Annotated in this window: 43 protein-coding genes (2 of these 43 only partly in view); 15 read left to right on the forward strand and 28 right to left on the reverse strand. The window is 68.4% G+C overall.

Translation table 11 applies throughout. The features are described 5' to 3' along the window. From ACULPM_RS00290 to rpsA, 6 genes are all read right to left on the reverse strand, one after another. Positions 1 to 50: the 5' portion of an ABC transporter ATP-binding protein gene (locus tag ACULPM_RS00290; protein WP_445330919.1), read on the reverse strand. 1,000 nt of this gene lie to the left of the window's left edge; the window shows 50 of its 1,050 coding nt (coding positions 1-50); the start codon lies at positions 48 to 50; its stop codon lies beyond the left edge, outside the window. A gap of 19 nt (positions 51 to 69) precedes the next feature. Beyond that, positions 70 to 1,149, reverse strand: coding sequence for an ABC transporter ATP-binding protein (locus ACULPM_RS00295; RefSeq protein WP_167929759.1), 1,080 nt, complete (start codon positions 1,147 to 1,149; stop codon positions 70 to 72). A 13-nt stretch (positions 1,150 to 1,162) separates the two neighbouring features. After that, the gene (locus ACULPM_RS00300) at positions 1,163 to 2,131 is read right to left on the reverse strand and encodes an ABC transporter permease (protein ID WP_445330850.1); all 969 of its coding nucleotides are present in this window, start codon (positions 2,129 to 2,131) and stop codon (positions 1,163 to 1,165) included. Then, complete coding sequence (locus tag ACULPM_RS00305; RefSeq protein WP_167929761.1) at positions 2,131 to 3,066, reverse strand: ABC transporter permease; 936 nt, start codon at positions 3,064 to 3,066, stop codon at positions 2,131 to 2,133. Before ACULPM_RS00305 ends, ACULPM_RS00300 begins: the two co-directional genes overlap by 1 nt. A gap of 123 nt (positions 3,067 to 3,189) precedes the next feature. Next, complete coding sequence (locus ACULPM_RS00310; protein ID WP_445330851.1) at positions 3,190 to 4,833, reverse strand: ABC transporter substrate-binding protein; 1,644 nt, start codon at positions 4,831 to 4,833, stop codon at positions 3,190 to 3,192. Between the two features lie 433 nt (positions 4,834 to 5,266). Next, positions 5,267 to 6,439, reverse strand: a complete 1,173-nt coding sequence (gene rpsA, locus ACULPM_RS00315; RefSeq protein WP_075279845.1) for a 30S ribosomal protein S1 — start codon at positions 6,437 to 6,439, stop codon at positions 5,267 to 5,269. Between the two features lie 279 nt (positions 6,440 to 6,718). On the opposite strand from rpsA, the gene ACULPM_RS00320 reads away from it, so the two are divergent. Next, positions 6,719 to 7,468: an HAD family hydrolase gene (locus ACULPM_RS00320; RefSeq protein WP_167929763.1), complete on the forward strand. Its 750-nt coding sequence runs from the start codon at positions 6,719 to 6,721 to the stop codon at positions 7,466 to 7,468. A 411-nt stretch (positions 7,469 to 7,879) separates the two neighbouring features. Here the strand turns inward: ACULPM_RS00320 and ACULPM_RS00325 are convergent, their stop codons facing one another. Beyond that, a complete protein-coding gene (locus ACULPM_RS00325) occupies positions 7,880 to 9,970 on the reverse strand; it encodes a glutamine synthetase III family protein (protein WP_445330852.1) in 2,091 nt (696 codons plus the stop codon). Between the two features lie 242 nt (positions 9,971 to 10,212). Further along, positions 10,213 to 11,568 carry an ATP-binding protein gene (locus tag ACULPM_RS00330; RefSeq protein WP_445330853.1) on the reverse strand — a complete coding sequence of 452 codons (1,356 nt, stop codon included), beginning with the start codon at positions 11,566 to 11,568 and terminating at the stop codon, positions 10,213 to 10,215. 278 nt (positions 11,569 to 11,846) lie between these two features. On the opposite strand from ACULPM_RS00330, the gene polA reads away from it, so the two are divergent. After that, on the forward strand, positions 11,847 to 14,528 hold the full coding sequence (gene polA, locus ACULPM_RS00335) for a DNA polymerase I (RefSeq protein ID WP_445330854.1): 2,682 nt from the start codon (positions 11,847 to 11,849) through the stop codon (positions 14,526 to 14,528). 80 nt (positions 14,529 to 14,608) lie between these two features. Beyond that, complete coding sequence (gene rnhA, locus ACULPM_RS00340; RefSeq protein ID WP_445330920.1) at positions 14,609 to 15,085, forward strand: ribonuclease HI; 477 nt, start codon at positions 14,609 to 14,611, stop codon at positions 15,083 to 15,085. A 584-nt stretch (positions 15,086 to 15,669) separates the two neighbouring features. Here rnhA and ACULPM_RS00345 read toward each other — a convergent pair. Beyond that, positions 15,670 to 16,188: an HdeD family acid-resistance protein gene (locus ACULPM_RS00345; protein ID WP_167929767.1), complete on the reverse strand. Its 519-nt coding sequence runs from the start codon at positions 16,186 to 16,188 to the stop codon at positions 15,670 to 15,672. Positions 16,189 to 16,329: 141 nt separating this feature from the next. Between ACULPM_RS00345 and ACULPM_RS00350 the strand changes: the two genes are divergently transcribed. Further along, positions 16,330 to 17,262, forward strand: a complete 933-nt coding sequence (locus tag ACULPM_RS00350) for a zinc dependent phospholipase C family protein (protein WP_445330855.1) — start codon at positions 16,330 to 16,332, stop codon at positions 17,260 to 17,262. Positions 17,263 to 17,478: 216 nt separating this feature from the next. Here ACULPM_RS00350 and ACULPM_RS00355 read toward each other — a convergent pair whose 3' ends face one another. The 3 genes from ACULPM_RS00355 to gltB are packed head-to-tail and all read right to left on the reverse strand — an operon-like array spanning position 17,479 to position 23,814. After that, a complete protein-coding gene (locus ACULPM_RS00355; RefSeq protein ID WP_167929769.1) occupies positions 17,479 to 17,748 on the reverse strand; it encodes a hypothetical protein in 270 nt (89 codons plus the stop codon). Between the two features lie 2 nt (positions 17,749 to 17,750). Then, a complete protein-coding gene (locus ACULPM_RS00360; RefSeq protein WP_445330856.1) occupies positions 17,751 to 19,220 on the reverse strand; it encodes a glutamate synthase subunit beta in 1,470 nt (489 codons plus the stop codon). Position 19,221: 1 nt separating this feature from the next. Then, positions 19,222 to 23,814: a glutamate synthase large subunit gene (gltB, locus tag ACULPM_RS00365; RefSeq protein WP_445330857.1), complete on the reverse strand. Its 4,593-nt coding sequence runs from the start codon at positions 23,812 to 23,814 to the stop codon at positions 19,222 to 19,224. Positions 23,815 to 24,073: 259 nt separating this feature from the next. Between gltB and ACULPM_RS00370 the strand changes: the two genes are divergently transcribed. Together ACULPM_RS00370 and ACULPM_RS00375 are read left to right on the forward strand one after the other, a co-directional pair. Next, on the forward strand, positions 24,074 to 26,035 hold the full coding sequence (locus ACULPM_RS00370; protein WP_445330858.1) for a BMP family ABC transporter substrate-binding protein: 1,962 nt from the start codon (positions 24,074 to 24,076) through the stop codon (positions 26,033 to 26,035). A gap of 10 nt (positions 26,036 to 26,045) precedes the next feature. Continuing rightward, positions 26,046 to 26,687: a metallophosphoesterase family protein gene (locus ACULPM_RS00375; RefSeq protein WP_167929773.1), complete on the forward strand. Its 642-nt coding sequence runs from the start codon at positions 26,046 to 26,048 to the stop codon at positions 26,685 to 26,687. 299 nt (positions 26,688 to 26,986) lie between these two features. Here the strand turns inward: ACULPM_RS00375 and ACULPM_RS00380 are convergent, their stop codons facing one another. Continuing rightward, on the reverse strand, positions 26,987 to 28,234 hold the full coding sequence (locus tag ACULPM_RS00380) for a galactokinase (RefSeq protein WP_445330859.1): 1,248 nt from the start codon (positions 28,232 to 28,234) through the stop codon (positions 26,987 to 26,989). 46 nt (positions 28,235 to 28,280) lie between these two features. Continuing rightward, a complete protein-coding gene (locus ACULPM_RS00385; RefSeq protein ID WP_445330860.1) occupies positions 28,281 to 29,852 on the reverse strand; it encodes a UDP-glucose--hexose-1-phosphate uridylyltransferase in 1,572 nt (523 codons plus the stop codon). A gap of 751 nt (positions 29,853 to 30,603) precedes the next feature. Here ACULPM_RS00385 and ACULPM_RS00390 point away from each other — a divergent pair. The 4 genes from ACULPM_RS00390 to ACULPM_RS00405 all read left to right on the forward strand — a co-directional run bounded on the left by ACULPM_RS00390 (position 30,604) and on the right by ACULPM_RS00405 (position 37,285). Continuing rightward, complete coding sequence (locus ACULPM_RS00390; RefSeq protein ID WP_445330861.1) at positions 30,604 to 31,608, forward strand: LacI family DNA-binding transcriptional regulator; 1,005 nt, start codon at positions 30,604 to 30,606, stop codon at positions 31,606 to 31,608. Between the two features lie 44 nt (positions 31,609 to 31,652). After that, the gene (gene malQ, locus ACULPM_RS00395; protein WP_445330862.1) at positions 31,653 to 33,188 is read left to right on the forward strand and encodes a 4-alpha-glucanotransferase; all 1,536 of its coding nucleotides are present in this window, start codon (positions 31,653 to 31,655) and stop codon (positions 33,186 to 33,188) included. Positions 33,189 to 33,253: 65 nt separating this feature from the next. Further along, positions 33,254 to 35,518, forward strand: coding sequence for a glycogen/starch/alpha-glucan phosphorylase (locus ACULPM_RS00400; RefSeq protein ID WP_445330863.1), 2,265 nt, complete (start codon positions 33,254 to 33,256; stop codon positions 35,516 to 35,518). Positions 35,519 to 35,593: 75 nt separating this feature from the next. Further along, on the forward strand, positions 35,594 to 37,285 hold the full coding sequence (locus tag ACULPM_RS00405; RefSeq protein ID WP_445330864.1) for a glycoside hydrolase family 13 protein: 1,692 nt from the start codon (positions 35,594 to 35,596) through the stop codon (positions 37,283 to 37,285). A 533-nt stretch (positions 37,286 to 37,818) separates the two neighbouring features. On the opposite strand, the gene ACULPM_RS00410 is transcribed toward ACULPM_RS00405, so the two are convergent. The 5 genes from ACULPM_RS00410 to ACULPM_RS00430 all read right to left on the reverse strand — a co-directional run bounded on the left by ACULPM_RS00410 (position 37,819) and on the right by ACULPM_RS00430 (position 44,340). Further along, on the reverse strand, positions 37,819 to 40,011 hold the full coding sequence (locus ACULPM_RS00410) for an alpha-galactosidase (RefSeq protein ID WP_445332301.1): 2,193 nt from the start codon (positions 40,009 to 40,011) through the stop codon (positions 37,819 to 37,821). A gap of 166 nt (positions 40,012 to 40,177) precedes the next feature. Continuing rightward, positions 40,178 to 41,035, reverse strand: coding sequence for a carbohydrate ABC transporter permease (locus ACULPM_RS00415; RefSeq protein WP_167931205.1), 858 nt, complete (start codon positions 41,033 to 41,035; stop codon positions 40,178 to 40,180). Next, positions 41,035 to 41,904 carry a carbohydrate ABC transporter permease gene (locus ACULPM_RS00420; protein ID WP_075279827.1) on the reverse strand — a complete coding sequence of 290 codons (870 nt, stop codon included), beginning with the start codon at positions 41,902 to 41,904 and terminating at the stop codon, positions 41,035 to 41,037. The genes ACULPM_RS00415 and ACULPM_RS00420 overlap by 1 nt, the downstream gene beginning before the upstream one ends. A 12-nt stretch (positions 41,905 to 41,916) precedes the next feature. Then, the gene (locus tag ACULPM_RS00425) at positions 41,917 to 43,206 is read right to left on the reverse strand and encodes an ABC transporter substrate-binding protein (RefSeq protein ID WP_167931206.1); all 1,290 of its coding nucleotides are present in this window, start codon (positions 43,204 to 43,206) and stop codon (positions 41,917 to 41,919) included. 18 nt (positions 43,207 to 43,224) lie between these two features. Further along, entirely contained in the window at positions 43,225 to 44,340 is a 1,116-nt protein-coding gene (locus tag ACULPM_RS00430) for an ABC transporter ATP-binding protein (protein ID WP_167931207.1), read from the reverse strand. 422 nt (positions 44,341 to 44,762) lie between these two features. On the opposite strand from ACULPM_RS00430, the gene ACULPM_RS00435 reads away from it, so the two are divergent. Further along, positions 44,763 to 45,617: an AraC family transcriptional regulator gene (locus ACULPM_RS00435; protein ID WP_167931208.1), complete on the forward strand. Its 855-nt coding sequence runs from the start codon at positions 44,763 to 44,765 to the stop codon at positions 45,615 to 45,617. A 302-nt stretch (positions 45,618 to 45,919) separates the two neighbouring features. Here the strand turns inward: ACULPM_RS00435 and ACULPM_RS00440 are convergent, their stop codons facing one another. After that, the gene (locus ACULPM_RS00440) at positions 45,920 to 46,756 is read right to left on the reverse strand and encodes a histidinol-phosphatase HisJ family protein (protein WP_445330865.1); all 837 of its coding nucleotides are present in this window, start codon (positions 46,754 to 46,756) and stop codon (positions 45,920 to 45,922) included. Positions 46,757 to 46,764: 8 nt separating this feature from the next. After that, positions 46,765 to 47,532, reverse strand: a complete 768-nt coding sequence (locus tag ACULPM_RS00445) for a tyrosine-protein phosphatase (protein WP_445330866.1) — start codon at positions 47,530 to 47,532, stop codon at positions 46,765 to 46,767. 292 nt (positions 47,533 to 47,824) lie between these two features. Between ACULPM_RS00445 and ACULPM_RS00450 the strand changes: the two genes are divergently transcribed. Continuing rightward, positions 47,825 to 49,261 (forward strand): IS3 family transposase, encoded by a 1,437-nt coding sequence (locus tag ACULPM_RS00450; protein WP_445330867.1) that lies wholly within the window; start codon positions 47,825 to 47,827, stop codon positions 49,259 to 49,261. Positions 49,262 to 49,539: 278 nt separating this feature from the next. Here ACULPM_RS00450 and ligA read toward each other — a convergent pair whose 3' ends face one another. Continuing rightward, positions 49,540 to 51,702: an NAD-dependent DNA ligase LigA gene (gene ligA, locus ACULPM_RS00455; RefSeq protein ID WP_445330868.1), complete on the reverse strand. Its 2,163-nt coding sequence runs from the start codon at positions 51,700 to 51,702 to the stop codon at positions 49,540 to 49,542. Positions 51,703 to 52,052: 350 nt separating this feature from the next. On the opposite strand from ligA, the gene ACULPM_RS00460 reads away from it, so the two are divergent. Both ACULPM_RS00460 and ACULPM_RS00465 read left to right on the forward strand, forming a co-directional pair. Further along, positions 52,053 to 52,352, forward strand: a complete 300-nt coding sequence (locus ACULPM_RS00460; RefSeq protein WP_167930103.1) for a type II toxin-antitoxin system RelB/DinJ family antitoxin — start codon at positions 52,053 to 52,055, stop codon at positions 52,350 to 52,352. Then, entirely contained in the window at positions 52,342 to 52,770 is a 429-nt protein-coding gene (locus tag ACULPM_RS00465; protein WP_167930104.1) for a type II toxin-antitoxin system VapC family toxin, read from the forward strand. Before ACULPM_RS00460 ends, ACULPM_RS00465 begins: the two co-directional genes overlap by 11 nt. Positions 52,771 to 52,883: 113 nt before the next feature. Here the strand turns inward: ACULPM_RS00465 and ACULPM_RS00470 are convergent, their stop codons facing one another. From ACULPM_RS00470 to ACULPM_RS00485, 4 genes are all read right to left on the reverse strand, one after another. After that, positions 52,884 to 53,900 carry an aldo/keto reductase gene (locus tag ACULPM_RS00470; protein ID WP_445330869.1) on the reverse strand — a complete coding sequence of 339 codons (1,017 nt, stop codon included), beginning with the start codon at positions 53,898 to 53,900 and terminating at the stop codon, positions 52,884 to 52,886. A gap of 148 nt (positions 53,901 to 54,048) precedes the next feature. Continuing rightward, complete coding sequence (locus tag ACULPM_RS00475) at positions 54,049 to 54,468, reverse strand: cupin domain-containing protein (RefSeq protein ID WP_445330870.1); 420 nt, start codon at positions 54,466 to 54,468, stop codon at positions 54,049 to 54,051. 45 nt (positions 54,469 to 54,513) lie between these two features. Next, entirely contained in the window at positions 54,514 to 55,239 is a 726-nt protein-coding gene (locus ACULPM_RS00480; RefSeq protein WP_445330871.1) for a carboxymuconolactone decarboxylase family protein, read from the reverse strand. Between the two features lie 21 nt (positions 55,240 to 55,260). Then, positions 55,261 to 55,620 carry a cyclophilin-like fold protein gene (locus ACULPM_RS00485; protein WP_167930107.1) on the reverse strand — a complete coding sequence of 120 codons (360 nt, stop codon included), beginning with the start codon at positions 55,618 to 55,620 and terminating at the stop codon, positions 55,261 to 55,263. A gap of 127 nt (positions 55,621 to 55,747) precedes the next feature. Between ACULPM_RS00485 and ACULPM_RS00490 the strand changes: the two genes are divergently transcribed. Next, positions 55,748 to 56,641: a LysR family transcriptional regulator gene (locus ACULPM_RS00490; protein ID WP_445330872.1), complete on the forward strand. Its 894-nt coding sequence runs from the start codon at positions 55,748 to 55,750 to the stop codon at positions 56,639 to 56,641. A gap of 63 nt (positions 56,642 to 56,704) precedes the next feature. Here ACULPM_RS00490 and ACULPM_RS00495 read toward each other — a convergent pair whose 3' ends face one another. After that, positions 56,705 to 57,094, reverse strand: coding sequence for a MarR family transcriptional regulator (locus ACULPM_RS00495; protein ID WP_167930109.1), 390 nt, complete (start codon positions 57,092 to 57,094; stop codon positions 56,705 to 56,707). Positions 57,095 to 57,219: 125 nt separating this feature from the next. Continuing rightward, positions 57,220 to 57,671, reverse strand: partial view of an EamA family transporter gene (locus tag ACULPM_RS00500; RefSeq protein ID WP_167930110.1) — the 3' portion only. 424 nt of this gene lie beyond the right edge of the window; 452 of the gene's 876 nt are visible here — the last part of the coding sequence; its start codon lies beyond the right edge, outside the window; it ends in the stop codon at positions 57,220 to 57,222.

Below are 57,671 nucleotides of genomic sequence, written 5' to 3' on the forward strand. Positions count from 1 at the left end.
ACGGGATAGCGCTTGGTGAGGTGCTCGACCTTGAGCACGACGTCCGTCATGTCGGCGTTTCTGCCCACGCTACTCACCCCACTTCTCTGAGTCGAACATCCAGCAGGCCACGGTGTGGTTCTCGTTGCCGTCGAGCGGCGCCACGTGCGGGCACTCCCTGCGGCAGACGTCCTTGGCGTACGGGCACCTCGGGTGGAAGGGGCAGCCCGAGGGCAGCTCGTCGAGCATGGGGACGTTGCCCGGGATGGCGTAGAGCTTCTCCACCGCGTCGTCGAGCGACGGGATGGAGTTGATGAGGCCAATCGAGTACGGGTGCTTGGGGTTGGTGAAGAGCTCGGAGGCGAGCGTGTACTCCACGAGGTGACCCGCGTACATGACGGCCACCCAGTCGGCCATCTCCGAGACGACGCCCATGTCGTGCGTGATGAGCATGACCGCCGTGCCCAGCTCCTCGCGCATGCGGTCGATGAGCTGGAGGATCTGCGCCTGGATGGTCACGTCGAGCGCCGTGGTGGGCTCGTCGCAGATGAGCAGCGCCGGCTGGCAGGCAAGGGCCATGGCGATCATCACGCGCTGGCGCATGCCGCCGGAGAGCTCGTGCGGGTAGCTCTTGAAGACCTTCTCCGGCGCGGGGATGCCCACGAGCTTGATCATCTCCAGGGCGCGCGCGTCGGCGTCCTTCTTGGGCATCTTGGGGTTGTGCACGAGGATGCCCTCGCGGATCTGGCGCCCCGCCGTCATGACGGGGTTGAGCGAGGTCATGGGCTCCTGGAAGATCATGCCGATCTTGCTGCCGCGGTAGGTGCGCATCTCGTCGCGCGTGAGCGCCGCGAGGTCAGCCCCCTCGAGCAGGATCTTGCCGCCCACGATCTTTGCCGGCGGCTGGGGCAGAAGGCCCATGATGGAAAGCGCGGTCATGGACTTGCCGCAGCCCGACTCGCCCACCACGGCGAGCGTCTCGCCGCGGCGCATGACGAAGGACAGGTTGCGGATGGCGGGCAGCGCCCCGTCCTCGGTGAACAGCGTCACCGAGAGGTCCTGGACGTCGAGAAGGACCTCGGCGCGGGCGGCCTGATCGAGCGCCTGCTCGGTGACCTCCTCCGCGACGTCGCGAAGCTCGGCGTTGACCGAGACGTTGGTCTCTGACATGGATCCTCCCCTCCTAGGAGCGCATCTTCGGGTCGAGGGCGTCGCGCAGGGCGTCGCCGAGCAGGTTGAAGGCCATGACCGTGATGATGATGGCGATGCCCGGGATGACGCTGTAGTACGTGCTCGACTGGATGTAGGGCTGGGCGGCGTTGATCATCTGGCCCCAGCTCGACATCGGCGGCTGGACGCCGAGGCCGAGGAAGGAGAGCGAGGCCTCGGACATGATGGCCGAGGGGATGCCGAGCGTGGTGGTGACGATCAGCGTGGAGACGCAGTTGGGCAGCAGGTGCTTCATGATGATGCGCCAGCTCTTGCCGCCCGAGAGGATGCAGCTCTGGATGTACTCGGAGCCCTTGAGGCGCATGACGTCGCCGCGCACGAGGCGCGCCGTGGACGCCCAGCCCAGAAGGCCGAGCGCGACGTACAGGTTCACGAGGCCCGGCCCCAGCGCGTACATGACGACGATGGCGAAGAGCAGGAACGGGAAGCTCGAGAATACCTGGATCACGAAGGAGATGACCGCGTCGACCTTGCCGCCGAAGTAGCCGGCGCACACGCCCGCAAGAAAGCCGATGACGAGGGCGATGGCCTGCGAGACCACGCCCACGGAGAGCGAGACGCGGCAGCCGTATATGACGCGGGAGAGGATGTCGCGGCCGAACTCGTCGGTGCCGAAGGGGTGCGCGGCCGAGGGGGCCTGGAGCATGTTGGTGAGCTCCTGGACGTCCGGGTCATAGGGCGCGAGCACCGGCGCCAGGATCGCCACGAGGGCGAGAAGGACGACGACGCCGAGGCAGAAGACGCCGACCTTGTTCTTCTTGAAGATGTTCCAGCTCACGGCCCAGTAGCTCGAGGCGCGGCGCTTGACGGGACCGTCGTCCTCGGGGCTGCCGGTGGGGACCTGGGCCTCGGAGGCGCGCTCGGCGACGTCCATGGCCTTCTGGACCTTGGGGCTGTTCTTGTCGCTCGTGAGGAGAGCCATTACTCAGCCGCCTCCTTCCCGAGTCGGATGCGCGGGTCGACGACCGCGTACAGGATGTCCACGATGAGGTAGACGGCCACGCAGATGACCGCGATGTACATGACGCCGCCCTGGATGAGGGGCAGGTCGCGGGAGTTGATCGCGTCGAGCAGGAGCTTGCCCATGCCCGGCATCATGAAGATCGACTCGATGAGGATCGAGCCCGTGAGGATCTCGCCGAGCTGGGTGCCCGCGATGGTGATGATGGGGATGAGCGCGTTTCTCAGGCCGTGGGCGATGATGACCGTCCACTTACGGACGCCCTTGGCCTCGGCGGTGCGCATGAAGTCCTGCGAGAGGACGTCGAGCATGCTCGTGCGCGTGACGCGGGCGATCGAGGCGGCGTAGCGCACGCCGAGCGCGATCACCGGCAGCACGAAGGCCTGCCAGGTCTTGATGCCGGAGAGAGGGAACCACTTGAGCGTGAGCGCGAAGACGATCTGGAAGATCACGGCCACCCAGAAGACCGGGGCGGAGATGCCCAGGATCGAGAGGGCCATGAGGGCGCGGTCGATCCACTTGCCGTGGTTGACGGCCGCGATGACGCCGATGAGGAGCCCGAGCGCGAGGGCGAACACGTAGGCGAGGCCGGCGAGACGGGCCGTGGTGAGGAAGGCCTGGCCCATGAGGGTCACGACGGGCTTGCTCTGCGTGTACGAGGTGCCGAAGTCACCCTGCAGCATGTTGGTGAGCCAGCGCGCGTACTGCACCTCGACGGGGTCGTTCAGGCCCATCTGCTCGCGGATGCGCTCGACCGTCGCGTCGTCGGCCATCTCGCCCACCATGATGCGCACCGGGTCGCCCGGCACGATATTCAGGACGAAGAACGTGATGGCGGAGATGGCGAAGACCACGCCGATCGCCAGCAGGACCCTCTTGATGAGAAAGCTTCTCACCGCCTGCTCCTTTCTTCTCGCTCGGGCGCGCCGCCCCCTCTCCTGCCGGATGCGCGCGCCGCAACGTGGGGCGCCCCGGCACGCAGGAGAGCCGTGCCGGGGTGCCCTCTCTCAGGACGTCGACTAGGCCGAGTAGTTCGGGTCGGACGTGTCGATGTCGATGTCGAACATGTGGTAGATCAGGTTGCCGACCTTGGCGTTCTTGACGTAGGACTTGGCGACGAAGGAGTTCTTCGGCCAGTACAGCGGAATCGTCGCAAAGTCGACGCGGGTGACCAGGTTGTCGGCCTGCTTGTAGAGGTCGGCGCGGACGTCCTGGTCCTGCTCCTGGCGCGCCTCGGTGACGAGCTGGTCGAACTCGGGGCTGTTGTAGAACGAGGACTTGCCCTTGGCGTTGTCGGAGAGGAAGTACGTGTAGAGGTGGTTGTCGCCGTCGGCGTAGAGCGGGAACCAGCCCACGGCCGTGATCTGGCAGTTGCCGTCGGCCCAGTCGGAGGACCAGACGCCGTTGTCCTCGATGGTGAGCTTGAGGTCGACGCCGATCTCCTTCCAGTAGCTCTGGACGACGGTCATGTACGTCTCGTAGAGGTTCGCGCGGATCTTGGCCTCGAGCTGAAGGCCCTCGGCGCCGGCCTCCTTGATGAGCTCCTTGGCGCGCTCGGGGTCATACGGGATCTCGGCGTCGGGGTCGTGGCCCGGGGTCTGCGGGGCGAGCCAGCCCATGGCGGGCACGCCGGCGCCGGCGAGGACGGTGTCCACGAGGGCCTGGCGGTCGATGGAGATGGAGAGCGCCTCGCGGACGCGCGGGTCGGTGAGGCCCATGTCGTCACGCAGGTTGAGGTTCACGAAGTGCACGCCGAGCGTCTCGTAGAGCGTGATCTGGTCCTTGACGTCCGGGTCCTCCTGGTACTGCTTGAGCAGCGTGGCCTCGAGGTCGCACCAGTCGATGTCGCCGTTCTTGAAGGCGAGGAGCTTGGTGTTGTTGTCGTCGTAGTAGATGATGTGGACCTCGTCGAGGGCGGGCTCGCCGTCGTGGTACTCGGCGAACTTCTCCATGACGACCTCGGTGGTGTCGTCGTTGGAGACGATCTTGTACTTGCCGGTGCCCACGCAGTCGGTGCCCCAGCCCCACTTGCGGCCCTCGGACTCGACCTTCTCGACGGCTGCCTGCGGGAAGATGTCCGCGTAGTTGATGCCGAGGTTGTTGATGAAGGAGACCATCGGGTACTCGAGGACGAAGGTGAAGTGGGTGTCGTCCTCTACGGTCAGGCCCTCGAGCTCGGTGGCCTCGCCGTTGAGCATGGCCTTGGCGCCCTTGATCATGTCATACATGTAGGTGGACTTGGCCGCGGTCTCGGGCTTGAACATGCGCTCGAAGGAGAACTTGACGTCGTTGGCCGTGAGCGTGGAGCCGTCGTGGCACGCGATGCCCTCCTTGAGGGTGCAGTGCAGGGTCACGCCGTCATCCTCGAACGTGGGGATCTCGGTGAGCAGGCACGGGACGAGCTCGTTGTCCTCGGTCCAGCGCAGCGGGGCCTCGAAGATGCAGTCGGCAACCGAGGAGGAGCCGGAGTTCGTGGAGATCTGCATGTCCAGGCCGAGCTTGGGGTTGGACTGGCCGAAGCGCAGGATCTTCTTGACGGAGCCGTCCTCGTTGGTGGCGGGGGCCTCCTCCCCGCCGCATCCGGCGAGGGCCGCGGTGGCGGTGGCGGCACCCGCGAGGGCAGCGCCCTTCACGAAGCCGCGACGGGTGATCTTGTCGCTCATTGACATTCCTCCCTTGGTTACGTGGCGCGCCTTCCTCCGGCGCGCGGCATCTTCATTATGGGAGGCCAACTGTCAGTCCCTTGAAACCTTAACGTACGATTTACTTTGCTAAAGTCCTCTCGGCTCCCCTCCCTTGAGCCCGGTCGGCCGTTGTCCCATCCGGGGTTTCGGCAATCCTGTCGACTTTGGCGTTGCCCAATCTGGGGTCGTGGCAGCGACCGGGCTGCCACGACCCCCAATCCCGCAACGGGGCGAGAAGAACGCCCAGTTGACGCTCCGCCCCGATTGCCACGACCCCCAATGCGACAACGCGGCCTGCCCGGAAATTGCCGCGACCCCCAATTCCGCAGCGCGCGGAGGCCAGCTCGCCCCCCCGACCGAAAAAAGGGCCGCCCCGTGGGGCGGCCCTTGCTGAGGCTCCGTGAGAGAGGCGCTACTCGGCGTCCTCGTCCTTCTCGGCAGGCTTGTCGCTCTCGGGGAGCGGCTTGACCTCGACCTCGGTGCCGAGGGTCTCGGCCGCGGCCTTCATGGAGAGGGAGATGCGACGACGGTCGAGGTCGATCTCCATGACCTTCACCTGGACGGTGTCGCCCACGGTGCAGACCTGGGACGGCTGGTCGACATGCTGCTTGGCCATCTCGGAGATGTGCACGAGGCCCTCCACGCCCTCGCCGAGGTCGACGAACGCGCCGAAGGTGACGAGCTTGGTGACGGTGCCCTCGACGATGGCGTCGACCGGGTACTTCTTGACGAGGGAGCGCCAGGGGTCCTCAGTGGTCTGCTTGAGGCCGAGGGAGATGCGCTCGCGGTTGAGGTCGACGTCGAGAACCTGGACCTCGACCTCCTGGCCGACCTTGACGACCTCGGAGGGGTGGTTGACGTGGTTCCAGGAGAGCTCGGAGATGTGCACGAGGCCGTCGATGCCGCCGAGGTCGACGAAGGCGCCGAAGTCGACGATCGAGGAGACGGTGCCCTTGAGGCGCATGCCGACCTGCAGCTTGGAGAGGATCTCCTGGCGCTCGGCCTTGCGGGCCTCCTCGAGGACGACGCGGCGGGAGAGGACGACGTTGTTGCGGTTGCGGTCCATCTCGATGACGCGGGCCTCGATGCGGGTGCCGAGGTAGGCGTTGAGGTCCTTGACGCGACGGAGGTCGACGAGGGAGGCGGGCAGGAAGCCGCGCAGGCCGATGTCGAGGATCAGGCCGCCCTTGACGACCTCAATGACCTCGCCCTCGACGGTCTCGCCGGAGTTGAACTTCTCCTCGACGGCGTTCCAGGCGCGCTCGTACTCGGCACGCTTCTTGGACAGGACGAGACGGCCCTCCTTGTCCTCCTTCTGGAGAACGAGCGCCTCGATCTCGTCACCCATGGCGACGACCTCGGCCGGGTTGATGTCCTTGCGGATGGAGAGCTCGCGGGACGGGATGACGCCCTCGGACTTGTAGCCGATGTCAAGCAGAACCTCATCGCGCTCGATCTTGACGACGGTGCCGGTGACAAGATCGCCCTCATCGAAGTCGGTCACGGTGCCGTCGATGAGGTTGTTCATCTCCTCGTCTGAGATGTCATCCAGGGAGAAGATGGACGAGTTCTGAATCTCACTCAAAGGTGGACCCCTTTCGAACAACGGGGCCCCGGTCGTCATGGTCGCTGCCTGCAGTGCCTAGAATCGTGGCGTCTACGTGGAAACTTACATGCTCTCGGGGGCCGACAGATACGGTTGTGCGGGCCCCTGTGCCCACACGTGGACTAGAGTAGCGTTATGTGAGTGTGTATTTCAAGCGGAACTCTTGGGTATCTAGTAATTTTCTTACAGGAAATCTGCGGGGACGTCGCGCGCGCCCGAGGCGACGCAACGTCCCCTGACGCGACCAGGGAGGCCACCGTGATACGAGCCGTGCTCTTCGACCTCGACGACACGCTGCTGCGCCTCAACCTCACGGCCTTCGTGGCGCGCTACGTCGCCGGCGCCTCTCGGCTGCTCGCCGAGGCCGCGCGCACGAGCCCGGCCGCCCTCGGGGTCCCCTTCGTGCGGAGCCTGCTCGCCATCGACTCGCAGGACCGGCAGGACTCGCTCACCAACGAGCAGCTCTTCAACCAGACGTTCCAGGCGGCCTCGGGCATCCCGCTCGACGACCCCGTCATCCACGACCTCATCGACTGCTACGAGCGCGAGGTCGTCCCCGGCTACGCGCGCGGCATCGTGGCGGCGCGCCCCGTCGAGGGCGCGCGCGAGGCCATCGACGCCGTCTGGTCCGAGGGCCTCGTCTGCGCGCTCGCCACCAACCCCACGTTCTCCCTCGCCTGCGACCGCGCCCGGATGGAGTGGGCGGGCGTCCACGTGGACGACTTCGCCCTCGTCTCCACCATCTCGAACTCCACGCGCTGCAAGCCGAGCGCCCGCTACTACCAGGAGTTCGCCAACCTCCTGGGCGTTCGTCTCGAGGAGTGCCTCATGGTCGGCAACGACGCCGTGCGCGACCTGCCGCGCGCCGACTGCGGCCTGCGCACCGCCTACGTGGGCCACGCCCGGCCCAAGCGCGCCGTCTGGCGCGGCTCCATGGCCGAGCTCGCCCGCGAGCTGCCGGGCCTGGTCCGCCGACTCAACGAGGCCGACGCGCGCAAGGCGCGCTGAGGCGGGGCGCCCGGGGCCGTTTTGGCGCCGCCCTAGAAGACCGGGGTGTACATATCCCCCTCCGGCTCAGACAAAGGGACAGTTGCGAGAATAGGTGAGGGGTAGATATGTACACCCCGGTCTTTTACCCATGCCACCTCGGCGCCAGAAGTCCCGCCTCATGGGGTGGCCGCCCCTCCCCCGTGGCCGGATAATCCCCCTTTTGCCGGGAACTCTCCCTGGTTGGGCGCAACCTTTGATGCGCCACAAGCCCCACGGGGCGAGAAGAACCGTCACGCTCCCGAATCCGCCCCTTTCCACGGCGGTTGGGCCGCCGCGGGCGCCGCCACAGAAACGCCGCCCCGCACGACCGCGGGGGTCGGGCGGGGCGGCGACGGGAGGTTCTTCTCGCCAGGCGGGCTGGCCGGGGCGCTACACCCAGAAGAGCATCTGGTTGTAGGTGGGCACGGGCCAGTAGTCCTCGCCGCAGACCTTCTCCATGGCGTCCACGCACTCGCGCAGGTGCGCCATGGAGGGCAGGACGTTGTCGCGGTAGGCGAAGCACTGCTCGAGCGGGTCGGCCACCTCGCGGGCGGAGGCGTTGTTCGCCTCGAGGTCGGCCGCGGCCTCGTGGATGGCGGAGATGCCGTCCGTGAGCGTGCGCACGAGCTCCTTCTCGACCGGGCTCTCGATGCCGATCTCGGCCTTGGTGGCCACGGACGTCGCGATGTCCCCCGAGTAGTCGAAGAGCGCCGGCAGGTAGAGGTGGCGCGCCATGTAGACCATGGTGTTGGCCTCGATGTTCAGGAGCTTGGCGTACTGCTCGGCCTTGGAGACGTAGCGGGCGTGGAGCTCGGCCTCGTTCAGGACGTGGTACTTGGCGTAGAAGGCCACGGTCTCGGGCGCGGTGATGCAGGAGAGGGTGTCCGGCGTGGTCTTGAGGTTGGGCAGCCCGCGCCGGGCGGCCTCGGCCTCCCACTCCTCGGAGTAGCCGTTGCCCTCGAAGAGCACGCGCTGGTGGTCGCGCAGGGTGTGGCGCACCCAGCGCATGGCGAGCGCGGTGAACTCGTCGCCCGTCTTGCCCTCGAGCTTGGTGGCGAAGCGGTCGCACTGCTCGGCCACTGCGGTGTTGAGGACCACGTTGGGGTCGGAGAGGTTCTGCTGGCTGCCGCACATGCGGAACTCGAACTTGTTGCCCGTGAAGGCGAAGGGCGAGGTGCGGTTGCGGTCAGTGGTGTCGCGCAGGAGGTCGGGCAGCGCGGGGACGCCGAGGTCCATGCGCTCGGCCTCGTGGACCTCCGGCTCCTCCTTGTGGATGAGCGCCTCAACGATCTCGTGGAGCTGGTCGCCGAGGAAGACCGAGATGATCGCCGGCGGCGCCTCGTTGGCGCCGAGTCGGTGGTCGTTGCCGGCGGAGGCGACGCTCATGCGCAGCAGGTCGGCGTGCTCGTCGACGGCGGCCACGAGCGCAGCCAGGAAGACGAGGAACTGCAGGTTCTCGCTCGGCACCTCGCCAGGCTCCAGGAGGTTCTTGCCGTCGGCGCAGATGGACCAGTTGTTGTGCTTGCCCGAGCCGTTCACGTACTCGAAGGGCTTCTCGTGCTCGAGGCAGGCAAGGCCGTGGCGCGTGGCCAGGAGCTTGAGCTTCTCCATCGTGAGGAGGTTGTCGTCGATGGCGAGCGATCCCTGCTCGAAGATCGGCGCGAGCTCGTGCTGGGACGGCGCGACCTCGTTGTGCTTGGTCTTGACCGGCACGCCGAGCTTCCAGAGCTCGTCGTCGACCTCCTTCATGAAGTCGTTGACCGTCGGGCGGATGGCGCCGAAGTAGTGCTCCTCGAGCTCCTGGCCCTTGACCGGCTCGCAGCCGAAGAGCGTGCGGCCGCAGTAGATGAGGTCAGGGCGCTTCTCGTAGTCCTCCTCCTTGATGAGGAAGTACTCCTGCTCGGGCCCGATCGTGGTGAAGACGCGCTTGGGCTCGCGGCCGAAGAGCGCGAGCACGCGCTTCGCCTGCTTCTCGAGGGCCACCTGCGAGCGCAGGAGCGGCGTCTTCTTGTCGAGCGCCTCGCCGTTGTAGGAGACGAATGCCGTGGGGATGCACAGGACCTCGTCCTTGATGAAGGCCGGGCTCGTGGGGTCCCACGCGGTGTAGCCGCGCGCCTCGAAGGTCGCGCGCAGGCCGCCGGAGGGGAAGGAGGACGCGTCCGGCTCGCCCTGGACGAGCTCCTTACCCGAGAAGGACATGAGGATCGTGCCGTCGTCGATGGGCGTGAGGAAGCTGTCGTGCTTCTCGGAGGTGATGCCCGTGAGCGGCTGGAACCAGTGGGCGAAGTGCGTGGCGCCCTTCTCGAGCGCCCACTCCTTCATCGCGTGCGCGACCTCGTTTGCGATGTCGAGGTCGAGCGGCTTGCCGTCGTCGATGACCTGGCGAAGCTCCTTGTACGTCGGCTTGGGAAGCCGCTCCTGCATCACGGCGTCCGTGAAGAGCAGGTTCCCGTACTCCTCTGTGACCTTGTCCTTGCCCATGTGCGCCCCTTTTCGTCGTCGGCGTTGTGGCTTACGGCGGAATACTCTAAGGGGTCATTATTTCACGACCGTTGCCCCCGCGTGAAGCTCGCGGTGACGTTTGGTTGCCGTCGTGGGGCGTCCCGGTAACGAACGGCCATATGCCGGACCGTGCGAAGGGGACAGTCACTTTTGCACGCGAACACCGTGCAAAAGTGACTGTCCCCTTCGCACGGTCCCCTCCGCACGGTCCTTCTCGCCTGTCACTTCTCCAGAAACCACTTCCAGGCCGGTACCACCCGCACGGTCCCGCCCGGCGTTGAGACCTCGTCCTCCTCGTCAAGCGTCACGAGCGTCGAGGTCGAAAGGTTCGTCTCGGCCATCGCCCGCTCCAGGTTGCCGACCTCGCTTCGATACTTTGTCGAACGGGCTCCACCCTCCCCCGGCCGCGTTGCCCCGCTCTCAACGGCAACCTGCACCAGCTCGTACTCGGCGGCGAGCAGCGCGTCGCCAACCACGAAATCCACCTCCGGGCAAGCTGGCGAGCTGTAGCGGGCAATGACCCGGTCGCGATCTCCAGCGTGACGCCGCTTGAGCCCCATGAAGACCGCGGTCTCCAGCCTCTGCCCCAGGTCGACGTGACTGGCGGGCGCCACGGCGAGCGAGAGTCCCTGGTCCACGGAGTACAGCTTGTAGGCCGCCTTGGGGTTGTCGGCAATCGAGCGCGAATAGTCCGCGAGCTTGAACGCCAGATGAGCGTCCTGGAAGTCGTCGAGCAGCGCATAGGCCGACTCACTCGATATGGAAACCCCGGCGCTGCGCATGGCGTTTACCTGCTTGTTCACCGAGAACTTCAGGCCCGTCGAGCGTAGCGCGGCGAGGGCGAGCCGCCGCCCCGCCCTGAACGACGCGTTCCCAAAGCGCTCGAGCACATCCTTGGTCACAATCTCGTCAGCATAGGCCTGCAAGAGCCGCACACGGTCGATGGGGGTCATGCCCTGGACCGCGGGAAAGCCGCCGATGTCGAGATAGCTGAGAAATGCCTGAGAGAGCGCCGCCGCATCGCGCGTCGTGAAGATCTGGCCGGACGGAAGCGCGTCCCACCCGTGAAACGAGCAGAACTCGGCGAAGTCGAGCGGCCAAACCTCCGTTGCAAGCGAGCGGCCCCTCAGCCTGGTGGGGATGTCCAGAGAGAGCAGCTTCGAGGACGAGCCTGTGAGCACGAGCGTCACGTCGTTCTGCTCGGCGACGCGCCGCGCGAACGACGCCCAGTTGGGTATGTCCTGGATCTCGTCGAAGAAGAGGTAGCAGCCCTGAGCCGCCGCGGGGACGAGCGCGTAGTAGGCGTCCAGGACCCGCGACGCCGTGAGCTCGTCGAGCTCGCCCAAGCGGTCGTCGTCAAAGGGGAAGTACAGCATGAGCTCCCGCGGAACGCCCGAGCGCGCCAGGTCATCCATGAGCTGGAACAGGCGGAACGTCTTGCCACAGCGCCGCACGCCGATGAGGGTTGTGATGATGTTGCGACGCGCGGGGGCGGGCAGCTCGCCAAGCGCGTCACGTCGGCGCACGTATGTCGGGAGCTCATAGGCAAGGTACTCCGCCACGAGCTGCTCATACATGGGGTGCTCCAATCTTCTTCGGATTTCGGAGAAGATTGTACCTTAACTTCTTCGGAATCCGAAGAAGTTTGGCGTGCGAGGGGGCCGTGCAGAGGGGGCAGCCACCGTGCAAAGGGGACCGTGCAAAGGGGACAGTCACTTTTGCACGGTGTTCGCGTGCAAAAGCGACTGTCCCCTTTGCACGGTGGCTGCCCCCTCTGCACGGTCCCCTCGCACGGCCCCCTCCGTACGGTCCTTCTCGCCTACAATGATGCGAGCCAACAGACGAGAGGACGCACATGCCAGACGCCACCCGCACCATCGCCGTCATCGACGGAAACTCCCTCATGCACCGCGCGTTCCACGCGATTCGCCAGCCCATGAGCGCGCCGGACGGGCGCGCCACCAACGCCCTCTTCGGGTTCTTCAACATGTTCATCAAGATGGTGGACACCTTCCGCCCCGACGGCGTGATCTGCGCCTTTGACAAGGGCAAGCCGCGCGTGCGCATGGAGATGCTGCCGCAGTACAAGGCCCAGCGCCCGCCGATGGACCCGGCGCTGCACGAGCAGTTCCCTATGGTGAAGGAGCTGCTCGGCGCGCTCGACGTCCCCGTGGCCGAGCTCGAGGGCTGGGAGGGCGACGACATCCTGGGCACCCTGGCCCGGCGCGGCGAGGCGGCCGGCTACGACATGTACCTCTTCACCGGCGACCGCGACATGTACCAGCTCACGACCGACCACGTGAAGGTCGTCTCCACCAAGAAGGGCGTGACGGACGTGGTGATCATGGACCCCTCCACGGTGGAGGACCTCTACCACGGCATCACGCCGGAGCTCGTGCCCGACTTCTACGGCCTCAAGGGCGACTCCTCGGACAACATCCCCGGCGTGCCCGGCATCGGCCCCAAGAAGGCGGCCGCCCTCATCGTGCAGTACGGCAGCCTCGACGAGGTCATCGCGCATGCCGACGAGGTCAAGGGCAAGATGGGCGAGAACCTGCGCGCCCACGTGGAGGACGCGCTCGTCTCCCGCAAGGTGGCCACGATCCGCACGGACGCGCCGATCGAGCTCGACCTCGCCGACGCGCGCTTCCCCACCTTCGACCCGGTGGAGGTCACGCGCGCGTTCTCCGCGCTCGGGTTCACGGGCATGACCTCGCGCCTCGTCCGGCTTGCCGGCGAGGACGCCGTCGCCGCCGCACGCCAGGCGCTCGGCGAGAAGGACGAGCCCGCCCCGGCCGGCGTGGAGCTGCCCGCGCCGCTCGTCGCCGACGACGCGCTCGCGGCGCTCGACGCGGCCGTGCGGGACGGCTGGGTCGGCGTGGCGCTCGACGACGACCGAGCCGACGGGGCGCTCTTCGGCCTCGCGCACGTCCTGTGGGCCTACGACGGCGAGCGGCTCCTGCGCCTCGAGGGCGACGCCGCCGACGGGGCGCTCGCCCGGCTCCTGCGCGAGGGGCGCGTGGCCGCCGGCGACGTCAAGGCGCTCATCCACGCGCTCTCCCCCGCCGACTCGTCCAAGCCCGAGCTCCTCTCGCCCGGCGAGGTCGACCCCGCCCGCATCTTCGACGTTGCCGTGGCCGCCTACCTGCTCGACTCCGAGCGCGGCTCCTTCGGCCCCGCAGAGCTCGCAGAGGCGTACCTCGCCGAGACCCTCCCCGCCGCGAGCGACGAGCTCCCCGAGGCGGCGCTCGACGCGGTGCGCGCGCGCCTGCTCGTGCCGGCGCTCTCCGAGCGCATGGAGCGCGACGGCGCCACGGGGCTCTTCCGCGACATGGAGATGCCGCTCCTGCCGGTGCTCGCCGAGATGGAGCGCGTGGGCCTCGGCGTGGACGTGAGCGTGCTCGCGGCCCAGTCCGCAGAGCTCGGCGCGGAGATCGAGGGCATGGTCGAGAAGATCCACGCCGCCGCCGGCGAGGACTTCAACATAGACTCCCCGCAGCAGCTCTCCCACGTGCTCTTCGACGTGCTCGGGCTTCCCACCTTCGGCCTCAAGCGCACCAAGCGCGGCTTCTACTCCACCAACGCCAAGGTCCTCGGCGACCTGGCGACCGAGCACCCCATCGTGGCCGAGGTCCTCGACTACCGCGAGCGCTCCAAGATCAAGAGCACCTACCTCGACGCCCTCCCCGCGCTCGTGGCGGGCGACGGGCGCATCCACACCACGCTCAACCAGACGGTGACGGCCACCGGGCGCCTCTCGAGCTCGGACCCCAACCTGCAGAACATCCCCACGCGCTCCGAGCTCGGCCACCGCGTGCGCCAGGCGTTCACGGTACCGGAGGGCAGCGTGTTTCTCGCCTGCGACTACTCGCAGATCGAGCTCAGGCTGCTCGCCCACCTCTCCGGGGACGAGCACCTGGTCGCCGCCTTCTGCGAGGGCGCGGACTTCCACGCCGCCACCGCGGCGCGCGTCTTCGGCGTGCCGGTGGAGGAGGTCACGCCGCAGCTGCGCAGCCGCGCGAAGGCCGTGAACTTCGGCATCGTCTACGGGCAGCAGGCCTTTGGCCTCGCGAGCTCGCTCAAGATTCCGCGCGCCGAGGCGCAGGAGATGATCGACCGCTACTTCGAGGCCTACCCCGGCGTGCGCGCCTTCCTCGACGAGGCGGTGCGCGTCGCCCACGAGCGCGGGTACGCCGAGACGCTCTACGGCCGCCGCCGGCACATCCGCGAGTTCCAGCAGCGCAACCGCCAGCTCATCGCCTTCGGCGAGCGCACGGCGATGAACCACCCGATGCAGGGCACCGCCGCGGACATCATCAAGATCGCGATGGTGCGCGTGGAGCGGCGCCTCCACGAGGAGGGCCTTGCCGCCAAGCTCGTGCTGCAGATCCACGACGAGCTGGACCTCGAGGTCCCCGAGGCCGAGGTCGAGGCCGTGAGCGCGCTCGTGCGCGAGACGATGGAGGGCGTGGTGAAGCTGCGCGTGCCGCTGCTCGCCGAGGTCTCCTATGGTGCCAACTGGGCGGAGGCCAAGTGATGGCGAGCTGGGAGGAGTTTGCGCGCTCGGCGGGAGAGAGGCTCGCGACGGGCGAGAGGGACGCGCGCCCCGGCGCCCTCATGCAGGTGCAGGCCTGGTCGGACGGCTCGTCGCGCGGCAACCCGGGGCCAGGGGGCTACGGGGCGGTTCTTCGCTACGCGGGGCCAGACGGCCACACCTATGAGCGCGAGCTCTCGGCGGGATATCGCCGAACCACCAACAACCGCATGGAGCTCATGGGGGCGATCGCGGCGCTCGAGGCGCTGCGCCGCCCCTGCGCGGTCACGATGACGACGGACTCGCAGTACGTCTGCAACGCGTTCAACAAGAACTGGATCGGCGGCTGGCTCCGCCGCGGATGGAAGACCGCGAGCAAGCAGCCGGTGAAGAACGTCGACCTCTGGAAGCGGCTGCTGACCGCCTGCGACTCGCACGAGGTCACCTGGGTCTGGGTCAAGGGCCACGCGGGGCATCCCGAGAACGAGCGCTGCGACGAGCTGGCGACGTCCGCCGCCGACGGGACGGGCCTTCAGGAGGACGCCGGCTTCGAGGGATAGCGGCGGCGCGAGGCTCTTCTCGGTCGTTCTTCTCGCCCGCCTCCCGTTCTTCTCGCCCGCGTCCCGTACTTCTCGGCCGCCTCCCCTCCCACCTCCTTAGGTGAGCATAATCTTCGAACTAGCACGACTCACCTAAGGACGAGGCGAGAAGAACAACTGGGCAAACGTCACTCACCTAAGAAATTCGTGCAAGAAAGTTCGATATCTGTGCTCACCTAAGTCGCGGGGCGAACCGCGAGCGAGCAAGCGGGGCAGCGCGGCAAGGGCGCGAGCGCGTCGTAGGCGAGTTTTTCACCCGTCTTCCCGGCCCTTCTCGCCGGCTCTTCTCGCCGTGCGCTAAGTGAGCAAAGACTTCGAACTTTCTCGACTCACCTAAGCGCGGGGCGAGAAGAACAACTGCGCTAACGTGACTCACCTAAGAAAACCACGCAAGATAGCTAGATTAATTTGCTCACCTAAGCGCGCAGGAGAGCAGGGCGCGCAGGAGAGTAGGGCACACGGGAGAGTAGGCGCACAGGAGAGCGCGGCCTCCTGGTCGCCTCGCCGGGGAACGGCAGCCGTGTCGGCCGGCGGCCGGCGGCGCCTCACATGCGAAACGCCGCCACGAGCTCGGTCACGCCGTTGAAGACGAGGCCGAAGCCGGCAATGGAGAACATGAGGTCGACAAGGGCAAACGGCGAGGCCACCACGAGCACGCCGAGGATGACGGTGAGAACGGCGAGCACCGTCCCCATGCCGGCGGCCGGGGAGCCCAGCGCCGCGAGCGAGCGCGCCTCCGCGAAGTCGCCAAGGCCGGAGAAGAGGATGAACACGCCCACGATCACCACGAGCCAGTTCACGAACATCCCGGGCCAGAACCAGAGAATGGCGCCGAAGACCAGCTCGACGAGGCCGACGAAGAGGTCGGACTGCGTCGAGACGTCGCGGGCGCGGGCGTAGCCCACGAGCGTGATCGCGCCCGTGATGGCGAGCACCCCGCCGAAGAGGGTCGTGAGGAAGAGCGCCACGCCGGCCGGGTTGAGCAGGATCACCACGCCGGTGAGAAGCGAGGCGATTCCCATGAGGACCACCGTCGCGCGGGCGCGCTGGAACGAGTTAGCCATGATGCCACCTTAGGTTGGGCGACGGACTCTCCGTCGCATGACGTCTTTCTACCCTCTTGCCCCGCGCGTCAACGCGGTGCGCCCCGCCGGCGCGATACACTAGCCACGTGGGATCTCTCGGAAGCGACGCGAGGAGGGGCCATGCCCGCGCTCATCACGCACCACATATTCGGCGAGGACGTCATCGCGAGCCTGCCCGACGGCATCGTGAGCGGCGAGGAGGAGAAGCTCGCCTTCCTGCTCGCAAACCAGGGTCCGGACCCCCTCCTCGCCCGGTTCTCGGCCCTGCCCGCCACGGCGCGCGCCTGTCACCGCCTCGCGCGGCTCATCCAGGGAGGCTGCGTCACGCGCGCGTTCTGGGCGCTGCGCGACGGCGTGAGCCGCCTGCCCGCCGCCGACAAGGGCGTCGGGCGCGCCTTCGCGCTCGGCTTTCTCGGCCACTACGCGCTCGACCGCGCGGCGCACCCCCTCGTCGTCTCCCAGCAGCGTGCCCTCGTCGAGGCGGACCGCACGCTCGCCGCAGTCGCGAGCGACGTGCACGCCGTGATCGAGTCGGACATCGACAGCTGGATCCTCTGGGAGAAGCGCGGCGCCACCGTGCTCGAGCGGCCCGCCGCCGGGAACCTCATGCGGACCGAGCGCGTCGAGCGCGTGGGCGGGGCACTCGTCTCCCAGCTCTCGCTCGCCGTCTTCGGGCTCGAGCTCGGGGCGCGGGAGTACGCCGGCAGCGTGCGGGACCTCGAGCGCGCCTACCGCCTCATCGACCCCGCCGGGTCGCCGCGCGCGCGTGCGGTCAGTGCCCTCGAGCGGCTCGCGCGCGGGCGCTCCTGGGCAGCGGCTGCGGCGCACTACGTGCGGCGCGACGAGGACTGCCCCGCGGCAAACCTCGGCTGCCTCCCCTGGCGCGACCCCTTCACGGGGCGCATCCGCTCCGAGAGCCTGGCCGACCTCTTCGACGAGGCGCGCCTCTCCTACCCCGCGCTCGCCGAGGCATTCGTGCGCGGGGACCGAGGCGGCTTCAGGAGGCTCGTCGGCGGGCTCGACTACGCGGGGCGGCCGGGGACGGACGACTGACGTCGGCGGCCCCTCCCCTCCTCTTCGCGTTTGCACGTGCAAACGCGCCGGCGCATGGCATGGCGAGAAGAACCATCAAGCCCCTGAGCAGCACGGATGCGAATCAGTCACCACGGCGCCCCTCGCGTTTGCTCGTGCAAACTCGAGGGGTGCCGCCATTGGCGTGCGTCGGGAGACGGGACGAGGCCGGTGGGGCGCCACGGCCGGGGCGCGGCCCTAGAGCCAGACGAGGGTGTCGGGCGGCTCGGGACCCTCGTCGGCGGGGCGGGCGTCTCGGGAGCCCTCGCCCCACGTCGCCGACTCCTCGAGCCAGGGGCGGCGACGCTCCGGAAGCGCGGAGAAGGGCCGCTCCTCCCCGTCCTCGAGCCAGACGAGGGACTCGGCCTCGTGCGCCGGGGACTCCTCGACGCCCGGCGTCGGGTCCTCGGAGCCCGCCACCACCGTGGCCGACCCCCGGACGAACATGATGCCGACCGGCCCGTCCATGGCTATATCCCCAGCTCGGCGGCTGCCTCTGCCGCGCAGGACAGGGCGTCTGCTATGGCGCTCACCACGAGCGAGGACCCCGTCCTCGCGTCACCGGCGAGAAAGACGGGCGTCTCACCGGGCGCCGCGGCGCGATGGGCGCCCCCCTCGGTGACGGGAAGCCCCCGCTCGCCCACGGAGACGCCCAGCGCGTCCAGCACGCCGCGCTCCGGGCCCGTGAAGCCGCAGGCTATGAGCACGAGCTGCGCCGGGACCTCGCGCTCGCTGCCGACGACGCGCTCGGGCGCGCCGCCCGACCAGTCGAGGTCGGCCACGCGCAGGCCACGGACCGCGCCGTCCGCGTCGAGAAGGACCTCGAGCGTGTCCACGCCCCAGGAGCGCATCTCGCCGCCCATGGACGCGATGGCCTCGGCCTGGCCGTAGTCGGTCTTGAGCGTGGAGGGCCACTCGGGCCAGCGCGTGACGCCCGGGCCCGGCTCGGCGGGACGCGGCAGGAACTCGACCTGCCGCAGCGAGCGAGCGCCCTGGCGGACGGCGGTGCCCAGGCAGTCGTTGCCCGTGTCGCCGCCGCCGACGACCACCACGTCGCGGCCCTCGGCGCTCACCGCGGGCTCGCCGCCGTCCAAGAGCGCCCGCGTGGAGGCCGTGAGGTAGTCCACGGCCCAGACAACGCCGCCCGAGGCAAGCCCCTCCTCGAAGCCCGCCGCGGCGAGCCCCCGCGGCCGGCGCGCGCCCGCGGCCACGACCACGGCGTCGCTCTCCGCGAGGAGCGCCGACGCCACGTCCTTCTCGGCAGCGTCCGTGTTGAGGCGAAACTCGATCCCCAGCTCCTCCATGAGCGCGACGCGCCGCGCGACCACCCGCTTCTCGAGCTTCATGTTGGGGATGCCGTAGGTGAGCAGGCCCCCCGCGCGGTCCGCGCGCTCGACGACCGTCACGCGGGCCCCGCGCCGGGCGAGCTCCCACGCGGCCGCAAGGCCGGCCGGCCCGGAGCCCACCACGGCGACGCGCGGGGCGCCCGGCGCCGCCGGCGGGAAGCGTCGGGGGCCGCCATGCGCCCACTCCCAGTCGGAGATCGCGCGCTCGTTGTCGTGGATCGTCTCCGGCTCGCCGTGACAGCCCAGGTTGCAGGCGGCCTCGCAGAGCGCGGGACACACGCGGCTCGTGAACTCCGGGAGCGGGGAGGTGAGCGCCAGCCTATCGGCGGCCTCGCGCATGAGGCCCCGATAGAGGAGGTCGTTCCACTCGGGGATGAGGTTGTGGAGCGGGCAGCCGCTCGGGCGCGCGCCGCCGAAGCCAAGGCCCGTCTGGCAGAACGCCACGCCGCACATCATGCAGCGGCTCGCCTGCGCGCGGCGGCGGGCCTCGTCAAGCTCCCCGTGGAGCCCCTCGTAGTCGAGCACGCGCTCGGCCACCGGCCGCAGCGGCTCCGTCTCGCGGTCAACCGTCAGGTACGCACCAGGCCTTCCCATGCTAGCCCTCCCTCATGACGTCGAACGCGCGCTCGAGCGCGGCCTCGCGGGACGCGCCCGCTGCCTCCGCCTCGGCCACCAGGCCGAGGACCCGCTCGTAGTCGCGCGGTATCACCTTCACGAAGCTGTCACGCGCCTCGTCGAACTGGTAGAGGAGCTTGATGCCGCGCGGGCTCGCCGTGCGGCGCACGTGCTCCTCCACGAGCGAGCGCACGAGCTCGAGGTCCTTCTCGCCCGGCTCCTCCAGGTTCACGAGCTCCCGGTTGCAGCGCCTGGCGAGCGTGCCGAAGCGGTCGTAGACGTAGGCCACGCCCCCCGACATGCCCGCGGCGAAGTTGGGGCCCACCTCGCCGAGCACGACCACGGTGCCGCCGGTCATGTACTCGCAGCCGTGCGCGCCCACGCCCTCCACCACCACCGTGGCGCCGGAGTTGCGCACGCAGAAGCGCTGGCCCGCAAGGCCGTTCACGAAGGCGCGCCCGCCCGTGGCGCCGTAGAGGGCCACGTTGCCCACGATGACGTTCTCGTCGAACTTGTAGGTGGCGCCGTCCGCGGGCCGCACGGAGAGGACGCCGCCCGAGAGGCCCTTGCCGAAGTAGTCGTTGGCGTCGCCCGCCACGTTGAGCGCGACGCCCGCCGGCAGGAAGGCGCCGAAGCTCTGGCCCGCCGAGCCCGCGCAGTCAACCGTGACCGAGCCCTCCGGGAGGCCGTCGGGGTGCGCGGCCGTCACGCGGCTGCCGAGTATCGTGCCCACGCAGCGGTTCACGTTGTCGATGTCCGCGCGCAGGCGGATGGGCTCGAGGTGCGCGCGGGCGCGCTCGGTGTAGGGCACGAGCAGCGTGGCGTCGAGCGTGCGGCCGAGCTCCAGGTCGGCCGCCATCTCGGGCAGGAAGCGCGGCGCGTCGGCGCCGGGGATCTGCCGCCCGAACTCGCAGACGCCGGGGGCGAGAAGGTCGGAGAGGTCCAGGCGGTTGGCCTTCCAGTTGGCCTCCCCGGCGACGGGCACCTGCGTGAGGCAGTCGGCGCGGCCGACCATCTCGTCCACCGTGCGAAAGCCCAGCGACGCCATGATCTCGCGCAGCTCCTCGGCCACGAACGTCATGAAGTTCACCACGTGCTCGGGCCGTCCCGAGAAGCGGGCGCGCAGGCGGCAGTCCTGCGTGGCCACGCCCGCCGGGCAGGTGTCGCGCTGGCAGTCGCGCTGCATGAGGCAGCCGCAGGCGATGAGCGGCATCGTGGCGAAGCCGAACTCCTCGGCGCCCAGAAGCGCCGCGATCGCCACGTCGCGCCCGCTCATGAGCTTGCCGTCCGTCTCGAGCACCACGCGGGAGCGCAGGCCGTTGCGCAGGAGCGTCTGCTGCGTCTCGGCGAGGCCGATCTCGAACGGGATGCCCGCGTGGTAGATGGAGTCTCGCGGGGCGGCGCCGGTGCCGCCGTTGTGCCCGGAGACGAGGATCTTGTCGGCCCCGCCCTTGGCCACGCCCGTGGCGATGGTGCCCACGCCCGCGAGGGCGCAGAGCTTGACCGAGACGCGGGCGCCGGGGTTGGCGCACTTGAGGTCGAATATCAGCTCGGCGAGGTCCTCGATCGAGTAGATGTCGTGGTGCGGCGGGGGCGAGATGAGGCTCACGCCAGGCGTTGACTGACGCACCTCGGCGATCCACGGGTAGACCTTCTTGCCGGGCAGATGGCCGCCCTCGCCGGGCTTGGCGCCCTGCGCCATCTTGATCTGGATCTCGGTCGCGGAGACCAGGTAGCGGCTCGTCACGCCGAAGCGCCCGGACGCCACCTGCTTGATCGCGGAGCGCGCGGAGTCGCCGTTGGCGCGCGGCGTCTCGCGCGCGGGGTCCTCGCCGCCCTCGCCGGAGTTGGAGCGGCCGTGCAGGCGGTTCATCGCCACGGCGAGGCACTCGTGCTGCTCGCGCGAGATGGAGCCGTAGCTCATGGCGCCGGTGTTGAAGCGCCGCACGATCTCGCTCGCGGGCTCCACCTCCTCGAGCGGCACGGGCGCGCCGGCGGGCGAGAAGCCCATGAGGTCGCGCAGGGTGACGGCGCGTCCGGGCCGGTGCACCCACGCGGAGTACTCCTTGAAGAGGCCGTAGTCGCCCTCGCGGCAGGCGCGCTGCAGGAGGTAGATGGCCTTGGGGTCGATGAGGTGCTCCTCGCCCGCCGGGCGCCACTTGGTGAGGCCGAGCGTGGGGAGCTGGTCCGGCGCGGGGGACGCGGCGAGCCCCGTCGCGGCGGCGCGGCGCGCGTCGAGCTCCCGCTGGAGGTCGTCCGCCGTGAGGCCGCCCACGCGCGTGGCCGTGAAGGTGAAGCACTTCTCGACGAGCTCCTCGGAGAGCCCCAGGACCTCGAAGATCTGCGCGGAGTGGTAGCCCTGCATCGTGGAGATGCCCATCTTGGACATGACGGAGACGATGCCCGCCGTGACCGCCCGGTCGAAGTTGGCGCAGGCCTCCTCCGGGGAGAGCGCGAGCTCGCCGCGGGCGCACAGGTCGCGGATGCAGTCGTGCGCCAGGTACGGGTGGATGCCGCTCGCCGAGTAGCCCACGAGGCACGCGAAGTCATGGGCGCAGAGGGCGTCGCCGGTCTCCACCACGAGGTCCGCGCGCGTGCGCAGGCCGCAGCGGATGAGGTGGTTGTGCACGCAGCCGAGGGCGAGCGGGGACGGGATCGGCGCCTCGCCGGAGCCCGCGCGGTCGGAGATCACCACGATGTTGGCCCCGGAGCGCACGTCCTTCTCGGCCTGCGCCGCCAGGGCGTCCAGGGCCTCGGCCAGCGCGTGCGGGCCCGCACCGGCGGGGTAGGTCGCGCTGAGGCGCGCCACGGCGAAGCCCGCGCGGTCGATCGCGCAGACTCGCCGGAAGTCGGCCTCGGAGAGGATGGGGCCGGGCAGGCGCACGAGGCGGCAGGCGTCGCGGCAGTCCTCGAGGAGGTTCCCGTGGTTGCCGAGGTAGAGCGTCGTGCTCGTGACCATGCTCTCGCGCAGCGCGTCGATCGGCGGGTTGGTGACCTGCGCGAAGAGCTGATGGAAGTAGTCGAAGAACGAGCGCGTCTTGGTGGAGAGGCACGCGAGCGGCGCGTCCACGCCCATCGACGCCAGCGGCACCGACCCCTTCTCCGCCATGGGCCGCACGACCTCGTCCACGTCGTCGTAGTGCCAGCCGTAGGCGGCGAGGCGCGACGCGAGGGAGGGGGCGGCGCCGGCAGGCGGCGTCGGCCCGTCCTGCGGCGCGGGCTCGGGCAGGTCCTGGAGCTCGATCGTCTCCTCGTCGATCCAGTCGCGATAGGGCTTCTCGCCCGCCAGGCGGTCGCGGACCTCGTCGTTCCAGACGACGCGCCCCTGCACGGGGTCCACCTCGAGCATCTCGCCGGGGCCGAGGCAGCCCGTGCGCAGGATGTTCTCGGGCTCGACGTCGATGGTCCCCACCTCCGAGGCGAGGATCAGCCGGTCGTCGCGCGTCACGTAGTAGCGCGCGGGTCGCAGGCCGTTGCGGTCGAGCGCGGCGCCGAGCATGCGCCCGTCGGTGAAGACGATCGCCGCGGGGCCGTCCCAGGGCTCCATGAGCATGGACTGGTAGGCGTCGTAGGCGCGGCGCTTCTCGCCGAGGGCGGGGTTCTTGTCCCAGGGCTCGGGCATCATGAGCGTGACCGCGCGGTCGAGGGGCCGCCCGTTCATGACGAGGAACTCGAGCACGTTGTCCAGGATCGCGGAGTCAGAGCCCTCGCGGTTGATGATCGGCATCACGCGCTCGAGGTCGGCGCCCAGCACGGGCGAGTAGAGCCGCGGCTCGCGGGCGCGGATCCAGGAGACGTTGCCGCGCAGGGTGTTGATCTCGCCGTTGTGGATGAGGTAGCGGTTGGGGTGGGCGCGCTCCCAGGAGGGCGTGGTGTTGGTGGAGTAGCGCGAATGCACGAGGGCGAGCGCGGTCTCCACCGCGGCGTCGTTGAGGTCCAGGTAGAAGCGGCGCATCTGCGTGGCGACGAGCATGCCCTTGTAGACGATCGTGCGGCTGGACATGCTGCAGACGTAGAAGATCTTGCCCTCGAGCGCGGGCGTGGCGTCGGCCGCGCGCTCGATGGTGCGACGGCAGACGTAGAGGCGGCGCTCGAAGTCCTGGCCCCGGGCCACGTCCTCCGGCCGGCGCAGGAACGCCTGGTAGATGGTGGGCATGCAGGCGCGCGCCGTGGAGCCGAGGTCGTGCGGGTCCACCGGGACCTCGCGCCAGAACATGAGCGGCACGCCGCACTCGGCGCAGCCGCGCTCGAAGACCTGGCGCGCCGCCGTCACGCCGGCGGCGTCGTCGTGCGGCAGGAACAGCATGGCCACGCCGTAGTCGCCCTCGTCGGGCAGCAGCTGGCCCTCCTTCTGCGCCTCCTTGCGGAAGAAGCGGTGCGGCACCTGGAAGAGCACGCCCGCGCCGTCGCCGGTGTTGCGCTCGAGGCCCTTGCCGCCGCGGTGCTCCAGGTTCACGAGCACCGAGAGCGCGTCGTCGAGCGTCTGGTGGCTGCGCTTCCCGTGCAGGTGCGCGATGGCGCCGATGCCGCAGGCATCATGCTCGAAGCTCTCGCGATAAAGACCGCGGTTCATGGGACTCCCCTCGTTCGACTTCAAGGGGAGTCTACGGCGCGCCCGCGCCGGGCGAGAAAAACGAGACCGACTTGCTACGCGCTCGCCACGCAGGCGTTTCTCGCCCGCCATCCGCGAGACGCGCGCCGGAAACGGGCGGGAAATCTGCGCCGCTCACGCGCGGGCCGGGCCGCGGCGAAGAATGGCGCCGCGGCGCGGCCGAAGACGCGCTACCATGGACGAAGGGGGAATCGATTCCATGCCGAGGAAAGGCGGTCCCATGCTCGAGGACTATGCTAAGGCTCGCAAGCTCGGCCTCAGGCAGGTCGAGCGCGACGTCTCGGACGGCCACTACCCGTACCCTCCCGCGCTGGACGACATCCTCAAGAACCAGGGCTACCAGGGCGAGGTGCCCATCGGCCTCGCCGAGGTGGACCTCTCGCTCATCGCGGGCACCAAGACGCGCGGCAGACAGAACATGTTCTCCAGCAGCTTCTACCCCATCGCAGAGCCCGAGTCCGAGTTCGCGATGAAGTGGAGCGACCTCATCGACTCCCAGCGCGCCGAGGGGCTGCGCGACCCGATCGTCGTCTACGAGTACCTGCAGCGCTTCTACGTGCAGGAGGGCAACAAGCGCGTCTCCGTCTCGCGCTATCTGGGCATGCCCACGATCCTCGCCAGCATCACGCGCGTGACGCCCATGCCCTCCGACGAGAAGGGCCTGCGCGTCTACCACGAGTTCACGCGCTTCTACCGCGTCTGCCCCATCTACGGCATCACCTCCTCCGAGGAGGGCTTCTACGCGCGCCTCGCGGCGCTTCTTGGCCGCGACCTCGAGACCCCGTGGCCCGAGGACGTCGTGCGCGACCTGCGCGGCCTCTTCGACAGCTTCTCGGCGTCCTTCCGCGCCCACGGCGGCGACGGGCTCGACCTGCAGGTGGGCGACGCCCTCGCGAACTACATAACCATCTTCGGCTTCGAGCACCTGCGCGGCCTCTCCCCCAAGGACGTGGACGCGCAGGTCGAGAAGATCTGGGGCGAGTTCGTGGTCACGCAGGGCACGGGCGCCCGCGCCTACCTCGAGGACCCGAGCGCGGAGCGCACGGCGCCGCTGCCCAAGCTCAAGAACCTCGCCAAAAAGGCCGTGCTCGCCAAGCCCTTCCGCGTGGCCTTCGTCTACGACCGCAACCCCCTCTCCTCGGGCTGGATCTCGCTCCACGAGCGCGGGCGCTTGAAGCTCGAGGAGGCGCTCGGCTCGACCGTCGCCACCTCGGCCTACACCGACCGCAGCTCGGACGCCGCGTTCGACCAGGCCGTGGACGACGCCGTGGCGCAGGGCGCCGACCTCGTGGTCACGTGCGCCGCGGCCCAGATGCGCCAGACCCTGCGCGCCGCCGCCGAGCACCCGGGGCCGGCCTACCTCAACTGCTCCGTGAGCCTCTCGCACAGCGCGGTACGCGGATTCTACGGACGCATGTACGAGGCCAAGTTCCTGCTCGGCGCCCTGGCGGCGAGCCTGGCGGGGCATCACAAGATCGGCTACGTGGCGGAGTCCCCGGTCTTCTCGACCGTCGCGGAGATCAACGCCTTTGCCATCGGCGCCCAGATGGTCGACCCGTACGTCACGGTCTACCTCAAGTGGTTCTCGGCAAAGGGCTACGACTGGCGCCGCGAGCTGCGCGAGGAGGGCGTCCACATCATCTCGGGGCGCGACTACGCCAACCCGCTCGCCCCCAAGGAGTCGTGGGGCCTCTACCGGGTGGAGGACGACGGTGCGGAGACGCACCTCGCCGAGCCCGTCTGGAAGTGGGGCCGCTACTACGAGATGCTCGTGCGCTCCATCCGCAACGACACGTGGAAGAAGGAGGGCGAGAAGATTCAGGGGCAGTCGCTCAACTACTGGTGGGGCATGTCGGCCGGCGTGCTGGACGTGCGGCTCGCCGACGACCTGCCGCGCGGCCAGCGCATGCTCGTGGACGTGCTGCGCCAGTCCGTGCTCTCCGGGCGCGTCCACCCGTTCACGGGCGAGCTGCGCGCCCAGGGCGGCGACGTCGTCCAGGGCCCGGAGTCCGGGCGCCTCACGAGCGAGCAGATCGTGCGCATGCGCTGGCTGAACGAGAACGTGGTGGGCCGCCTGCCGGAGCAGCGCGAGCTCGACCGCGACGGCCTCGTCGAGGTGGAGGTGGCAGGCGTCATCCCGGTCGACCCCTCGACGGTGCTGCTCAAGGACACGAGTCGCTAAGGGGCGGGGCGTGAGGATCCTCTTCATAGCCGACGAGGAGGAGGGCTGGCTCTACGACCACTGGGACGCCGAGCGCGTCGCGGGCGTGGACCTCGTCATCTCCTGCGGCGACCTGCCGGCGGTGTACCTGGAGCACATCGTGACCCTCACCAACGTGCCGCTCCTCTACGTGCAGGGCAACCACGACACCGCCTACGACCGGCACGCCCCCGAGGGCTGCGTCTCCATCGACGGCCAGATCCGCGACTTCTGCGGCCTGCGCATCATGGGGCTCGGCGGCTCCATCCGCTACAACGACCGCGTCCACGGCTTCACCGAGGCGGAGATGGGCAGGCAGGCGGCGCGCCTGACGCTGCTCGCCCAGGCGACGGGCGGGGTCGACGTCATCGTGACGCACGCGCCCGCGCGCGGGTACGGCGACCTCGAGGACCTCCCCCATCGCGGCTTCGAGGCCTTCAACCGACTCCTCGAGCGCACGCGCCCGCGCTACCTGGTCCACGGCCACGTGCACCTCAACTACGGGCGCATCGAGCGCGTGCGCGAGCATGCGTGCGGCACCACGATCGTGAACGCCTTCGGGTCGCACGTCATCGAGATTCCCGACGAGGACATCATACAGCGCGGCGGCCTCTTCCGCCCCGAGGGCGTGTAGGGGACGGGAAGACGGGCGCGCCGTCGTTGCGCCTCTCGCTTGACGTCCTTCTCGCCGCCGGCGCTTAGGTGAGCAAATAACGTGAACTACCACGACTCACCTAAGGGGCGAGAAGAACGATGACCTCGGCAAACGCCACTCACCTAAGAAATCGATGCAGGATAGTTCCGATTTTTTGCTCACCTAAGCGGGCAGGGCCCTACGGGCATGTCGACGACCGGGACCTCGACACAGGGGCGGTGGCGCAGCCGAGGCCGCGCCGCCGCCCGAAGACGCGCTGGCGAGAAGAACGACGCCGCCTACGCCTTGCCGAGGCAGGCGGCGCCGGTCTGGCGGATGTTGGTGAGGTAGACGTTCTCGCGGCCAAAGTAGCCGGCCATGTAGTCCACGTAGCCCGCGGTCTCGGCCTTGGGCAGCACGCACATGATCACGCCGGCGAAGCCGCCGCCGTGCAGGCGGCACACGCCCGCGCCGATCTTGCGCAGGTAGAGCTCGGTGAGCGCGAGCGCCATCGGGATGGGCTCCTCGGCGGGCATGCCGGGGACCACGGCGTTCTGCAGCCACTCCCAGGAGCTGCGGCCGGAGGCAGTGATGAGGTCGAGCACGCGGTCCTTCTCGCCCGCGTTGATCGCCGCCTCGGCGGCCTCGACGCGACCCACCTCCTCGAAGTAGTGCAGGGCGCGCAGCACTGCGCGGTCGCCGCACGTCCCGCGCAGCTCGGAGAGGCGCGCGAGCACCGCGTCCTCGCTCGTGTCGCAGAGGTTCTTGACACCGAGCGCGGCGGCCACGGCATGCATCTCGTTGGGGACGGAGGAGTACTCCTCGGAGAGGTCCGCGTGACCCTTGCCGGTGTTCACGATCACGAGGTCGCAGCCCAGCTCGTCAAAGCCAAAGTCCACGCGCTCGTACTTCACGCCGTCCGAGAAGTCCAGAAGGATCGTGCCGCCCACGGCGCAGGCCATCTGGTCCATGAGGCCGGAGGCCTTGTCCCACCAGACGTTCTCGGCGTACTGGCCGATGCGCGCGTAGTCGGCGCGCTCGATGGCGTCGTCGTTGTAGAGGTGGTTGACCATCTCGCAGACGAGCATCTCGAAGGAGGCGGACGAGCTCACGCCGGCCGACGGGATGACCTCGGAGGAGCACACGGCGTTGAAGCCGCCGATCTTGAAGCCGCGCTTGGCCGTGGCCTCGAGCATGCCGGCTACGAGCGTGGTGGAGCCGCCGCCGTGCGGGATCTGGTCGATCGCGCCCGTGTCCACGACGATGGCCTCGGGATAGCCCTCGCTCCAGATGGTGACGATGCCGTCATCCGTGCGCTGGGCGGCGCCGATGCTGTCCATCGTGATGGAGGCTGCCAGGATCTTGCCGCCATTGTGGTCGGTGTGGTTGCCGATGATCTCCGTGCGGCCGGAGGCCGTGAAGAACTCGGGGTCGCCGGCGCCGAAGGCCTCGTCGAAGCGGGCGACCAGCGCGGCGAGGCGCTCGACGGCGCGCGCCGCGTCCTCGCCGTAGACCGCGGTCAGCGCGTCGGTCGTGGGAATGCCCATGGGTAATCTCCTCTCATGCGTGGAAAAGTGACAGGCACTTTTCCACCTAGCGCACGCTCGCGACAAAGCGCGCGAGCGCCTCCCTGCCCTGCTCGTCGTCGGCAAAGACCGCACAGTGCTCGAGCACCTGCGCGAATACCTGGCCGATCTCCTCCTCTATGACGGCGTCGAGCGCCGCGGGGTCCACGCTCGCGACGTTCTCCGGCGCAAACTCGGGATGCCGTCCCAGGACCTCGGCCGTCCACGGCGCGTGGCTCGCCACCTCGGGCACCGCTGCCGGGTCCTCGCCCGCCAGGATGACCTGCTTCAGGCGGTCCATCTCGCCGAGCAGGCGCGCCGGGAGCACCGCGAGGCCCATGACCTCGATGAGGCCGATGTTCTCCTTCTTGATGTGGTGCAGCTCCTGGTGCGGGTGGAAGATGCCGAGCGGGTACTCGTCGGTCGTACGGTTGTTGCGCAGGACGAGGTCGAGCTCGAAGGCCTCGCCGCGCCGACGCGCGATGGGCGTGATGGTGTTGTGCGGGGTGCCGTCCGTCTCGGCAAGCACGCCCACGGAGGCGTCGGAGTAGCCGCGCCAGGCCACGAGGATCCTGTCCGCCAGCTCCACGAGGCGCTCCGGGTCGTCGGCGTCCAGGCGGATCACGGACATCGGCCAGTCCACCACGCCGGCGCGCACGTCCTCGAAGCCCGGGAACGAGACCTCCTCGCGCAGGCCCGCCCGCGCCATGGCGAACTCGTAGCAGCCGCCCTGGTAGTGCTCGTGGGTGAGGATGGAACCGCCCACGATGGGCAGGTCGGCGTTGGAGCCCACGGTGTAGTGCGGGAACATCGTCACGAACTCGAGCAGCCGGCGGAACGTGGTGCGGCTGATCTGCATGGGCACGTGCTTCTCGGACAGCACGATGCAGTGCTCGTTGTAGTAGACGTAGGGGCTGTACTGCAGGTACCACGGCTCGCCCGCGAGCGTGAGCGGGATGAGGCGGATGGTCTCGCGCGCGGGGTGGTCGAGCCTGCCGGCGTAGCCGAGGTTCTCGGGGCAGAGCTGGCAGCGCGGGTAGGGCTCGTGGTCGCTCTTCTTGGTGAGCGCGGCGGCGATGGCCTTGGGGTCCTTCTCGGGCTTCGAGAGGTTGATCGTGATGTCGAGGTCTCCGTAGCGCGTGGAGGTGACCCACTTGCGGTCGCGCGCGATGCGGTAGGAGCGGATGTAGTCGGAGTCGAGCGCGAGCTGGTAGAAGTAGTCGGTCGCGCTCTTGGGGGACTCCTCGTAGCGATCGCGGAACGTGCGGGTGACCTCGCTCGGGCGCGGCGTCACGCACCCCATGAGGCGCGTGTCCAGAAGGTCGCGGCTCGCGATGCCGGGATCGCACACGCCGCGGGCCACGGCGTCGTCGAGCAGGCCGGCGAGGATCTCCTCGAACGGCGGCAGCTCCCCGGACGCGACGACGTCCCCGACGGCCTCGCGCGGGACGTACGAGCCCTCCGGCTCGTAGGAGAGCGCATCGAGCATGAGGTTGGCGGCATAGGTGACGTCATCCTGCCCGATGAGGCCCCGGTCGAGGGCGTAGGCGACGAGCTGCGCCACGCCCCTCTCGACGGCGCCTGCCTGATAGTCGTCCATATTTCCTGGGCTCCCTTCTTCGTGGGCTCCCCCCGAACCCTGCCAAACATAGCTATGGAAACGATATCGCAATCGAGGGTGGCCGTGGCCCACTTCCGTGAGCGGCGTGCCCGGTGGCGGTGCCAGAGGGGCCCTGCGGCGAGCATGCCGTAACGCACGGAATCGGGTGCCGCAGGGGGCGATTCCGTGCGCGGGGGCATGCTCGGGGATCTGTGCACTGAGGCATGCCCGATGGAGCCCGACAGGACGGCGGGCACGCCATGAGGCCGCGACGAGCATGCCCAGGCGCACGGTTGCGCCGAGCATGCCCAGGCGCACGGTTCTTCTCGCCTGTCGGCGGATTCCGTGCGCGGGGGCATGCTCGAGCCCGAAGGCGCCTGACACGAACCGTCGCGAGTCCCCCGCGGACCGGCCGTGCGGGGGACTTGCGACGGTCCCTCCTGCCAGAGCGTCGCCTAGGCCCCGCACACGGGTCATGCGGGGGACTCGCGACGGCTCCCAGCCGGCGGCCCGGCATGCGAGAAGAACGGCGCGGCGAGAAGAGCGGCGAGCGGCGCCAATCCGCCGGCGAGCGGAAATCTCCGGTTCTTCTCCCCCGGCGACGCAAGGTGCGCTATAGTTGCGCTCAAGCAGTTTTGGAAACGTTTCCAATCCATCCGCCCCCTCCTCTTCCCTTCCTGCTAGAATGGTTTGGAAACGTTTCCAAAGCAGCTCCAACCGAAAGGCGGCGGGGCAAGAGACGAGGTGACCCATGGACATCAGGGACATCGCGGAGCGCTCGGGCTACGGGGTCGGGACGGTCTCGCGCGTCATCAACGGGCAGCCCAACGTCAGCGACCGCGCACGCAAGCGCATCCTCGCCGTGATGGCCGAGTGCGGCTACGAGCCCAACTCCAACGCGCGCTACCTCAAGATGCGCTCTCAGACGCCCGTGGCCGTCTTCGTGATGGGCGTCGGCAACCGCATGTTCGACGACATCCTCGGGCCCCTCCAGGCCGCGCTCGCCCGCGAGGAGGAGGAGATCGTCGTCACCTACCTCACGGGCGAGGTCAACGAGGTCCGCGCCGCCATCGACTACCAGCACGCGCGCCACCCCAAGGGGATGGTCTTCCTCGGCGGCGAGCTCGAGAGCTTCCGCGCGTCCTTCCACGAGGTGGAGACGCCGAGCGTCCTCGTGACGGCGAGCGCCGAGGGCCTCGGCTTTGCCAACCTCTCGAGCGTCACCATCGACAACGAGGCGGCGGCGAGAAGCGCCGTGGGGCACCTGCTGGCGCGAGGGCACCGCAGGATCGGCATCGTCGGCGGCAACCGCGCGAGCGGGCAGATCGGCGAGCTGCGCCTGCGCGGCGCCGACGAGGCCCTGCGCGCGCACGGCATCGAGCTCGACTACGAGCGCGACTACGAGCCCTGCGACTTCATCGAGCGGGGCGGCTACGAGGCCACGCGCCGGCTCCTCGAGCGCGCGGGCGACCTCACCGCCGTCTTCGCGCTCGGCGACGTCGTCGCCTTCGGGGCGCTGCGCGCCATCGCGGACCAGGGGCTCGACGTCCCCGGGGACGTCTCGCTCGTGGGCTTTGACGACACCGCCTTCTCCCAGTACGCCGTCCCCCGCATCACGACGATCCGCCAGGACGCCGCGCGCCTCGCCGAGCGCGCCGCGCGGCTCCTCCTGGGCGCCATGCGCGACGGCTCCCCGGCGCGTCACGAGCTCGTGGACTTCGAGCTCGTCGAGCGAGAGAGCGTCCGCTCCCTCTGACCCGTGACGGCGGCGGGGGGCGCCCCGCCGAGAAAGGAGGACGAATGAGAACCTCGGGCATCCTCATGCCCATCACGTCGCTCCCCTCCCCCTGGGGGGTGGGCACCATGGGCGGCGAGGCGCGGGCCTTCGTCGACTTCCTGGCGCGCGCCGGCGTCTCCATCTGGCAGGTGCTGCCCATCGTGCCCACGAGCTACGGGGACTCGCCCTACCAGTCCTTCTCCACGTACGCCGGCAACCCCTACCTCATCGACCTCGACGACCTCGCCGCCGAGGACCTGCTCGTGCGCGCGGAGTACGCGGGCGTGGACTGGGGGCGCGACCCGGGGCGCGTGGACTACGGCGCTCTCTACCGGGGCCGCTTCGACGTGCTGCGGCGCGCGGTGGGCCGCCTTAGGGAGGCGCGCCCGGCCGAGCTCGCCCGCTTCTGCGAGCGCGAGGCCGCGTGGCTGGACGACTACGCCCTCTTCATGGCCCTCAAGGACCGACACCGCGGCGCGCCCTGGTCCACCTGGGCGGACGCGCTGCGCCTGCGCCGCCCGGACGCGCTCGCCCGGGCTCGCGAGGAGCTCGCCGAGGACGTCGCCTTCTGGCAGGGGGTCCAGTGCCTCTTCTTCGAGCAATGGGGGCGCCTGCACGACTACGCGCGCGCCGCGGGCGTGCGCATCATGGGCGACCTCCCCTTCTACGTGGCCGAGGACAGCGCGGACGTGTGGAGCCACCCCGAGCAGTTCCAGCTCGACGCCGACCTCAAGCCCACCGAGACCGCGGGCGTGCCGCCCGACGGCTTCTCCGACATCGGCCAGCTCTGGGGCAACCCGCTCTTTGCCTGGGACCGCATGAAGGCGGACGGCTACGACTGGTGGTGCCGCCGCATCGCCTTCCAGCTCGGGCTCTACGACATCCTGCGCATCGACCACTTCCGCGGCTTCGACTCCTACTTCGCCATCCCCGCCGGCGCCGCGACGGCGGCGGGCGGGCGCTGGCGCAACGGCCCCGGAATCGACCTCTTCCGCGTGCTGGAGCAGCGGCTCGGGCGCTGCGACATCGTGGCGGAGGACCTCGGCTACCTCACCCCCTCGGTGCACCGCCTGCTCGAGGAGTCGGGCTTCCCCGGGATGAGGGTCCTCGAGTTCGCCTTCGACACGCGCGACGGCTCGGGGGCGGCGTACCTGCCCTTCGCCTACCCCACCAACTGCATCGCCTACGTGGGCACGCACGACAACGACACCGCGCTCGGCTGGCTCGAGACGGCGCCGGCCGACGACGTGGCCCTCGCCCGCGAGTACCTGCACCTCGACCCGGCCGAGGGCGAGGGCTGGGGCATGATGCGCGCCATCTGGGCGAGCGCCGCGGACACCGCCGTGGTGCAGATGCAGGACCTGCTGGGCCTCGGCAGCGAGGCGCGGATCAACACCCCCTCCACCCTCGGCGGCAACTGGATCTGGCGGGCGCGGCCGGGGTTCGCGAGCCGGGAGCTCGCCCAGCGCGTCCACCGGCAGATGGAGCTCTACCGCCGCCTGCCGCCCATCAAGGTCGTCCCCGACGAGTACGCGCGCGGGGCAGGCGGGATCTGGTGACGACCGTGCAAAAGTGCCTGTCCCCTTTGCACGCTTTGCACGCGAGAAGAACGAGGAGGAGCACGATGGACATCGAGAAGAACCTGGGGCTGACGCTCGCCGGGATGGGCGCCACGCTCGACGACGCCACGAACGCGCAGATCTTCTGCGCCCTGCTGCGCATGGTGCGCGACCTGGAGACGGACATGCGGCCGGCGGCGGGAGACCGCAAGCTCTACTACTTCTCCGCCGAGTTCCTGGTGGGGCGGCTCCTGCGAGCGAACCTCGTGAACCTCGGCCTGGCGGACGAGGTCGAGCGCGTCCTTTCCGCCCACGGCACCACACTCGCCGCCGTGGAGGACTGCGAGCCCGAGCCCTCGCTCGGCAACGGCGGCCTGGGACGGCTCGCCGCGTGCTTCCTCGACTCCATCGCCTCGCTGGGGCTTCCCGGAGACGGCGTGGGCCTGAACTACCACTACGGCCTCTTCCGGCAGGACCTCTCCCAAGGCGTGCAGCGCGAGGAGCCCAACCCCTGGATCGCGCCCGAGTCCTGGCTGATTGACACCGGCACGTCCTTCTCGGTGCCCTTTGGCCTTGGCCCGCTCACGGCGCGCATGTACGACATCGAGGTCCCCGGCTACGAGAACGGCGTGGTCAACCGCCTGCACCTCTTTGACGTGGAGGAGCCGTCGCCGGCGCCTGAGCACGGCATCGCCTTCGACAAGGGCGACGTCCGCCACGGCCTCACGAGCTTCCTCTACCCCGACGACTCCGACGAGGCGGGCAGGCTCCTGCGCGTCTACCAGCAGTACTTCATGGTCTCCGCCGGCGCGCAGCTCATCCTGGCGGAGCTCGCGGAGCGGGGCTTTTCCCCGGAGGAGCTTGCCGAGCACGTGGCCGTCCACATCAACGACACCCACCCCTCGATGGTGATCCCCGAGCTCGTGCGCCTGCTCATGGAGCGCGGCGTCGCCTTCGAGGACGCGGCCTCCATCGTAGAGCGCGCCTGCGGCTACACCAATCACACCATCCTCGCCGAGGCGCTCGAGACCTGGCCCATGCACTACCTCGAGCAGGTGGCGCCCGGCATCGTGCCCGTCATCCGCAAGCTGGACGCGCTCGCCCGCACCCGCACGGACGACCCCCGCATGGCCGTGATCGACGGCGGCGACGTCGTGCACATGGCCAACATGGACGTGCACTTTAGCCACGCGGTGAACGGCGTGGCCGCGCTCCACACGCAGATCCTCGTGGAGTCCGAGATGCGCCCCTTCGCCGAGCTCTACCCCGAGAAGTTCTCCAACAAGACGAACGGCATCACGTTCCGCCGCTGGCTCATGGGCTGCAACCCCGCGCTCGCCGAGCTCATCACCGGCGCCATCGGGGATGGCTGGAAGCGCGACGCCTCCAGGCTGGAGGACCTTCTCGCCCTGCGCGGGGACGCCGCCTTCGTGCAGGGCCTCCTCGACGTGAAGGAGGACAACAAGAGGCGCCTGGCCGCGTGGCTCGCCGCCGAGCAGGGCATCCAGGTGGACCCGCACTCGGTCTTTGACATCCAGGTCAAGCGCATGCACCAGTACAAGCGCCAGCAGATGAACGCCCTCTACGCCATCTGGAAGTATCTGCAGATCAAGTGTGGAAACGTTCCCAACAGGCCGCTGACGATGGTCTTCGGCGCCAAGGCCGCGCCGGCCTACGTCCTGGCCAAGGACACGATCGCCCTGCTCCTGGCACTTGGGCGCCTCATCGCCGAGGACCCGGAGGTCGCGCCGTGGCTGCGCCTCGTCTTTGTGGAGAACTACAACGTCACGGCCGCCGAGCACCTCATCCCCGCCGCGGACGTCTCCGAGCAGATCTCCCTTGCGTCCAAGGAGGCGAGCGGCACCTCCAACATGAAGTTCATGGCAAACGGCGCCCTCACGCTGGGCACCCTCGACGGCGCCAACGTGGAGATCGCGGAGCTCGTGGGGCGCGAGAACATCTACCTCTTCGGACGCTCGTCCGAGGACGTGATCGGCCTCTACGCGCGCGGCGACTACCGCCCCTGGGACCTCTGGCAGGCGGACGGCGAGCTCGCGGAGGTGCTGGACTTCATCTGCTCGCCGGAGCTCCTCGCCCGCGGCGACGCGGGATGCCTCACCCGCGTCTACCGGGACTTCGTCGCCAAGGACTACTTCATGGCGCTGCTCGACGCCCGCGACTACGTGAGCGTGAAGGAGCGCTGTCTCGCGGACTTCGAGGACCGCGCCACCTGGGGCGAGAGGGCCCTCGTGAACGTGGCGAAGTCCGGGTTCTTCTCGTCCGACCGCACCATCCGCGAGTACGACCGCGACATCTGGCACCTTGCCTAAATGGGGACGTGCCTAAAACGTGCAAGAACTTGCACAAAAGAGGCACGTCCCCTTTTGTGCAGAGAGGAGAATGACATGACCCGCAACAACGTGAGCGCCGAGTGGTGGAAGCAGGCCGTGGTGTACCAGGTGTACCCGCGCAGCTTCTACGACGCCAACGGAGACGGCCTCGGCGACATCAAGGGCGTCACCGCCCACATGGACTACCTGCACGCCCTGGGGATCAACGCGATCTGGCTCTCGCCGTTCTACCCCTCCCCGCTCGCCGACGGCGGCTACGACGTGGCCGACTACCGCAACGTGGACCCGCGCCTGGGCACGCTCGAGGACTTCGACGAGATGGCCGCGGCGGCGCACGCCGTCGGCATCAAGGTGATTGTTGACATCGTGCCCAACCACACCTCGACCGAGCACCCCTGGTTCAAGGAGGCGCTCGCCGCCGGCCCCGGCTCGCCCGAGCGCGACCGCTACGTCTTCCGCCCCGGCCGCGGCGAGCACGGCGAGCTGCCCCCCAACGGCTGGAAGTCAACCTTCGGCGGCCCCGCCTGGGAGCCCGTGGGCGACGGCGAGTGGTACCTGCACCTCTTTGCCGTGGAGCAGGCCGACCTCAACTGGAAGAACGCGGACGTCCACGAGGACTTCAAGCAGACGCTGCGCTTCTGGAGCGACCGCGGCGCGGACGGCTTCCGCATCGACGTGGCGCACGCGCTGGCCAAGGACCTGGAGAGCCGCCCGCTCGCCGACTGGCCGGACGACCCCGACCAGGGCGAGCCCGGAGACGAGAACCCGCTCTGGGACCGCCCCGAGGTGCACGAGATCTACCGCGAGTGGCGCCAGGTCTTCAACGAGTACGAGCCCGCGCGCTTTGCCGTGGCGGAGGCGTGGGTCGTCCCCGAGCACCAGTGGATGTACGCCTCCCCCGACGAGCTGGGGCAGGTCTTCAACTTCCAGCTTTCCGACGCGGGGTGGTTCGCCGACGAGTTCCGCCTGGCCATCGAGAAGGGCCTCGCCGCGGCCGAGCAGTCCGGCTCCACCACCACGTGGGTCCTCTCCAACCACGACATGCCGCGCCACCCCACGCGCTACGGCCTGCCGCAGGTCCGCTCCGCGGTGCACCACCAGCTCGTGACCGACTGGCTGCTCCGCGACGGCAAGACCTACTACGAGGACCGCGACCTCGGCACCCGCCGCGCCCGCGCCGCCCTGCTCATGGAGCTGGGGCTTCCCGGCTCGGTCTACCTCTACCAGGGCGAGGAGCTGGGCCTCTTTGAGGTGGCGGACATCCCCTGGGGCGCGCTCGAGGACCCCGAGGCGGCCATGACGAGCCACGGCGACGCCATCAAGGGCCGCGACGGCTGCCGCGTGCCGCTGCCCTGGAGGGCCGTGGACGAGTCGGGCGACTTCGGCTTCTCCGCGCCCGTCGATCACGCGCCGGCCCACCTGCCCCAGCCCGAGTGGTTCGCGCAGTACGCCGTGGACGTGGAGGAGACCGAGCGCGACTCCATGCTCAAGTTCTACCGCCGCGCGCTCGCCGCGCGCACCGAGCTGCTCACGGCCACCGGCGACACCTCGCTCACGTGGGCCGCGGGCTACGACGACCAGGTCATCTCCTACGAGCGCCCCATGGCCGACGGCCGGGTGCTCACGAGCGTGACCAACTTCGGCGCCGCCCCCGTGGCGCTGCCCGCCGGCGAGGTCCTTCTCGCCAGCGCGGCGCTCGTGGACGGCAAGCTCCCCTGCGACGCCACCGCCTGGGTCGTGCGATAACGCGTCAGACGCCGCCCCCTGCCGGGCCCCCGGACGACACCCCTACTCGTCCGGGGGCCCGTTCTTCTTGCCCGTCGCACGTTCTTCTTGCCCGTCGCCCGCCCTTCTCGCCCCGCATCGCCCTTCTCGCCCCGTGCCATGCGCAAACGAGGATTTGCAAGAAGTCGCGGTTACGCATGGCGAGAAGGACGCGCAAACTCTCTTTCCTGTGCAATCCGCTGCTGAATCCAAGCTTACGTATGAAAACTCTTGAACCATCACATGCGTAAACGAAGGTTTTCGGAAAGTCGGGATTACACGTGGCGAGAAGGACGCGCAATCTAAAGTTTCCACTCAATCTGCTAGGAAATCCACGGTTACGCATGAAAGTTCTTGAACCATCCCATGCGTAAACGAGAATTGCCGAAAACCTAGGATTGCGCATGAGCTCGGACGAGCGGCAAAGGGGCGACGGCGCGCCATGCAGACGCCGTCGCCCCAGGGGAAACAAGTCCGGACGGAAACAGGGCCGGACGAGAGGAACGCGAGAGGGGCTAGTCCACCCGCTCGAAGCGGTACATGAAGTTCTCGTACGGCGAGTTGGGAACGGTGAGCGGCAGGCCCATGTCCATGAGGGCGTCGGCCGAGAACTCGAGGCCGTTGCTCACCATGCGGTACGTGGCGCCCGGCGTGAGGCCGCGCGGGACCACGTAGTTGGCCTTGGCGTAGCCGTCGACGCGCGTGACCACGGCGCAGACGAGCGCCTCCGAGCCGTCCTCGGAGACGAACTCCCACGACGCCACGTCGGCGTACTTGGGGTCGCTCAGGCGGTAGAAGAGGCCCTCGCGCACGAGGTGCTCGATGCCGCGGTAGGTCTTGACCTGCGTGCGGATGTGCTCGCAGGCGCGGTCGTTGAGCTCCATGAGGTCGAGCTCGTAGCCGAAGGCGCCGCCGGCCATGGCGACGGTGCCGCGCGCTCCCAGCGGCACGGTGCGGCCCGTGATCTCGTTGGGGCAGGCGGAGACGTGGGCGCCCACCGCCGAGCACGGGTACCCGAAGGAGGTGCCGTACTGGATCTCCGGGCGGTTGCGGGCGTCGGTGTTGTCCGAGGTCCAGATCTGCGGCGTGTAGGAGAGCATGCCGGCGTCGAAGCGGCCGCCGCCCGCGGAGCACCCCTCGATCAGCAGGTCCGGATAGCGCGTGCGCACGCGCTCGAGCAGGTCGTAGAGGCCGAGCATGTAGTCGTAGAGGACCTTGCCCTGGTCGGTGGCCACGCGGGAGTGGACGTCCACGATCGAGCGGTTGTAGTCCCACTTGACGTACTCGATACCGCCCTGGTCGAGCACGGCGCAGAGCTGCTCGAAGAGGTTGTCGCGCACGTCGGCGCGGGAGAGGTCGAGCACCAGCTGGTCGCGGCCGAGCACGGGCGGCTTGCCGGGGATGGCGAGCGCCCAGTCGGGGTGCGCGCGGAAGAGGTCGGAGTCCTCGTTCACCATCTCGGGCTCGACCCAGATGCCAAAGCCGAGGCCCACCTCGTTCACGCGGCGCGCGAGGTCCGCCACGGAGCCGCCGAGCTTCTCCATGTTGGGCTTCCAGTCGCCGAGGCCGCGGTGGTCGTCGTTGCGCGCGCCGAACCAGCCGTCGTCCATGACGAGCATGTCGAGCCCGAGGTCGGCCGCCTTCCTGGCGAGCTCCACGAGCTTGTCGCCCGTGAAGTCGAAGTAGCAGGCCTCCCAGGAGTTGATGAGCACGGGGCGCGGGGAGTCGCGCCAGGGGCCGCGGCACACGCGCTCGCGGATGCAGCGGTGCAGGTTGTGGGAGACCCTCTCGAGGCCCGCACCGGAGTAGGTCATGATGACCTCGGGCGCCACGATCTTCTCGCCCGGCTCGAGCGGGTAGGAGAAGAGGTCGGAGGCCAGGCCCATCTGCATGCGGGTCTGCTCGTACTGGTCGCGCTCGACCTCGGCGAGGAAGCTGCCGCTGTAGACGAAGCTCATGGACCAGGCGCGGCCCGCGGTCTCGGTGGCGTCGCCGTCGCAGAGGACCATGACGGGGTTGTACTGGTTGGAGGACATGCCGCGGCGGCTGCCCACGCTGAAGGAGCCGTTGCCCACCGCGTGGCGAGAAGGACGGCGCTCCATCGCGTGGCGGCCGTCGAAGGTGATGACGTCGAAGTCGCCGGACACCATGTCGAGGCAGGCGGACTGGAGCTTCTCCACGGTGACGCGGCCGGACCCGGCGTTTCTGACGACCGCGGCGCGGGTGATGACGTCATAGGCGGGCATGACGCCGTAGAGGAGCTCGACCTCGAGGCCGAGCCGCTCGTCGGCGAGCGTGATCGAAAGGGTCTGCGCACCGTCCTTCTCGCCCTCGTCGTAGACGGCGGGGAGCCCGGGCAGGCCGTACTTGCCCGGGCGGATCTCGTGCGACTTGTAGCGCAGGTCGCAGCCGAAGGTGCCGTCAGCGCCGCGCACCATGACGAGCGGGCTCCTCATGTCGCCCTCGCCCTGGAAGGGGAACTCCTGCGGGAGGACGTCGAGCGAGTAGGTGCGGTCCGCCACGTCGTGCGGGCACCCGCACATGCCGCTGCGGTCGGCGTAGGTGATGAGGTAGGACGTGTTGGCGGACGTCCTGGCACCGTAGTAGAGATGGAGCAGGTAGCCGTGTTCGTCGACCCGCATCTGGTAGGTCGTCCGCTCGGTCGAGAGCGTGAAGATGCGCTCGGGGGCATCGTACGAAAGGGGCATGTCGCTCCTCGCTTTCTCTCATCGCATAAAAGTTCGGGCAGAGTGTAGCGCATGGCGCGAGGTCTTGGAATCGGCTCAGGGGACGCCCGGAACCCATCACAAAATGGATGGATTCCGGGCGCCAGGGGGACGAACTCAGGGGACGCGCAACGCAGCGGCGCCCAAGCTACTTGACGGCACCGTTGGTGACGCCGCCGATAATCTGCTTCTGCGCCACGATGTAGAAGATGATCATCGGGAGCATGGCGAGCAGGTAGGAAGCAAAGGCCAGGTTGTAGTTCGTGGCAAAGGCCGTCTGGAAGTTCATCTGCGCGAGCGGCAGGGTGTTGACGCCGGAGCCGCCCATGATGACGAGCGGGGTCATGACGTCGTTCCACACGGCGAGGCCCGTGATGACGGCGACGGTGGCGTGCATGGGCTTCATGAGCGGGAAGATGACCTTCCAGTAGGTGGTCCAGGTGCTGGCGCCGTCCACGCGCGCAGCCTCCTCGAGGGCGGTGGGGATGTTCCTCAGGTAGCCCGTGTAGAGCATCATGTTCATCGGCATGTAGAACACGACGTAGAGGACCATGACGCCGACCATGTTGTCCAGGTGCAGGATGGCCGTCTGCTTGACGAGCGGCATCATCAGGATGGCGAAGGGCACGTACATGCCGGCCACGATGAAGTAGTAGGACGCCTTGAAGAGCTTCTTGGAGTCCATGTTGCGCCCGATCGCGTAGGCGGCGAGGCTGTGGACCAGAACCGAGATCACGACGGCCGCGACGGTGATGATGAGCGAGTTCAGGAACGAGTTGAAGAAGTCGGTGACCTGGATGGCCTCGATGAAGTTGTCGAGGCTCCACGTGGAGGGCAGCGACAGGATGCCCGCGATGTCGTTGGTCATCTCGGAGGGGTCCTTGAAGGCGATGACCACGGCCATGTAGAGCGGGAAGATGATGGTGATGAGGCCGACGATGAGCAGGATGGTGATGGGCCAGTTGACCCGCTCCTTGACCTTGGCAGGAACAGTGTTGTTAGCCATTAGAGCTGCTCCTCCTTACTGTTCAGGAACTTGGTCTGGGCGATCGAGATCACGGCGATGACGATGAAGAAGATGACGGCGTTGGCGCACTGGAAGCCGAACTGGCTGTTGTTGAGGCCGTTCTGGTAGATGAGGTACGAGATGGACTCGGTGGACTGCGCCGGGCCGCCGGAGGTCATGGCCACGATCTGGTCGAACGTCATGAGCATGTCCTTCATGACCAGGACCATGTTCGTGGTGATGGACGGCATGATGAGCGGGAACGTGAGGTAGCGGAACTTGTCCCAGCCGGTTGCGCCGTCGAGCGCGCCCGCCTCGTAGACGTCCTCGGGCACCGACGAGAGGCCGGTGATGTAGATGATCGTGGTCTGCGCGCACGCCTGCCAGACGAGGACCACGACGATGGCCACCCACGCCCACTCCTTGCTCGCGAGCATCGAGGTCGTGCCGGTGAGGGCCGGGACGATGTAGGTGAAGAAGTAGCTGAACACATAGCCGACGACGAGGCCGCCGAGGATGCGGGGCACGAAGTAGATGCCGCGCAGGGCGCTCTTGAACTTGATCTTGCTCGAGAGGCCGATGGCCAGCATGAGCGAGATCACGTTGACGAGGATCGTCGAGACGACGGAGATCTTGAACGTGAACAGGTACGAGTTGCCCACGCGGGCGTCCTGGAAGAGGTCGATGTAGTTCTGCAGGCCAACGATCTCGAAGGCACCGTAGCCCTTGGAGTCCGTGAAGCTGTAGAAGAAGCCCGTGAGCAGCGGAATCGTGTTGAACGCGATGAACAGGATGAGGACAGGGATCAGGATCGCAAGGAAGGTGCGGTTCCTGTCAGATCCCGCCTTTGATACAGCGGCGCTTGCCATGTGCTTCCCTCCTTATCCCTGATTCGCCATGTACTCGGCGTACTTGCGGATGACGGTCTTGTTGTAGCGCTGCCAGAGGTTGTCCCAGTTGGCGAGGAACGCGTCGACGTCGCCGTCCAGGAGGAAGGCCTGAAGCTGGGCGTCGCACGCCATGCCCGACGGATACGAGTGGTCGGGATAGTCGATGACCCTGCCCTCGTCGAGGAAGTCCTGGATGTCGTCGAAGAGCGGGTCGAGCGTGAAGTCGCCCTCGATGCACGGGATGGCCTTCTGGTCGTCGCAGTAGGTCTGGAGGTTCTCGGGCTCGTTGAGGAAGTCGATGACCTCGTAGATCTGGTCGCGGTGCTCCTCCTTGGCGGCCAGCATGTTCCAGCAGAGGTCAACGCCGGAGACGATGATGCGGTCGTCAGGGTTGTCGCACGCCGGCATGGCGAAGAGGCCGATGTTCATCTCCGGGTTGGCGGAGAGGATCTGCGGGACGGCGAAGGAGCCGCAGGGGAACATCGCGGACTGGCCGCGCGCGAAGGCGGTGCAGGCGTCCTCGTAGCTGTAGGCCATGGGGCCGTCCTCGGCGTAGTCGAGGAGCTTGAGGAGCTTCTCGGCGGGCTCGCGGTAGTAGTCGGCGAACTTGGCCTCGCCGGCGTTGACCTTGCGGATGTGGTCGGAGGGGACCAGCTCCACGAGCATGGAGTTCCACGGCGAGAGGATCGTCCAGGTGTCGAGGAAGCCGAGGTAGAGCGGCAGCACCTCGCCCTCGGCCTTGATCTTCTCGCAGAGCGCGATGAACTCGTCCCAGGTCTCCGGGAGCTCCCAGCCCTTCTCGGCGAACATGTCCTTGTTGTAGAGCATGCCCGCAGCGTTGGCGATGTAGGGAACGCCGTAGATGCCGTCCATCGGGACGTAGGTGACGCTCTTCATGATCTCCTGGTAGGCCGGCTGGACCTTCTCCATCCCGGGGTAGCCGGAGACGTCGGCCAGGATGTTGGAGTCCACGAAGTCCGCGTAGGAGGCGTCGCCGCCGATGGCCACGACGTCAGGGTAGTCCTCACGGACGAAGCGCGTCTTCATGATGGTGACGGCGTCGTTGGGGCTGTTGAAGTTGAGGTAGATGTGGTCGTTGGACTCGTTGAACTCGGCCATGAGCGCCTCGAAGATGCTCACTGCCTCGCGCTTGTACGAGACGAACTCGATCTCGGTCTTTCCGTCGGAACGCTGCCCCTCGCAGCCCGTGAGCGCAAGCCCCGCGGCGACCGCGCCCGAGAGCCCGAGGAACGAGCGACGTGTGAGTGCTCTTTTCTGCATGGGTGAGGCCCTCCTTCCCTAGTGGGCGATGGCCAGCTCGGTCTGCTTGTCGAACAGGTGGATCTTGGCGAGGTCCACGGCGCAGTTGATCTTGGAGCCGGTGCGGACGGTGCTCGAGGCGGAGAGGTGCGCAGAAATCTGGCCGCCGTCGACGTCGGCGTAGATCATGGCCTCGGAGCCCAGCAGCTCGTAGACCGTGACGTTGGCCGGGAAGGCCTCGGAGAGGGTGCGGCCCTCGGCGTACTCGTGCTCCTCGACGACGTCCTCGGGACGGATGCCCATGACGACGACCTTGCCCACGTAGCCGCCCTTCTTGAGGGCGTCGGCCTTGGGGCCGGTGAGGGTGATCGTGTTGGCGCCGAAGGTGAGGGCGACGCCCGCGCCCTTCTCGCTCACCTGGACGTCGATGAAGTTCATCTGCGGGGAGCCGATGAAGCCGGCCACGAACAGGTTGCAGGGCTCGTTGTAGAGCTTGGTCGGGGTGTCCACCTGCTGCATGACGCCGTCCTTCATGACGACGATGCGGGTGCCGAGCGTCATGGCCTCGGTCTGGTCGTGCGTGACGTAGATGATCGTGGCGCCGAGGCGGTCGTGCAGCTTGGAGATCTCGGCGCGCATCTGGACGCGGAGCTTGGCGTCGAGGTTGGAGAGCGGCTCGTCCATCAGGTAGACCTTGGGGGCGCGGACGATGGCGCGGCCCATGGCGACGCGCTGGCGCTGGCCGCCGGAGAGGGCGGACGGCTTGCGGTCGAGGAGCTTCTCGAGGTCGAGGATGCGGGCGGCCTCGCGGACGGCCTTGTCGATCTCGTTGGCGTCGACCTTGCGAAGCTTGAGCGGGAACGCCATGTTCTCGTACACGGTCATGTGCGGATAGAGGGCGTAGGTCTGGAAGACCATCGCGATGTCGCGGTCCTTGGGCTCGACGTCGTTGACCACGCGACCGTCAATCTTGAGGGTGCCGGAGGTGATGTCCTCGAGGCCGGCGATCATGCGCAGCGTCGTGGACTTGCCGCAGCCGGACGGGCCGACGAAGATGATGAACTCCTTGTCGGCGATCTCAAGGTTGAAGTCCTTCACCCCCTCATAGCCGTTGGGGTACTTCTTGCCTACGTGCTCAAGTGTGAGGCTCGCCATGTGCGCAACCTTTCTCCCTGCCCGACCGCCGCACGCCGACGGCTCGGGCCCCACCTTACGTTGAGCTAATTGTAGGTTGCCACTTTTGCGCTAAAATGTGTCCTATTTGGTATATCTAATACCTATATTCTCGTTTCACCAGTTGAATGGCTATATAGTTCTATTCATGATTTCTTCACCGTTTCGCCGAGCGGAGGCGTTTTCCTGGCAAACGGTGATAGTACTTTTTATATCCGCAGGTAGATTGCTTTATGGGATTATTTCCACATCGGGAATCGATTCCAGTTTTTCAAAATCAGATTTATCTTTATGCGACTATTTGACGTTTGAGGTATATACAAAGTGCGCCAAACCATGCATAATGCGACATAGGCTTTTCGATGCGGAGCCCCTGCCCCGCGCCCAGGACCCCGGAGGCGACGATGCCGACCCACGAGCTCGAGTTCTCGACCTTCCCGAACGCCCACTACGTCGACCTCATGCCCTACCAGTACGGGCGCGAGACCTGCGAGCCGGGCCACGCCTTCGGCCCCGCGCGCCGCAGCCACTTCCTCTTCCACTACATCATCTCCGGGCGCGGGCTGCTCATGTCGAGCGACGAGGGGGGCGTCAAGAGCGACCACCGCCTCTCCGAGGGCGAGGGCTTCCTCATCTTCCCCAACCAGGTGAACACCTACGTGGCGGACCTCGACGACCCCTGGGAGTACATCTGGGTGGAGTTCGACGGGATCCACGTGCGAGACGAGCTCGAGGAGGTCGGGCTCACCGACTCCTCCCCCGTCTACCGTTCAATCTCGAGCGAGCTGCGCGACCGGATGGTCGAGGAGATGCGCTACCTCGTCTCGAACCGCGACGCCTCGGCCCTGCACCTCATCGGGCACACCCACCTCTTCCTCGACTACCTCCTGCGCTCCGTCGACCACGAGGCCGAGCAGGCGCCGAGCAAGATCCAGGGCTTCTACATCCGCGAGGCCATCGACTTCGTCAAGGAGAACTACCAGTCGGACATCTCCGTCGAGGACATCGCCAAGCGGACCGGCCTCAACCGGAGCTACTTCGGCAAGGTGTTCAAGCAGGCCACGGGCAAGTCGCCCCAGCAGTACCTCATCGGCTACCGCATGTCCAAGGCCACGGAGCTCCTCAAGCTCACGGCCCTTCCCGTGAGCGAGGTGGGGCGCGCCGTGGGCTATCCCAACCAGCTGCACTTCTCGCGCGCCTTCAAGGGCGCCTACGGCATCTCGCCGCGCGAGTGGCGCCGCCAGAACGCCCGCGCGTGACGCAGGTGCGTCGGGAACCGTCCCTCAATTCGCAGGCCCCGGTGGCGGCGCCGACGGCGTTGGCGATTCGGGGGTTATGGCAATACTCGCGGTAGCGGCGTTGGCTATTCAGGGGTTATGGCAATGCTCGCGCTGCCACAGCCCCGGGTTTCACAACATGCCGAGAAGAACGCCCAGTTGGCTCCCAACCAGCGCTGCCATAACCCAGATTGAAACAACGCCCAAAGCCCGGGGATTGCCACGACCCCCGATTCCGCAGCGCTCGCGGGAGGGGCGCGGCGACGCCCTCACCCGACGGCGCGCTAGAATCGGTGCGGCGCGCCCTCGCGGCGCTCGAACGTCCAGACGCCCTCGAAGCCCAGCTCCGCGAGCTCGCGGTACGCCAGGCGCAGGTACGAGCCCAGGTGCTCCGGCCGGTGGGAGTCCGACCCCACGGTCACGACGGTACCGCCGAGGTCGCGATAGAGCTCGAGGACCTGGCGCGAGGGCTGGAAGTCGTCAAGTCCGTAGCGGATGCCGGAGGTGTTGACCTCGATGCCCTTCCCGTCGTCGATCACGCGGCGCAAGATCTCCGCCACGACGTCGCGCACGTTCTCGAAGGGGTAGTCGCCGAACGGGTCGTAGCGGCGGATGAGGTCGAGGTGCCCGAGGACCGTGTAGTCGCGGAAGCGCTCCACGACGCCGAGCAGCTCCTCGTAGTAGGCGCGGTGGATCTCCTCCTGGGTACGACCGCGCTGGAAGTCGCCGTTCCAGAACTCGAGGTTGTCCACCTGGTGGATGGAGCAGATGACAAAGTCGAGCCGTTCTCCCAGGGTGCGGACGAGCGCGTGGTTCTCCCCGATCGTGGACGTCTGGACGCCCAGCTCGAGGCCCGCGCGGAGCGTGACCTTGCCGCGCAGCTCCTCCCGCACGCGGTCGAGCTCGTCCAGATAGGGCACGTAGGGGCAGTTGGTGACCGGGTGACCGTCCTCGAAGCGGGCGCCGTCCGGCTGGTTCCACTCGGGCTTCACCCCGTAGTCGACGTGCTCGGTGAAGCAGAGCTCGTCGAGGTTGAGGCGCACGGCGTCGAGCGCCACCTGGCGGAGCGGATATGTCGAGTCGTCCGAGAACCCGGTGTGGACGTGATAGTCGGCAAGCATGCGGCCCCCTACTCCAGGTAGCGGCCACGCAGCTCGGCGAGGTCGGCGTCGGTGATCCCCAGCGCCTCGCGCGCGTAGCCCTCGACGCCGCCGAACTCGCGCGTCACCGTCGCCACGGCCGCGCGGATGAAGCGGACGTTTGCGGCCGTGCGCTCGTCGGAGGGGACGTCGGTGTAGAGGTTGGTGGCGAGGTAGTCCTCCTCCATCGCCTCCGAGGGCACGCCGAGAAGGGCCTCCACCAGCATGCTCGCCATGCCGCAGCGGTCGCGGCCCACGTGGCAGTGCCACAGCGTCGCGCCGTCCGCGGTCTCGAGGACGCAGCGGAGGAAGGTGCGATAGGCCGCGATGCCGGACTCCCCCAGCAGGATGTGCGGGTACACCAGCTCCATGAAGCGCGCGGGGTCGTCCTCGTCGGTGCGGGCGGCCTCGAGCTGGGCGCGCGCCTCGGCGCTCTGCGAGATGCCAGCTATGGCGTCGCGCAGCACGTCGGCGTGCACGTAGCGCACGCCCGGCATGCGCTCTATGCGGTCGGGGAACTCCACGAGCTCGTCCTCGCCGCGCAGGTCGACGACGCAGCGCAGGTGATAGTCCTCGATGAGGCGCCGGCAGTCCCCCGAGGTGGCAAAGTAGAGGGTGCCCGAGCGCAGAAGCAGCCCGGGGCGCACGCGGTGGCCGTCGGCGGTGAGAAGACCGCCCAGGTCGCGCGTGTTGGGCAGGCCCTCGAAGTCGATGAGGCCGTGCCTGGGTCGTGCGTCGCGGCGCGTGGCATCCGTCATGTGCGTCCTTTCCAGGTTGTCGGCGTCACATTATACGAGTCCGACGTCACGCGCGCGTAAGGGGCCGCGGGGCGGGGCGCACAGCTCAGAGGATCGAGGTTCTTCTCCCCATCAACGTCGGGGGCGGCGACGCTCGGAAGCTCGCGGATTTGCCGCGGCGGGACTGAGCGCGCTTGCCGTCGGCGACGCGCCCCTCTCTGCATGTTGCGAGATCGAGGGTTGTGGCAATTTCCGGCCGGTCGGGGGGTCCGGACAAATAATTGGACACTTCGGTGTCCCGAGGGAGGTCCGGATGTACTCGCGAGAGGAGCGGGAGTGGGCGCTCTACGTCCTGTCGGAGGTGGGCTCCGTGTGCGAGGCCGCCAGGGTGGCCGGGGTCTCGGCCTCGACGCTCTGCAGGTGGGCCTCGTCGCCGGGCGCGGCCCTGGCGGGGCGCAAGGAGGCCGTATACTTGCCCAACGGCAGGAAGGCCGAGCTCGCCGCGCGCTACGAGGCCGGCGAGCGGGCCGCGGCCCTCGCCGCCGAGGCGGGCGTATCCCCCTCGGCGGTGAGGCACTGGGCGCGGAGGATCCGCGAGGAGGGGGCGCTGGCGCTGATGACCGACGACGACGCGAGGGCGGCGGGGCCCGCGCCCGCCGAGCCCCCCTCGGAGCTCGGGGCCCTGAGGGCCCGCTGCGAGGAGCTGGAGCTCGAGAACGCCATCCTGGCGGGCACGATCGAGATACCAAAAAAAGACCCAGGCGCCGACCTGTCCGCCCTGACGGCGGCGGAGAGGGCGGCGCTGGCTGAGTCGCTGAGGCCCCGCTTCGGCCTCCCGCGCGTCCTCGCGGCGCTCTCCCTGCCCAGGAGCACCTACTACCACCGGCCCTCGCTCGCGGGGCGCCCCGACCCCTACGCCGCCCTCAGGCCGCTCGTCCGCGCCGAGTTCGAGGCGTCCGGCGGCACCTACGGCGCCGAGCGCGTGTGGGCCGCGCTGCGCTCCGGCGAGGGCGGGCCCCAGCGCGCCCGCGGGGCCGCCTCGCTCGACCCGGCGCGGCCCGTGGCCGTCTCGGAGAAGGTGGTGCGCCGCGTCATGCGCGAGGAGGGGCTCTCCGCCCGCTCCTCGTCCCGCGAGCCGCGCGCCTACAGCTCCTACGCGGGCGAGGAGGGGCTGCGCTCCGCCCCGAACCTGCTGCTGGTCGACGAGTCCCGCGACCTGCACGACTTCTCGGCGGGCGCGCCCGGCGAGGTCATGGTCACCGACATCACCGAGCTCAGGCTCCCCGACGACCCCAGGAGGGTCTACCTCTCCCCGCTCGTGGACCTCTTCGACGGCGGCGTCGTGTCCTTCGCCGTGGGCCTGGGCCCCTCCAAGGCGCTCGTCGCCGAGATGCTCGGGGGCGCGGCGGGGCGGCTGCGGCTGGGCTGCGTGATACACTCCGACCGGGGCTGGCACTACCGCACGCCCGACTGGGTGGCGTGGTGCGAGGCCAACGGCGTCGCGCGGTCCATGTCGCGCAGGGGCCACTCGCCCGACAACGCCGCCGCGGAGGGCTTCTTCGGCAGGCTGAAGGTCGAGTTCTTCCGCGGGCGCGACTGGTCGGGCTGGACGGCGGAGGAGTTCATGGGGGCGCTTTCGGGGTACGTCCGCTGGTACCAGGAGGGGCGGCTCAAGTCGTTCGTCGAGGGCGGGCGGACCGTGTACGACACGATCGCGGGGAGAAGGGGGCGGCTGGGGCTCGCGGCCTAGGCCGTCCAAGGAAACGTCCGGACCCCCTCGGCGTCAACGAATTTGGGGTTATGGCAATGCTCGTCCTGCCATAACCCCAAATCACGCAACATGCCGAGAAGAACGACCAGTTGGCGCCCAGCCGCAGCTGCCATAACCCCCAAAACGACAGCGTCCGCAAGGCGGAGATTGCCATGACCCCACATTCGGCAACACACGAGAGGGACAACGGCGCCGCACGACAGCGCGATGGTCGGAGATCCCGTGGCCGCCTCTTCGAAGACGGCTCTCCGGCGGCGTCACACCTCGCCGGTCTCGAGGATGCGGTCGAGGGCGGCCTCGTCGAGCACGGGCACCCCGAGGGACTGGGCCTTGGTGAGCTTGGAGCCGGCGGCCTCCCCCGCCACCACATAGCTGGTCTTCTTTGAGACCGAGCCCGTGACCTTGGCGCCGAGGGCCTGCAATGCCGCCTTGGCCTCGTCGCGCGTGCGGCGCTCGAGCGTTCCCGTGAGCACGAAGGTGAGTCCCGCGAGCGTCTGCGGGCGCTCGGGCTCGCGGCGCTCCTCCTCCAGCACCACGCCCGCCTCGCGCAGGCGCTCCACCACGGCCACGTTCTTCTCGATGGAGAAGAACTCGCGCACGCTGGCGGCGATCTTGGGGCCGATGCCGTCCACCTGGGCGATGTCCTCCTCGGTGGCGGCGGCGAGCGCCTGCATGCTCCCGAAGTGCCCCGCGAGCTGGCGCGCCACGGTGGCGCCCACGTGGCGGATGCCCAGGCCAAAGAGGACACGCGCGAGGCCGCGGCCCTTTGACTCCACGACCTGCGCCATGATCTTGGCCGCGATCACGGGGCCGACCACGATGTCCGAGCCGTCCACGGCCTGTCGGCCGGTCCAGACTTCGGCGAGCGCCTCCTCGGTGAGCCTGTCGTAGAAGTCGGCCACGTCGGCGAGAAGCCCCTGCTCCACCATGCGGGAGACGATCTCGTCGCCGAGGCCGTCGATATCCATGGCCGTGCGGCTGCCCCAGTGGATGAGGCGCTCGGTTGCCTGCGCGGGGCAGTCGATGGAGACGCAGCGATAGGCGACCTCGCCCTCCTCGCGCACGACGGGGCTGCCGCAGGAGGGGCAGGTCTCGGGCATGTGGAACTCGGGCGCGCCCTCGGGGCGCAGCTCCAGCACGGGACCCACGACCTCGGGGATGACGTCGCCGGCCTTGTGGACCACGATCGTGTCCCCCACGCGGACGTTCTTGCGGGCGATCTCGTCCACGTTGTGGAGCGTGGCGCGGGCGATCGTGGAGCCGGCAACGGTCACGGGGTCGAACTCGGCCACGGGCGTGAGGACGCCGGTGCGCCCCACCTGCACGCGGATCTCGCGCAGGACGGTGCGCTTCTCCTCCGGCGGGAACTTGAACGCGATGGCCCAGCGCGGGGCGCGCGCCGTGAAGCCGAGCGCCTCCTGCTGCGCGAAGGAGTCCACCTTCACGACCACGCCGTCGATGTCGTAGTCGAGGTCGTCTCGGTGCGCGAGGGCACGCTCGCAGTACGCATGGACCTCGGCGGCGGAGGTGCAGCGCTTGAAGTGCGGGTTCACGGAGAAGCCGCAGTCGATGAGCCACTGGAGGAAGTCGTGCTGGGTGTGGACGTCGATGGGCGCCTCGTCGGCAACGGCGTAGATGAAGGTCTCGAGGTCGCGATGGGCCGTGACCTTGGGGTCCTTCTGGCGAAGGCTGCCTGCGGCGGCGTTTCTCGGGTTGGCGAAGGGCGCCGTGCCGGCGGCGTCGGCGTCCTCGTTCAGGCGCTGGAAGCTGTGGCGCGGCATGTAGACCTCGCCGCGGACCTCGACGGAGCGGCCGAGGCCGCCGTCCGCGAGGCGCGCCAGGCCAGCGGGCGCGAGCGAGCGCGGGATGTCGCCGATCGTGAGGACGTTGGCCGTGACGTTCTCCCCCGTCGTGCCGTCACCGCGCGTGGCGGCGCGGACGAACTGGGCGTCCCGGTAGGTGAGCGCGACGCCGAGGCCGTCGATCTTGAGCTCGCAGGTATAGGCGACCGGATGCTCCGGCGTGGCGCCGAGGGCCTCGTCCGTGCGCGCGAGCCACTCGTCCAGCTCAGCGAGGTCCATCGCGTCATCCATCGAGTACATGCGCGCGGCGTGCGTCACGGGCTCAAACTGCTCGGAGACGTAGCCGCCCACGCGCTGCGTGTAGGACTCGGGCGTGACGAGCTCGGGATGGGCCCTCTCAAGGGCAAGGAGCTCCTGAAGCTGCCGGTCGAACTCGGCGTCGGTCATCTCGGGGTCGTCGAGCGCGTAGTAGGCGTAGGCGGCGTGCGCGAGGATGCGGTTGAGCTCGGCGTGGCGGGCGCGCGGGGTCGTCGCCGGCGCCGCGGCCTGGGGCTGCCCCATCGGGGCGTCATCTCCAAAGAGCGACGTCTGGACCTGCACGTTCTTCTCGTCTGCCATGCGCGTTCCCTCCTGCGGGCACCGGGTTTCTCGGGCATCAATGGTAGCGCATGGGCCAGAAGGCGGGCGATGCCACGCGGAAACGTCGGAAGCGAAAAGACGGCGAGAAGAACCGACGGGTCGTTGCCCACGACGCTCGCCGGCCGCAGCCGACCGCCCGCGGAAAAGGACTGCCGCCTCCCGACCCCTGGCGGACGCCCTACCAGCCCCGTCAGTGAACGGTATGCGAACCGTCAGACAACCCAGCTGAGAACTGGCTATCCTTGCCCCACCAACCTCGAGAGAAGGGGGGGTGAGAACCCATGTGTATACTGTTAACAGATAACGGTTTGCTGATGAGGGGAAGGGCAATGGCCTCGGTACTGGTTGCGGGCAGGGTGAGCGAGGAGTGCAAGGAGCGAGCGGACTTCTACATCCGCCGCGCGGGACTCACGGCCTCGGAGGTCATCCGCATCGTGTGGGAGAACATCGCGCGCACCGGCGAGGTGCCGCGCGCGGTTGAGCCCGTACATGACGAGGACGCCGAGATGGAGGAGAGCCCGCTCATGCGGCGCTACTACGAGCTGCGAGCCGCCACACCCCGCTGCGAGTTTCTTGAGAACCTCACGCCCGAGGGCCTGAAAGAGGAGCTGTCAAACCGTGACATATAAGCTGTTCCTTGATACGAACATCCTGCTCGACAACATGCTTGAGCGGCGTCCCGACGGAGACGCCGCCTGTGAGCTCATGAGGCTCTCGGAAAGTGGCGACGTCCTGTGCACCGTCTCCGCGACGTCGCTGAACGACGTGTACTACGTCTCGCGCCGCTTCATGACGGAGGAGCAGCGCCGCGGGTGGCTCGCCTTCTTCCTCGACGCCTTTGACGTCGCAGCGCCGACGGCGGAAGTCTGCCGAAGGGCCCTCGCCTCGGACGAGCCGGACTTCGAGGACGGCATCATCCGCGCCCTCGCCGAGGCATGGGGCGCAAGCTACATCATCTCACGCGACGAGCGGGCCTTCACGAGCTCGCCGATACCCCGCGTATCCGCAGGCGAGTTCCTGGAGCTGGTCGGGGCATCGCGGAGCTGAGCCGACGCAACCCGCCAATTGGGGACGTGTTTTTTCTTGCAGATAATTTGGTACAGGTTATGGGTCAAGGGGGGCAGTCCCCTTTTGAGCCAGAGGGAACAGTCCCTTTTGCCCTACTTTGCGTTGGGGTTCGTGGTGCCCGCGAGGGGCTTCTCCCCGGGACGAGCCGACGGGCCCACGAGCTCGTGCGCGGTGTAGGGCTCCTCAAGGTAGGCGACCTCCTCTGACGTGAGCTTCACGCCGAGCGCCGCCACCGCGTCGTCCACGCGCGCCGGCGACGAACAGCCAACGATGGGCGCCTCCACGCCGCGCGCCCAGTGCCAGGCGAGCGCGATGCGCGACATGGGCACGCCGTGCTTCTCGGCCAGCTCGGCTACGCGCGCGACGATGGGCATGTCACGCTCGCGGTCGGCGTCGTACTTGTTGCGCATCGTGGCGTCGGTCGTCGAGCGCTTGGACGCGGAGTCCCACGTTGGGCGGCACAGGTGTCCCGAGGCGAGCGGACTGTACGGCGTGAGCGCCATATTGAACTGGCGGCACACGGGGATCATCTCGCGCTCGTCCTCGCGGTAGAGCAGGTTGTAGTGGCACTGCATGCTCGTGAACGGCGTCCAGCCGTTCTGAACGGCCGCGACCTGCATGTTGTGGAGCTGGTAGGCGTACATCGCGCTCGCGCCGAGCGCACGGACCTTGCCCGCGCGCACGAGGGCGTCGAGGGCCTCCATGGTCTCCTCGATGGGCGTCTCGTAGTCGAAGCGGTGGATGATGTAGAGGTCCAGGTAGTCCGTTCCCAGGCGCGCGAGCGTGCCGTCGATCTCGCGGTTGATCGCCTCGCGCGAGAGTCCGCCCTCGTTGAAGAAGACCTTGCTGGCAAGGACCACCTGGTCGCGCGGCACGCCCAGCTCGCGCAGGGCGGCGCCGATGTACTCCTCGCTCGTGCCGTGCGCGTAGCAGTTGGCCGTGTCGATGAAGTTCACGCCCAGCTCAAGCGCGCGGGCGATCACGGCGCGCGTCTCGTTAGGGCCGATCGTCCACTGGTGGAAGTCCGCCGAGGGCGCGCCGAAGCTCATGCCACCGATGCAGAGCCGCGGAATCCGAATGCCAGAGTGTCCGAGCGTCGTGTAATTCATGTCTGCACCTCCAATTGGGGACGTGTTTTTTCTTACAGACAATTTGGGACAGGTTATCGGGCGAGCCTTGGAGCGAGCCATCCTCCTACGTGTGGGTGAAGGCCTGTCCCAAAAACTCTGCGAGAAGTAACACGTCCCCAAAGTGGGGCTACGCCGGGTACTGGTCGTCCGTGACGGGCTCGAGCCACTCGTTCGTGCAGTTCTCGCCCGGTGCCTCGAAGGCGATGTGGGAGAACCAGCTGTCACGCGCAGCGCCGTGCCAGTGCTTCACACCCTCGGGGATAACCACGACGGTGCCGGGCGTGAGCTCCTGCGGGCCCTTCCCCCACTCCTGATACCAGCCGCGGCCGTCCGTGCAGACGAGGATCTGCCCACCGCCCTTGTTGGCGTGGTGGACGTGCCAGTTGTTGCGACAGCCCGGCTCGAAGGTCACGTTGGCGAGCCCGACGCCACACTCCGCGGCGCTCGTCAGTGGGTTCAGATACGAGTTGCCGATGAAGTACTGGGCGTAGCCGTCATTGGGGCTGCCCAGGCCGAACATGGGGGTGAAGTCGTTCTTCTCGCTCATGGCTCTTCTCCTTTGCTCGATGTGCAGGGCGTGCAAAAGTTCCTGTCACTTTTGCACGGCGTTGTCGATGCAGGTAAGGGCATTCAGGCTGCGCGGGTAGCCGATGTAGGGCAGGATCTGCATGACCACGCGGTAGAGGAAGTCCTTCGTGCGCCCGAGGTTGAGGTTTGCCCCGGCGTGCGCGGTGGCCTGCGGCTCGCAGCCGCCCTGCGCCACGAGATGGCAGAACGTGGCCATCTCGCGGTCGAGGTCGGAGAGGCCGCCACGCGTGTAGTAGTCGCCAAAGCAGTTCTCTGCGAGCCACCGGTTCACGCTAGCGCGCTCGGAGGCGCCGGTCTTCCAGTTCTCGCGCATGTGCTCTCCGAAGTAGTCGACCTGCTTCTGGTTGCCCGCGGCGCCACGCGTCTCGAGCGTCGTGGTGCCCTGCGCGGGCAGCGGGAGCTCCACGCCCCTCTCGGCAAACACCTCGTTCATGGCCGAGAAGAACGGGCGGGTCCGACCGATGCCGAGGTATGCCGTGCCCTGGTAGACGACCTCGCGGGCCTCGACGGGGGTCACGGCCTCGGCGTCGAGCGCCTCGGCCAGCGTGACGCGGAACTGCTCTGCGCCCTGGCAGCCGAGAAGCGCCGCCAGAATCGCGAGGTAGCGATCGCGCGCCGGGAGCTCGGCCGTGGGCTCGCCGGGGACCACCTCGCCCGCGAAGTACGCGAAGCGCTCCGCGAACTCCGGGTCGGTCCCCTCGAACTCGGTCATGCCTGCAGATAGTGACATCGTTTCTCCTCTCTCAACCAGCTATTTGCTCAGCTCGATGCGGACGTCGTGGGTTCCCGAAAGGCCCCGCAGCACATCGAGCGGCCCGTCGACGTGCCCCAGCGTGACCTGCCCGCCGTAACGCGCGGAGTTCTTCTCGTCGTCAAAGAAGAGCGCGAGCCAGTCGCCCTCGGGCTTGTAGTTGAGGTCGCCGTCGGACCAGCCGGAATGGACGTCAGCCGCATCGCACGGCAGCGAGAAGCCCAGCTGCCCGCAGCACCCCACGCTCGAGACGCTCATGGATATCACCGACGGGAGCCTCTCTGCGAGCGCGCAGGCGGCCGCGGACCCGTTCAGCTCCACCAGCACCGCAACCTCGCCTATCCGCAGCTCAACCCTCACATCCGCCTCCCGCGTGCAAAAGCGTGCAAAAGTGCCTGTCCCTTTTGCACATTCTCCATCGTGGGAGGATGGGCTACAATTGCTTATATCGCATATCGTGATATTCCATACTTTCATGGGAGCGCGCATGGAACTCCGGACCCTTCGCTACTTCCTCGCCGTCTGCGAGCACGGCACGATGTCGCGCGCCGCCGAGGCCCTGCACGTAACGCAGCCAGCGCTCTCCCGGCAGATCGCCGCACTGGAGCGCGAGCTCGGCACCCCGCTCCTCGAGCGCCACAGCCGCAGCGTCACGCCCACCGAGAAGGGCCTCTACCTGCGGCGTCGCGCACAGGAGATCGTCGGCCTCGCGGACCAGACCACCTCGGACCTCGCGCACGGAGAGGACATCGTGGAGGGCGACGTCTTCATCGGCGCCGGCGAGTCGGAGGGCCTGCGCGTGATCGCCCGCCACGTGCGCGACTTTCGCGAGAAGTACCCCGGCGTGCGCTTCCACCTGCACAGCGGCAACGCGCCGGACCTCATCGAGCGCCTGGAGCACGGCGTCGACGACTTCTCCGTGCTCATGAGCTACCCCGACGTTGACCGCTACGCCCACCTGCGCCTCTCCCCCACCGATGCCTGGGGCGTGCTCATGCGCGACGACGACCCCCTGGTCGCGCGCGAGGCCGTGGGCCCCGCCGACCTTCTCGACGCGCCGCTCGTCGTTCCGGAGCGTCACGCCAAGGGCGACAAGCTCACCGGGCTTCTCGCCACGTGGTTTGGCGAGCGCGCCGGCGAGGTCAACATCGCGGCGACGTACAACCTCTCCTACAACGGCGCGCTGCTCGTGCGCGAGGGTGTGGGCCGTATGGTCTCCTTCGACGGGCTCACGACGGTTGGCCCAGGCACGGGATTGGAGTTCCGCCTGCTCTTCCCGCCGCTCGTCTCGGTCATCGACCTTGCCTGGAAGCGCGACGTCCCCCTCGGAGACGCCGCACGACGGTTCCTGGGGCTCATCCACGAGAGCACCTTCCATTGAATACCGAGGCCGACTTATCAGATCCCAGGCGACACGTCAAAGAGCCATGCGCATCACACGCATCTAGGCCCTGCGATACCTCCTGCTTCGGCCGACGCCCTCCTTTGCTACCAGCCCGCGAAGCGCAAGGTTGTTCAGAATCCGCACCGTCTTATCCTTACTGAAGCCGGTTCTCCGCTCGATATTGCCTCTCGATAGGAGCGGCGTGCGGCTCAATTCGCGCATCACCGCAGTCTCGTCCGGAGGTAGCCCAGCAGACGCCTTCTCTACAAAGGGCAGTGTCACGACAAGCGAGCTCTCGCGGACCTCAAGGCGCGGCTTCGTGGCTACGTCCTCGTACGCCTCGCATGACACCCTCTTTTTCGTTGCGTCAATCGCACAACGAAAGGATATTCGTTGCACTGTCTTATGCAACGAATACCCTTTCGACGCATAATCGTCGTGGCCCGTCACCGTTTTTGGATAACAGGGCAAACGTGTACATTACGTCCGCTTCTCGCCGGCGACTTACAGGGGGCTGACGTCGGAACCGTAGACTGGCGAGAAGAACGCTCGGCTCGGGAGCGCGCCCCATGTAATCACGCCGCGGCGATCGCGAGCGTGCCCGCCACCAGGAGCGTAAGGCCGCCTAGCTCGCGGCGGCCCAGGTGCTCGCGTAGCACCAGCGCCGAGAAGGCCACCGTCACGAGGATGCTCAGCTTGTCCACGGGCACGACCACGCTCACGGGACCGTTCTGGATGGCGTAGTAGTAGCAGAGCCAGCTCGCGCCCGTGGCCACGCCGGAGAGCGCGATGAAGGCGGCCTCGCGCCGGTCGATGCCCCTGAGCTGGCGCTGCTTGCCGCGCGCGAGCACGATCGCCCACGCCATCACGAGCACCACGCCCGTCCTGAGCGCCGTCGCGAGGTTGGACTCCACGCCCTCGACGCCCACCTTGGCAAGAATCGACGTAAGCGCGGCAAACACGGCCGAGAGCACGGCAAAGACTGCCCAGCGCCGGTCGCACGGCGCGCCCTCGGGGCACGCGTCGT

This window comes from Thermophilibacter sp. ZX-H3 (assembly GCF_052599055.1).

Bases quoted from the DNA above. Each gene is read 5' to 3' on its own strand.
- ACULPM_RS00295 (WP_167929759.1), bottom strand. From the start codon at position 1,149: ATGTCAGAGACCAACGTCTCGGTCAACGCCGAGCTTCGCGACGTCGCG.
- ACULPM_RS00300 (WP_445330850.1), bottom strand. From the start codon at position 2,131: ATGGCTCTCCTCACGAGCGACAAGAACAGCCCCAAGGTCCAGAAGGCC.
- ACULPM_RS00310 (WP_445330851.1), bottom strand. From the start codon at position 4,833: ATGAGCGACAAGATCACCCGTCGCGGCTTCGTGAAGGGCGCTGCCCTC.
- ACULPM_RS00325 (WP_445330852.1), bottom strand. From the start codon at position 9,970: ATGGGCAAGGACAAGGTCACAGAGGAGTACGGGAACCTGCTCTTCACG.
- ACULPM_RS00330 (WP_445330853.1), bottom strand. From the start codon at position 11,568: ATGTATGAGCAGCTCGTGGCGGAGTACCTTGCCTATGAGCTCCCGACA.
- polA (WP_445330854.1), top strand. From the start codon at position 11,847: ATGCCAGACGCCACCCGCACCATCGCCGTCATCGACGGAAACTCCCTC.
- rnhA (WP_445330920.1), top strand. From the start codon at position 14,609: ATGCAGGTGCAGGCCTGGTCGGACGGCTCGTCGCGCGGCAACCCGGGG.
- ACULPM_RS00345 (WP_167929767.1), bottom strand. From the start codon at position 16,188: ATGGCTAACTCGTTCCAGCGCGCCCGCGCGACGGTGGTCCTCATGGGA.
- ACULPM_RS00350 (WP_445330855.1), top strand. From the start codon at position 16,330: ATGCCCGCGCTCATCACGCACCACATATTCGGCGAGGACGTCATCGCG.
- ACULPM_RS00355 (WP_167929769.1), bottom strand. From the start codon at position 17,748: ATGGACGGGCCGGTCGGCATCATGTTCGTCCGGGGGTCGGCCACGGTG.
- ACULPM_RS00360 (WP_445330856.1), bottom strand. From the start codon at position 19,220: ATGGGAAGGCCTGGTGCGTACCTGACGGTTGACCGCGAGACGGAGCCG.
- gltB (WP_445330857.1), bottom strand. From the start codon at position 23,814: ATGAACCGCGGTCTTTATCGCGAGAGCTTCGAGCATGATGCCTGCGGC.
- ACULPM_RS00370 (WP_445330858.1), top strand. From the start codon at position 24,074: ATGCTCGAGGACTATGCTAAGGCTCGCAAGCTCGGCCTCAGGCAGGTC.
- ACULPM_RS00380 (WP_445330859.1), bottom strand. From the start codon at position 28,234: ATGGGCATTCCCACGACCGACGCGCTGACCGCGGTCTACGGCGAGGAC.
- ACULPM_RS00385 (WP_445330860.1), bottom strand. From the start codon at position 29,852: ATGGACGACTATCAGGCAGGCGCCGTCGAGAGGGGCGTGGCGCAGCTC.
- ACULPM_RS00390 (WP_445330861.1), top strand. From the start codon at position 30,604: ATGGACATCAGGGACATCGCGGAGCGCTCGGGCTACGGGGTCGGGACG.
- malQ (WP_445330862.1), top strand. From the start codon at position 31,653: ATGAGAACCTCGGGCATCCTCATGCCCATCACGTCGCTCCCCTCCCCC.
- ACULPM_RS00400 (WP_445330863.1), top strand. From the start codon at position 33,254: ATGGACATCGAGAAGAACCTGGGGCTGACGCTCGCCGGGATGGGCGCC.
- ACULPM_RS00405 (WP_445330864.1), top strand. From the start codon at position 35,594: ATGACCCGCAACAACGTGAGCGCCGAGTGGTGGAAGCAGGCCGTGGTG.
- ACULPM_RS00410 (WP_445332301.1), bottom strand. From the start codon at position 40,011: ATGCCCCTTTCGTACGATGCCCCCGAGCGCATCTTCACGCTCTCGACC.
- ACULPM_RS00415 (WP_167931205.1), bottom strand. From the start codon at position 41,035: ATGGCTAACAACACTGTTCCTGCCAAGGTCAAGGAGCGGGTCAACTGG.
- ACULPM_RS00420 (WP_075279827.1), bottom strand. From the start codon at position 41,904: ATGGCAAGCGCCGCTGTATCAAAGGCGGGATCTGACAGGAACCGCACC.
- ACULPM_RS00425 (WP_167931206.1), bottom strand. From the start codon at position 43,206: ATGCAGAAAAGAGCACTCACACGTCGCTCGTTCCTCGGGCTCTCGGGC.
- ACULPM_RS00430 (WP_167931207.1), bottom strand. From the start codon at position 44,340: ATGGCGAGCCTCACACTTGAGCACGTAGGCAAGAAGTACCCCAACGGC.
- ACULPM_RS00435 (WP_167931208.1), top strand. From the start codon at position 44,763: ATGCCGACCCACGAGCTCGAGTTCTCGACCTTCCCGAACGCCCACTAC.
- ACULPM_RS00440 (WP_445330865.1), bottom strand. From the start codon at position 46,756: ATGCTTGCCGACTATCACGTCCACACCGGGTTCTCGGACGACTCGACA.
- ACULPM_RS00445 (WP_445330866.1), bottom strand. From the start codon at position 47,532: ATGACGGATGCCACGCGCCGCGACGCACGACCCAGGCACGGCCTCATC.
- ACULPM_RS00450 (WP_445330867.1), top strand. From the start codon at position 47,825: ATGTACTCGCGAGAGGAGCGGGAGTGGGCGCTCTACGTCCTGTCGGAG.
- ligA (WP_445330868.1), bottom strand. From the start codon at position 51,702: ATGGCAGACGAGAAGAACGTGCAGGTCCAGACGTCGCTCTTTGGAGAT.
- ACULPM_RS00460 (WP_167930103.1), top strand. From the start codon at position 52,053: ATGGCCTCGGTACTGGTTGCGGGCAGGGTGAGCGAGGAGTGCAAGGAG.
- ACULPM_RS00470 (WP_445330869.1), bottom strand. From the start codon at position 53,900: ATGAATTACACGACGCTCGGACACTCTGGCATTCGGATTCCGCGGCTC.
- ACULPM_RS00475 (WP_445330870.1), bottom strand. From the start codon at position 54,468: ATGAGCGAGAAGAACGACTTCACCCCCATGTTCGGCCTGGGCAGCCCC.
- ACULPM_RS00480 (WP_445330871.1), bottom strand. From the start codon at position 55,239: ATGTCACTATCTGCAGGCATGACCGAGTTCGAGGGGACCGACCCGGAG.
- ACULPM_RS00490 (WP_445330872.1), top strand. From the start codon at position 55,748: ATGGAACTCCGGACCCTTCGCTACTTCCTCGCCGTCTGCGAGCACGGC.